Source organism: Neorhizobium petrolearium (genome assembly GCF_017873175.1).
Lineage (GTDB): Bacteria > Pseudomonadota > Alphaproteobacteria > Rhizobiales > Rhizobiaceae > Neorhizobium > Neorhizobium petrolearium.
In genome coordinates, this window is record NZ_JAGGJW010000007.1 from 283,643 (window position 1) to 339,932 (window position 56,290).

The 56,290-nt window shown below is 61.0% G+C and carries 52 protein-coding genes and 1 other RNA gene (1 of these 53 only partly in view); 37 read left to right on the forward strand and 16 right to left on the reverse strand.

The window, feature by feature from the left end:
- Both J2046_RS15745 and metF read left to right on the forward strand, forming a co-directional pair.
- On the forward strand, positions 1 to 412 hold the final stretch of the coding sequence (locus J2046_RS15745) for an ArsR/SmtB family transcription factor (RefSeq protein ID WP_210053297.1). The gene continues 584 nt to the left of window position 1, outside the view; only the last 412 of its 996 coding nucleotides appear in the window; its start codon lies off the left edge, out of view; its stop codon occupies positions 410 to 412.
- A 13-nt stretch (positions 413 to 425) separates the two neighbouring features.
- Complete coding sequence (metF, locus tag J2046_RS15750) at positions 426 to 1,313, forward strand: methylenetetrahydrofolate reductase [NAD(P)H] (protein WP_210053299.1); 888 nt, start codon at positions 426 to 428, stop codon at positions 1,311 to 1,313.
- A 413-nt stretch (positions 1,314 to 1,726) separates the two neighbouring features.
- On the opposite strand, the gene J2046_RS15755 is transcribed toward metF, so the two are convergent.
- From J2046_RS15755 to J2046_RS15775, 5 genes are all read right to left on the reverse strand, one after another.
- Positions 1,727 to 2,656: a DMT family transporter gene (locus J2046_RS15755; RefSeq protein WP_210053301.1), complete on the reverse strand. Its 930-nt coding sequence runs from the start codon at positions 2,654 to 2,656 to the stop codon at positions 1,727 to 1,729.
- Between the two features lie 85 nt (positions 2,657 to 2,741).
- Positions 2,742 to 3,944, reverse strand: coding sequence for a lytic murein transglycosylase (locus J2046_RS15760; RefSeq protein ID WP_210053303.1), 1,203 nt, complete (start codon positions 3,942 to 3,944; stop codon positions 2,742 to 2,744).
- A gap of 116 nt (positions 3,945 to 4,060) precedes the next feature.
- Positions 4,061 to 4,870 carry a glycoside hydrolase family 25 protein gene (locus J2046_RS15765; protein ID WP_210053305.1) on the reverse strand — a complete coding sequence of 270 codons (810 nt, stop codon included), beginning with the start codon at positions 4,868 to 4,870 and terminating at the stop codon, positions 4,061 to 4,063.
- A gap of 143 nt (positions 4,871 to 5,013) precedes the next feature.
- A complete protein-coding gene (locus tag J2046_RS15770) occupies positions 5,014 to 5,682 on the reverse strand; it encodes a class I SAM-dependent methyltransferase (protein WP_210053307.1) in 669 nt (222 codons plus the stop codon).
- Positions 5,682 to 6,929 (reverse strand): BtaA family protein, encoded by a 1,248-nt coding sequence (locus J2046_RS15775; protein WP_210053309.1) that lies wholly within the window; start codon positions 6,927 to 6,929, stop codon positions 5,682 to 5,684. Before J2046_RS15775 ends, J2046_RS15770 begins: the two co-directional genes overlap by 1 nt.
- 162 nt (positions 6,930 to 7,091) lie before the next feature.
- Between J2046_RS15775 and J2046_RS15780 the strand changes: the two genes are divergently transcribed.
- Positions 7,092 to 8,444: a serine hydrolase domain-containing protein gene (locus tag J2046_RS15780; protein ID WP_210053311.1), complete on the forward strand. Its 1,353-nt coding sequence runs from the start codon at positions 7,092 to 7,094 to the stop codon at positions 8,442 to 8,444.
- A gap of 21 nt (positions 8,445 to 8,465) precedes the next feature.
- Here the strand turns inward: J2046_RS15780 and J2046_RS15785 are convergent, their stop codons facing one another.
- The 3 genes from J2046_RS15785 to J2046_RS15795 all read right to left on the reverse strand — a co-directional run bounded on the left by J2046_RS15785 (position 8,466) and on the right by J2046_RS15795 (position 11,587).
- Complete coding sequence (locus tag J2046_RS15785; protein ID WP_233469787.1) at positions 8,466 to 9,587, reverse strand: lytic transglycosylase domain-containing protein; 1,122 nt, start codon at positions 9,585 to 9,587, stop codon at positions 8,466 to 8,468.
- Between the two features lie 113 nt (positions 9,588 to 9,700).
- A complete protein-coding gene (locus tag J2046_RS15790) occupies positions 9,701 to 10,336 on the reverse strand; it encodes a LysE family translocator (protein ID WP_210053313.1) in 636 nt (211 codons plus the stop codon).
- Positions 10,337 to 10,375: 39 nt separating this feature from the next.
- On the reverse strand, positions 10,376 to 11,587 hold the full coding sequence (locus tag J2046_RS15795; RefSeq protein ID WP_210053316.1) for a pyrophosphate--fructose-6-phosphate 1-phosphotransferase: 1,212 nt from the start codon (positions 11,585 to 11,587) through the stop codon (positions 10,376 to 10,378).
- Positions 11,588 to 11,910: 323 nt separating this feature from the next.
- Between J2046_RS15795 and J2046_RS15800 the strand changes: the two genes are divergently transcribed.
- The 28 genes from J2046_RS15800 (at position 11,911) to ligA (ending at position 44,653) form a co-directional block, all read left to right on the forward strand.
- The gene (locus tag J2046_RS15800) at positions 11,911 to 12,654 is read left to right on the forward strand and encodes a J domain-containing protein (RefSeq protein ID WP_037147541.1); all 744 of its coding nucleotides are present in this window, start codon (positions 11,911 to 11,913) and stop codon (positions 12,652 to 12,654) included.
- Positions 12,651 to 13,418: an N-acetylmuramoyl-L-alanine amidase gene (locus J2046_RS15805; RefSeq protein ID WP_210053318.1), complete on the forward strand. Its 768-nt coding sequence runs from the start codon at positions 12,651 to 12,653 to the stop codon at positions 13,416 to 13,418. The genes J2046_RS15800 and J2046_RS15805 overlap by 4 nt, the downstream gene beginning before the upstream one ends.
- A 233-nt stretch (positions 13,419 to 13,651) precedes the next feature.
- On the forward strand, positions 13,652 to 14,242 hold the full coding sequence (locus J2046_RS15810) for a lytic transglycosylase domain-containing protein (RefSeq protein WP_210053320.1): 591 nt from the start codon (positions 13,652 to 13,654) through the stop codon (positions 14,240 to 14,242).
- 69 nt (positions 14,243 to 14,311) lie between these two features.
- A complete protein-coding gene (locus J2046_RS15815; RefSeq protein WP_210053322.1) occupies positions 14,312 to 15,502 on the forward strand; it encodes an NAD(P)/FAD-dependent oxidoreductase in 1,191 nt (396 codons plus the stop codon).
- Positions 15,503 to 15,542: 40 nt separating this feature from the next.
- An RNA gene (gene rnpB / locus J2046_RS15820) (RNase P RNA component class A) lies at positions 15,543 to 15,979 on the forward strand.
- A 156-nt stretch (positions 15,980 to 16,135) separates the two neighbouring features.
- The gene (locus J2046_RS15825; RefSeq protein WP_210053324.1) at positions 16,136 to 17,230 is read left to right on the forward strand and encodes an acyltransferase family protein; all 1,095 of its coding nucleotides are present in this window, start codon (positions 16,136 to 16,138) and stop codon (positions 17,228 to 17,230) included.
- A 473-nt stretch (positions 17,231 to 17,703) separates the two neighbouring features.
- Positions 17,704 to 18,138, forward strand: coding sequence for a division/cell wall cluster transcriptional repressor MraZ (mraZ, locus tag J2046_RS15830; protein ID WP_037148531.1), 435 nt, complete (start codon positions 17,704 to 17,706; stop codon positions 18,136 to 18,138).
- Between the two features lie 14 nt (positions 18,139 to 18,152).
- Complete coding sequence (gene rsmH, locus J2046_RS15835) at positions 18,153 to 19,178, forward strand: 16S rRNA (cytosine(1402)-N(4))-methyltransferase RsmH (RefSeq protein WP_210053327.1); 1,026 nt, start codon at positions 18,153 to 18,155, stop codon at positions 19,176 to 19,178.
- 5 nt (positions 19,179 to 19,183) lie between these two features.
- A complete protein-coding gene (gene ftsL, locus J2046_RS15840; RefSeq protein WP_210053329.1) occupies positions 19,184 to 19,645 on the forward strand; it encodes a cell division protein FtsL in 462 nt (153 codons plus the stop codon).
- On the forward strand, positions 19,645 to 21,390 hold the full coding sequence (locus J2046_RS15845) for a peptidoglycan D,D-transpeptidase FtsI family protein (RefSeq protein ID WP_210053331.1): 1,746 nt from the start codon (positions 19,645 to 19,647) through the stop codon (positions 21,388 to 21,390). The genes ftsL and J2046_RS15845 overlap by 1 nt, the downstream gene beginning before the upstream one ends.
- A 58-nt stretch (positions 21,391 to 21,448) precedes the next feature.
- Positions 21,449 to 22,909 carry a UDP-N-acetylmuramoyl-L-alanyl-D-glutamate--2,6-diaminopimelate ligase gene (locus J2046_RS15850; protein ID WP_210053435.1) on the forward strand — a complete coding sequence of 487 codons (1,461 nt, stop codon included), beginning with the start codon at positions 21,449 to 21,451 and terminating at the stop codon, positions 22,907 to 22,909.
- Positions 22,906 to 24,339: a UDP-N-acetylmuramoylalanyl-D-glutamyl-2,6-diaminopimelate--D-alanyl-D-alanine ligase gene (locus tag J2046_RS15855; RefSeq protein ID WP_210053333.1), complete on the forward strand. Its 1,434-nt coding sequence runs from the start codon at positions 22,906 to 22,908 to the stop codon at positions 24,337 to 24,339. The genes J2046_RS15850 and J2046_RS15855 overlap by 4 nt, the downstream gene beginning before the upstream one ends.
- Before the next feature lie 28 nt (positions 24,340 to 24,367).
- Positions 24,368 to 25,471 carry a phospho-N-acetylmuramoyl-pentapeptide-transferase gene (mraY, locus tag J2046_RS15860; protein ID WP_210053335.1) on the forward strand — a complete coding sequence of 368 codons (1,104 nt, stop codon included), beginning with the start codon at positions 24,368 to 24,370 and terminating at the stop codon, positions 25,469 to 25,471.
- Positions 25,472 to 25,478: 7 nt separating this feature from the next.
- The gene (gene murD, locus J2046_RS15865; RefSeq protein WP_210053338.1) at positions 25,479 to 26,885 is read left to right on the forward strand and encodes a UDP-N-acetylmuramoyl-L-alanine--D-glutamate ligase; all 1,407 of its coding nucleotides are present in this window, start codon (positions 25,479 to 25,481) and stop codon (positions 26,883 to 26,885) included.
- Positions 26,886 to 26,888: 3 nt separating this feature from the next.
- Positions 26,889 to 28,043 carry a putative lipid II flippase FtsW gene (ftsW, locus tag J2046_RS15870; protein ID WP_210053339.1) on the forward strand — a complete coding sequence of 385 codons (1,155 nt, stop codon included), beginning with the start codon at positions 26,889 to 26,891 and terminating at the stop codon, positions 28,041 to 28,043.
- A 6-nt stretch (positions 28,044 to 28,049) separates the two neighbouring features.
- The gene (murG, locus tag J2046_RS15875; protein ID WP_210053341.1) at positions 28,050 to 29,207 is read left to right on the forward strand and encodes an undecaprenyldiphospho-muramoylpentapeptide beta-N-acetylglucosaminyltransferase; all 1,158 of its coding nucleotides are present in this window, start codon (positions 28,050 to 28,052) and stop codon (positions 29,205 to 29,207) included.
- Positions 29,204 to 30,619 (forward strand): UDP-N-acetylmuramate--L-alanine ligase, encoded by a 1,416-nt coding sequence (gene murC, locus J2046_RS15880; protein ID WP_210053342.1) that lies wholly within the window; start codon positions 29,204 to 29,206, stop codon positions 30,617 to 30,619. The genes murG and murC overlap by 4 nt, the downstream gene beginning before the upstream one ends.
- Entirely contained in the window at positions 30,616 to 31,590 is a 975-nt protein-coding gene (gene murB, locus J2046_RS15885) for a UDP-N-acetylmuramate dehydrogenase (RefSeq protein WP_210053344.1), read from the forward strand. The genes murC and murB overlap by 4 nt, the downstream gene beginning before the upstream one ends.
- Positions 31,591 to 31,830: 240 nt before the next feature.
- Positions 31,831 to 32,517, forward strand: a complete 687-nt coding sequence (aqpZ, locus tag J2046_RS15890) for an aquaporin Z (protein ID WP_210053346.1) — start codon at positions 31,831 to 31,833, stop codon at positions 32,515 to 32,517.
- A gap of 373 nt (positions 32,518 to 32,890) precedes the next feature.
- Positions 32,891 to 33,817 carry a D-alanine--D-alanine ligase gene (locus J2046_RS15895; RefSeq protein ID WP_210053348.1) on the forward strand — a complete coding sequence of 309 codons (927 nt, stop codon included), beginning with the start codon at positions 32,891 to 32,893 and terminating at the stop codon, positions 33,815 to 33,817.
- Positions 33,805 to 34,737: a cell division protein FtsQ/DivIB gene (locus J2046_RS15900; RefSeq protein ID WP_411828507.1), complete on the forward strand. Its 933-nt coding sequence runs from the start codon at positions 33,805 to 33,807 to the stop codon at positions 34,735 to 34,737. The genes J2046_RS15895 and J2046_RS15900 overlap by 13 nt, the downstream gene beginning before the upstream one ends.
- Positions 34,734 to 36,065 carry a cell division protein FtsA gene (gene ftsA, locus J2046_RS15905; protein WP_210053350.1) on the forward strand — a complete coding sequence of 444 codons (1,332 nt, stop codon included), beginning with the start codon at positions 34,734 to 34,736 and terminating at the stop codon, positions 36,063 to 36,065. Before J2046_RS15900 ends, ftsA begins: the two co-directional genes overlap by 4 nt.
- An 87-nt stretch (positions 36,066 to 36,152) precedes the next feature.
- Positions 36,153 to 37,916 carry a cell division protein FtsZ gene (gene ftsZ, locus J2046_RS15910; protein WP_210053352.1) on the forward strand — a complete coding sequence of 588 codons (1,764 nt, stop codon included), beginning with the start codon at positions 36,153 to 36,155 and terminating at the stop codon, positions 37,914 to 37,916.
- Between the two features lie 256 nt (positions 37,917 to 38,172).
- On the forward strand, positions 38,173 to 39,129 hold the full coding sequence (gene lpxC / locus J2046_RS15915) for a UDP-3-O-acyl-N-acetylglucosamine deacetylase (protein WP_210053353.1): 957 nt from the start codon (positions 38,173 to 38,175) through the stop codon (positions 39,127 to 39,129).
- A 183-nt stretch (positions 39,130 to 39,312) separates the two neighbouring features.
- Complete coding sequence (locus tag J2046_RS15920) at positions 39,313 to 40,179, forward strand: outer membrane protein assembly factor BamD (protein WP_210053355.1); 867 nt, start codon at positions 39,313 to 39,315, stop codon at positions 40,177 to 40,179.
- 24 nt (positions 40,180 to 40,203) lie between these two features.
- The gene (recN, locus tag J2046_RS15925; RefSeq protein ID WP_210053358.1) at positions 40,204 to 41,877 is read left to right on the forward strand and encodes a DNA repair protein RecN; all 1,674 of its coding nucleotides are present in this window, start codon (positions 40,204 to 40,206) and stop codon (positions 41,875 to 41,877) included.
- A 6-nt stretch (positions 41,878 to 41,883) separates the two neighbouring features.
- On the forward strand, positions 41,884 to 42,411 hold the full coding sequence (locus J2046_RS15930; RefSeq protein WP_210053360.1) for a DUF6886 family protein: 528 nt from the start codon (positions 41,884 to 41,886) through the stop codon (positions 42,409 to 42,411).
- A gap of 82 nt (positions 42,412 to 42,493) precedes the next feature.
- Positions 42,494 to 44,653: an NAD-dependent DNA ligase LigA gene (gene ligA / locus J2046_RS15935; RefSeq protein ID WP_210053362.1), complete on the forward strand. Its 2,160-nt coding sequence runs from the start codon at positions 42,494 to 42,496 to the stop codon at positions 44,651 to 44,653.
- 3 nt (positions 44,654 to 44,656) lie between these two features.
- Here ligA and J2046_RS15940 read toward each other — a convergent pair whose 3' ends face one another.
- A complete protein-coding gene (locus J2046_RS15940) occupies positions 44,657 to 45,199 on the reverse strand; it encodes a GNAT family N-acetyltransferase (protein ID WP_210053364.1) in 543 nt (180 codons plus the stop codon).
- A 272-nt stretch (positions 45,200 to 45,471) separates the two neighbouring features.
- Here J2046_RS15940 and J2046_RS15945 point away from each other — a divergent pair, with 272 nt between their 5' ends.
- Complete coding sequence (locus J2046_RS15945; RefSeq protein WP_210053366.1) at positions 45,472 to 46,062, forward strand: 3'-5' exonuclease; 591 nt, start codon at positions 45,472 to 45,474, stop codon at positions 46,060 to 46,062.
- Positions 46,063 to 46,141: 79 nt separating this feature from the next.
- Positions 46,142 to 46,639 carry a CreA family protein gene (locus tag J2046_RS15950; RefSeq protein ID WP_210053368.1) on the forward strand — a complete coding sequence of 166 codons (498 nt, stop codon included), beginning with the start codon at positions 46,142 to 46,144 and terminating at the stop codon, positions 46,637 to 46,639.
- Positions 46,640 to 46,696: 57 nt separating this feature from the next.
- Here J2046_RS15950 and J2046_RS15955 read toward each other — a convergent pair whose 3' ends face one another.
- From J2046_RS15955 to J2046_RS15965, 3 genes are all read right to left on the reverse strand, one after another.
- Positions 46,697 to 47,026, reverse strand: a complete 330-nt coding sequence (locus J2046_RS15955; protein ID WP_210053370.1) for a hypothetical protein — start codon at positions 47,024 to 47,026, stop codon at positions 46,697 to 46,699.
- A 209-nt stretch (positions 47,027 to 47,235) separates the two neighbouring features.
- Complete coding sequence (locus J2046_RS15960) at positions 47,236 to 47,703, reverse strand: chemotaxis protein CheW (protein WP_037147467.1); 468 nt, start codon at positions 47,701 to 47,703, stop codon at positions 47,236 to 47,238.
- Position 47,704: 1 nt separating this feature from the next.
- The gene (locus J2046_RS15965) at positions 47,705 to 49,666 is read right to left on the reverse strand and encodes a methyl-accepting chemotaxis protein (RefSeq protein WP_210053439.1); all 1,962 of its coding nucleotides are present in this window, start codon (positions 49,664 to 49,666) and stop codon (positions 47,705 to 47,707) included.
- 288 nt (positions 49,667 to 49,954) lie between these two features.
- Between J2046_RS15965 and J2046_RS15970 the strand changes: the two genes are divergently transcribed.
- The 3 genes from J2046_RS15970 to J2046_RS15980 all read left to right on the forward strand — a co-directional run bounded on the left by J2046_RS15970 (position 49,955) and on the right by J2046_RS15980 (position 51,806).
- A complete protein-coding gene (locus tag J2046_RS15970; protein WP_210053372.1) occupies positions 49,955 to 50,116 on the forward strand; it encodes a hypothetical protein in 162 nt (53 codons plus the stop codon).
- A 136-nt stretch (positions 50,117 to 50,252) separates the two neighbouring features.
- Complete coding sequence (locus J2046_RS15975) at positions 50,253 to 50,852, forward strand: SCO family protein (RefSeq protein WP_210053374.1); 600 nt, start codon at positions 50,253 to 50,255, stop codon at positions 50,850 to 50,852.
- 75 nt (positions 50,853 to 50,927) lie between these two features.
- The gene (locus J2046_RS15980) at positions 50,928 to 51,806 is read left to right on the forward strand and encodes a 50S ribosomal protein L11 methyltransferase (RefSeq protein WP_210053375.1); all 879 of its coding nucleotides are present in this window, start codon (positions 50,928 to 50,930) and stop codon (positions 51,804 to 51,806) included.
- 202 nt (positions 51,807 to 52,008) lie between these two features.
- On the opposite strand, the gene J2046_RS15985 is transcribed toward J2046_RS15980, so the two are convergent.
- A complete protein-coding gene (locus J2046_RS15985; RefSeq protein ID WP_037147458.1) occupies positions 52,009 to 52,182 on the reverse strand; it encodes a hypothetical protein in 174 nt (57 codons plus the stop codon).
- Positions 52,183 to 52,440: 258 nt separating this feature from the next.
- Here J2046_RS15985 and J2046_RS15990 point away from each other — a divergent pair, with 258 nt between their 5' ends.
- The gene (locus J2046_RS15990; protein ID WP_210053377.1) at positions 52,441 to 54,273 is read left to right on the forward strand and encodes an aminopeptidase P family protein; all 1,833 of its coding nucleotides are present in this window, start codon (positions 52,441 to 52,443) and stop codon (positions 54,271 to 54,273) included.
- 3 nt (positions 54,274 to 54,276) lie between these two features.
- On the opposite strand, the gene J2046_RS15995 is transcribed toward J2046_RS15990, so the two are convergent.
- The 3 genes from J2046_RS15995 to pncA form a co-directional block, all read right to left on the reverse strand.
- Positions 54,277 to 54,591: an AzlD family protein gene (locus J2046_RS15995; protein ID WP_210053379.1), complete on the reverse strand. Its 315-nt coding sequence runs from the start codon at positions 54,589 to 54,591 to the stop codon at positions 54,277 to 54,279.
- A gap of 1 nt (position 54,592) precedes the next feature.
- Entirely contained in the window at positions 54,593 to 55,312 is a 720-nt protein-coding gene (locus tag J2046_RS16000; protein WP_210053382.1) for an AzlC family ABC transporter permease, read from the reverse strand.
- A 316-nt stretch (positions 55,313 to 55,628) separates the two neighbouring features.
- Entirely contained in the window at positions 55,629 to 56,255 is a 627-nt protein-coding gene (pncA, locus tag J2046_RS16005) for a bifunctional nicotinamidase/pyrazinamidase (RefSeq protein ID WP_210053384.1), read from the reverse strand.
- Positions 56,256 to 56,290 lie beyond the last annotated feature (35 nt).

Sequence of the window (56,290 nt, forward strand, 5' to 3'; positions counted from 1 at the left end):
TAAGGCCGGCATCGTCAAGGCCTCGGTCCGACACGGCGACATCCTCAACCTGCCGCTCGAAGGGCAGGATTTCGACCTCATCACCATTCATCAGGTGCTGCACTTCCTTGATCAGCCGGAACTGGCGATCGCGGAAGCCGCCCGCGTGCTGCGGCCGGGCGGGCGGCTGCTGATCGTCGATCTTGCGCCGCATACGCTCGAATATCTGCGCAATGACCACGCCCATGTTCGTCTCGGCTTTTCCCATCAGGTAATGGCGGAATGGCTTGAGAAGGTCGGCCTCGAAGTCGAAGAGGCGATCGATCTTGGTTCCGGCAAGGAAGGCGCGCTGACTGCCACCGTCTGGCTCGCTCGCGACCGCAGGCTGCTCATTGCATCGCATGCACCCGCTGAAACCCAAACCGCGCTTTAAGGGAGCTGAAACCATGACCGCACACCGCGAATCTTTCAGCGTCTCCTTCGAATTCTTTCCGCCGAAGTCGGATGAGATGGAGATCCAGCTCTGGGAAACAGTCGAACAGCTCTCCGGCTGGGACCCGGATTTCGTCTCCGTGACCTATGGCGCGGGCGGTTCCACCAAGGAACCGACGCTTGCAGCGGTGACGCGGATGATCGGCGAGGAAAAGCTTCCGACGGCGGCGCACCTGACCTGTGTAGATGCTTCGCGTGAGGAAATCCGCTCCGTCATCGAAGATTACCGCGCCGCCGGAGTTCGACGCATCGTGGCGCTGCGCGGTGATCCGACCAGCGGGATCGGCACGGCCTATGTTCCTCATCCCGAAGGCTTTGCCGAGACGGCCGATCTGGTGCGCGCCCTGGTGGAATATGGGGATTTCGATGTGTCGGTATCCGCCTATCCCGAAAAGCACCCGGAAAGTGCCGACCTCGCGGCAGATATCGATACCCTGAAGCGCAAGGCGGATGCGGGTGCTGCGCGGGCGCTCAGCCAGTTCTTTTTCGACAACGATATCTTTGAGCGCTACCTTGAAAAGGTTCGCGCCGCCGGAATCGGCATTCCCGTCGTCCCGGGTATCATGCCGATCCAGAACCTGACGCAGCTCAAGCGCTTCGCCAGGCGCTGCGGCTCCTCCGTGCCGGCTTTTCTCGACGCCCGATTCGAGGGATTGGACGAGAAGCCCGAGGAACGGGAAAAGGTTGCCGCCGATATCGCCGCCGAACAGATGGAGGATCTGGGCCGTCGCGGTATCCGCGATTTCCACATCTATACGATGAACCGGGCGCCGCTTGTCTCCGCCGTGTTGCAACGCCTCGGGCGTCGGCAGATTAGCAGCCCTCGTATTGCCGCTGCCTGAAAATGAAAAACGCATGCTCCTTTGCGGGGAGCATGCGTTTCATTGGAAGTGCTGATATCAAACGGTCACGGATGCGAGATATATGACCCGTTAGTGGGAACCTCGTGGCGGCTCAGATGAAGAGCATGGATACCACGAACACGAACGCTGCACCGACTATCAGGACATTCAGAGAGTATGTACGTCCCATGTCTGCCTCCTTGCGTTGACCGTTAAATTTTATGTCGTTTTCGTGGCGCTTGGAAAGCAGATTCTATGCTGCGCTGCAGTCGGGAACGGAACAAGTTTCATTGCTTCTTTCTATATATAGCTGATTATATTACCTAAATGTCCCGCGAAGATTCGTGCGTCAAAAGTTAAAAACCGGTGCACGACTGTTAATATCCGTCATATTTCGTGAGGGTTTCGTCCTCTTACGAGACTTTCTCCGGCTGATTGCTGCGATCGCGAAGAAGCCTCCCGTCGAGCAGAACAAGGCCGAGGCCGATCAGCAGCATGCCGATCAGATCAGTCATCCCCAACCGTTCGCCGAGGAAAAACGCTCCCAGCAGGATGGCGCTCGGAGGAACGACGAGCGTCACGAGGGAAGCATTGGTGGCACCCGCCATGCTTAGAATCCGGAAGAAGAGCAAATAGGCGAAGGCGGTGGAAAGAAGCGCCAAAGCCAGGATCGCCAGCACTGCATGGGCGGATGGTACGGGCAACATCCATGGCCTGTCGGCGATGAGCGAGACGGGCAGCATGATCAGTGTCGAGGCAGTCAGTTGTCCCGTTGCGGATACCGGTGCCGGCAGGCTGCGGAAGCGCTTGCCGTAGGTGCTGGCGACGCCATAGGAGACTGCAGCAAGCACCGGCAGCACCAGCGCCCAGAGCGGAGCAGAGGCGGCATCCGTCACGCTCGGACCGATCAACACCGCCGTGCCGGCCAGGCCGGTCAGACAGCCTGCCAGTTTTGCCGTCGTCAATTTTTCATCCGTCGTCCAGCGATTGGCGATCAGCACCGTCCAGATCGGTGTGGTGGCATTGAGGATCGAGGCAAGGCCTGCGCCGATCTCGGTCTGGCCGAAGAAGATCAGCGTGTGGGGCAGGGCATTGTTGACGAAGCCCATGACGAGGAACGCGCGCCAATGGGTTGCAAGCGTCTCATACAGGCCGAAACGGCCATGGAGATAGATATGCAGGGCGAGCGCCGCGAGGAAGAGGCGCAGGAATACCAGCGTGAAGGGCGGTACTTCCAGGACTGCGACGCGTGCAAAGAAGAATGAGCCGCCCCAGATCAGTCCGAGCAACAGGATAAGCGCCCAGGCGGTGGCACTGGGCTTCGGATTGGTTGCGCTCGTCATGCGGTTCTCCCTCTCATTGAAGCGAGGAATAGCCGTCAAATCATGGAGTCGCCACCCGAATCTTGAATGGTAGGATATCGCTTGCTCACAGGGCCGACAGAAGCGCCTGGGTCGGCCAACCGTCCGCAGGCATGCCAAGCCGTGCCTGTTCCTTCTGGACCGCGGTGCGCGTGCCCGAGCCCAGGATGCCGTCCACCTTGCCGACGTCGTGCCCGAGCGCTTCGAGCCTGGCCTGCAGCGCCTTCATGCCGGTGTCGTCCAGGCCGAGGTCGGGTGTGCCTTTCAGATAGGGCGGAGCGCCGGAAAGCCGGGTCGCAAAATAGGCGGCGGAAGTTGTATAGATGAAGGATTGGTTCCACTCGAGGTAGATGCCGAAATTCGGGTATGTGAGGAAGGCGGGTCCCTTGCGGCCCTGGGGCAAGATAAGCGCCGCCGGCAGGTCACCGAAACTCGTGTCATTGTCGCGCGGGGTCACGCCCAGCTTGAACCATTCGCTTGCCGGAATCTCGTTGCCAAGCCCGGACTTTTCCCATGGGAGGCTTTCCGGAAGTGTTACCTCCTGGATCCAGGGCTGACCGGCCCTGAAGCCGAGACTCTGGATGAATTTTGCTGCCGTCAGGATGGCATCCGGCGCGCTGCCCTTGACGTTGACATGACCGTCGCCATCACCGTCCACGCCATAGGCGATAATGTCCTCAGGCAGCATCTGGACCTGTCCGATCTCGCCCGCCCAGGCGCCGGTATTGGTGGCTGGGTTCAGATCGCCATGCTGCACCATTTCGATCAGGGCGATGAGTTGCGGGCGAAAGAGTTCGGGTCTGCGGCAGTCATGCGACAGTGTCACCAGTGCATTGCGCGTATTGAAATCACCTTGGACCGCCCCAAAATCGGTTTCCATGGCCCAGAAGGCGGTGATGACGCCGGGGGCTACGCCGAATTCGCGTTCCGCACGGGCAAACACATCGGCATATTGCTTCAGTTTCTGACGGCCGATGTCGAGGCGGGCCTGGCTGACGGTGCGCTGCGAGAATTCGAGAAAGGTCTGGCGGAAAACGCCCTGGGCGCGATCGCGGGAGAGCACCTTCTGGTCGATCTGCGCGCCGGCAAGCGCCTCATCGGTAGCGCTCGCCGGGATGCCCTTGGCAACGGCTTCCGCCTTTACACCTTCCAGGAAGGCTCCGAGATCGCCGCCGCAGCCTGGCGCGGGCGTCTGAGCGAACGCGTTTGAAGCGAGAAAGCCGGTGATGACGGAGGCGAAGGCAAGGCGGCGGACAAATACGGAGGACATTCGGGGTTCCCAGAGTGAATGAGCACCGCCCGTTTCCGAAAGATTTGTGACCGAAACGTGGGCATTGGTGCGGCAGCCGCAGTTATTACCGCAACGCATCGTACAGCGCCAGATGGCTATTCCGCAGAGGCGACAGTCTTGTTATCGCTGACGGTCGCAACCCAGCTGTTCCAGTTCTTGGTCGTGCCTGCAAAAACGTTGATATCCGTCTCGCCCTTGATGCCCGGCACAACGCCGGTCGAGGTATATTGCCAGAAGGCCCACCGGCGGCCGGCATAGATTTCGCCCGGATGGGCGGCAACTGACCGCAACCAGAATTGATAGTCGTTGAAGCTGCCGACCAGATTGTCCCGGTGGAAATCGACCGATGTATAGATGATCGGACGCTTCCCGTAATGGGCTTCGAGACGGTCCATGAAACGCTGCAAGACGGCGCGCACGGTCGCGGAATCGGGCCGGAGCTTGCAGGTCGGGGAGGCGTGATTCCATTCGGCGTCAAGCACCGGCGGCAGGGTGACGGCTCCCCTCGGCACATTGGCGATGAACCAGTCGGCCTGTTCGTCGGGTGTCGAGCAGAAATAATAGAAATGATAGGGCGCGTGCGGGATTCCGGCAGCTGCGGCACCGCGCCAGTTCTTTTCGAACGTCGGATCGATGCGATCCTTGCCCTCGGTCGCCTTGATGAAGACGAAGGCGATACCGGATTTCTTCACGGTCGACCAATCGATGTCGTCGCCGTTCCATTTGGACAGATCGATTCCGTGGACTTCGTGCCGGCCGGGATGATTCTTGCCGAAATCCTGCGGATCGCTGTCCTTGAACCGCAATTTCTTGACCGATGCAGTTTCGACGAAATCATAGTCGGTGGACGTGCAGCCCGTTCCGAGGATCGCGGTCGCAATAAGGGCGAGAAGGAGCCGAGGCATGGATGTCCCGTGTTGATGCTATGCAGGAAGCCGCTTGCCCGCGAAGCAACACAAGGGAAGCGTAAGCTCATATTCGCCATAACGTCGTAAAAAGTCGGTTGGGGCAAGAGGGATTCGTGCCGGCAGCACGATGACGAGCCGGTTCAGCCGCGCCGGCGGATGACCGCATGCCAGGCATAACCCCAGCCGATCTCCTCGAAGATCATATCGGCGTCTGCCGCGGACAGCCTGCTTTCGAGCACCGCGTGCAGGTTGGCGCGAGGTGTCACGTGGAAGCGTGTGAGCCAGGCTTTGAGCAGCCGCCCGAACCAGCCGGGCAGCTGTTCCTGCTGGCCGAAATCGACGATATGCAGCGAGCCTCTCGGCGCCAGCGCAGCAAGGGCGGCATCGATTGCCTTTTCCCAGTCGGGAATCATCGACAGCGCATAGGAGATCAGAATGCGGTCGAACCCTGAAACGCCGAAATCCCCAGCCTTGAAACTGGTGGCGTCGGCGACGCGGAATTCCGGCACGACCGGCTTCCCGCGGAAATTGGCTTGGGCACTCTCAAGCATTTCGGCGGAGATATCGAGACCGTAGAGCTTGGCGGTCGGATAGTGCCGGTGAGCGAGCAGGAGGTTGCGGCCCGTGCCGCAGCCGACTTCGAGCAGTGTCGCGCCGGACGGAACATGCAGCCCGCTGATCGCCCGATCCCGCCCGAAGAGATAATACTTGCGGGTAAGATCGTAGATATGGCGCTGATACCGGTACATCCGGTCCATGCGTTCGGCATGATCGTGGGACAAGGAAGCGCTCGCCATATCCGCTGCCATCAGGCTCTCTTCACATAGATGTGGAAGCCGCCGTAGATTGCCGAGCGATCCTGAAGGTTGAGCTCGTGGGAACGCTCCTCCAGATACAGCCACTGATCGAGCAAGGCCGGAGAAAGGCGACCATCGAGCACGCTCTTTTCCGCGGCCGTGCGGAAGATCACCCGAGCGCCCGGAGCGGCCGTTCGGGTGATTTCCGACCAGAGGTCGTTCAGTTGCTGATCGTTCATCCAGTCCTGCGCGTCGAGCAGCACGTAGCGATCGACGGTTGCTGCCGCCTTCTGCGCCAGAAGCTCCGTGAAGCTGGCGTGATGGACGGTGACACGCTCCGCGTTGCCGCGGATGGCGCGATAATTCTCGGCCTTGAGATAGGTCGGCAGCGTGCCTTCCTCCGGCTTCGGATAGCGGCGGACGAAGGCCTGCCAGGCGAAATAGTTGTCACGGAGCGGGAAATGGCAGGCGAGCTTTTCGAGGCGCTGGCGAAGGACCGGCGCGATCGAGCCATCCGATGCCAGGCTCGCCAGCTCGTCATATTGCTGCGGCGGAATGCCGAGGCCGAACAGCGAACTCTTGCGGCTCGTGACCCAGCGGATCAGTGGCTTGTCGAAGAGGGGGGCTACGCGGTCGTCGAAGAACTGGCGTTGTTCGCGCAGCGAGCGCGCGTTCGCCATCTCCTTGAGATCGGTGCCGTGCAGGCGGGCGATGACGTGGCCGGCGCCGATGAAACGGCCGAGCAGGCCCGTCTTGTAGATATTGCGGTCGAAGACTTCGATGCGGCGGCGGCCCGAGAGTGACCGCTTGTCCCAATAGGCGCGGGTGGCACTATCAAGGTTGGGAGCGATGAAGGCATCGTAGCTCTTGCTGTTGGAGCGCACGCCGTCCATGCCGAAATGGCGCACGACATCGCCATGTCCTGGCAGATGGCGGAAGGCGGCGAGCTTCAGCCGGTTCAGCGCCACGTGATGCGGGTTGAGGTCGACCACGTCGATCTTCTTCGGCGAGCGGGAGAGATAGGCGAGCATGTTGCAGCCGCCAGAACCGATGGTGACGATCGTGTGTCCCTCGCCAAGCTCCATCGCCGTCATATCGACATCCGGGTCTTCCCAGATCTGCGGATAGACGAGGCCGGAGAAAAGCAGACCGAAAAGCCTCTCCGAAAAACCCTGCCGCGAAAGAGCCTTATGCTGCAGAAGCGCATCCTTCAGCTTCTGGTTTTTCCGAAAACCGGCTTCCTGTGCAATATCCGCCATGATCGAATCCCGCCTGTTCAAGGTTTCAGCGCGTGTAAACCCGTCGTGCAACAGATTGATGACGCAGCCTGTGGCCGGCTGGCTGCGGATGTCCGAAAGGCTCTCTTCCGCAGTACAGAGAATCCTGATTGCATACGGAGGCGTGCGAAACGGGAGACGGACATGCGGTTGTTGTTGATCCGGATTGTGAAGATCGTTTTTGGGGTTGTCGCCGTCGGTCTCGTCGGCCTCGGAATCTGGCTTTACACGATGCCGCCGGAATTGTTCCGCGTTGGCAGCGGCTACGCGGCGAAGATCGTGTGCTCCAATGTCTTCCTTGCCGGACGTGATAGTGATGAGGTCCTGGCCGTCGATGTCCAGGCGCCGGGGCATCCGCTTCTCAAGCTTATGCGGGTTTCCGTCGACCAGGCGGACAGGCGCGTGCGCGCTGCCCTTCTTGGCTTCATCGCCGGCAATGATGCGGTCTACAGGGAAGGCCTGGGCTGTGCCGTCACACCGGACGGCGATCCGCCTGCTGCATCGAGACTGAGTCATGCCGCGCCGCGAGCGGCTGATGAAAATGGTCTCTGGCCGGAAGGCGGGAAAATTGAATCCGACCAGAAGGTTGCGGAACTTCTTTCAGATGCCGATCTCGTTGGGCCGAATATGCGGGCGGTGGTGGTCGTAAAGAACGGGCGGATTGTCGGCGAGGCTTACGGGACCGGTTTTTCGAAGGATACACCACTGCTCGGCTGGTCGATGACCAAGACGGTCACCGCCACGATCATCGGCACGCTGATCCGCGACGGCAGGCTTTCGCTGGAGGACAAGAGCCTTTTCCCGCAATGGCAGGATGATAAGCGTGCCGATATCCGGCTCGCCGATCTGCTGGCGATGGAAAGCGGTCTTGCCTTCAACGAAAATTACGGCACAGTCGCGGATGTCACACGCATGCTCTACCTTGAGCCGGATATGGCGGATTTCGCTCTCGTTAAGCACTTGGAAGCCGATCCAGGCTCTCGCTTCAACTATTCCTCCGGCGTGGGCGTGATATTGTCGAGGGTCTGGATGGACAGGCTCGGTGACAAGGCTGCTGCGCTCGCCTATCCGGGCAAGGCATTGTTCGATCCGCTCGGCATGACAAGTGCGGTGATGGAAACGGATGAGGCCGGCACGTTTGTCGGCAGTTCCTATATGTACGCCACGGCGCGTGACTGGGCGCGGCTGGGATTGCTCCTTGCGAATGATGGCATGTGGAACGGCAATCGTATCCTGCCGGAAGGTTTCGTCGGTGAGATGCATGAGCCGAACCGGACTTCGAGCGGCCGCTATTCGAAGATGCAGACCTGGCTGCCTGCTCGCAGCAGCGGACTCCCTGCCGACGCATTTTTCCTCGATGGGCACGATGGACAGAATGTGGTGGTCATTCCGTCGCTTGATCTTGTCGTCGTGCGGCTCGGACTGACACCGGACTGGGAACCCTACAGTCCTTTGCCGCTTGTCGCGGAAATCACCAGAACATTGACGGCGCCCTGAGGCGCCGTTGTCCACGTATCCTTATTTTTGAAGGACGTGCAGCATGTCCTTGCGCTTGGCGTCGTAATAGTAGCCTCGCGCATAGAGCCTGATGGCATTGTCGTTCTTATTGTCGGCGACGAGCCAAGCGCCGCGCAGATATTTGATGGCGTATTTGAGATTGGTCTCGGCGTCGAGCAGGCCTTCCGGCGGACCTTCATAGCCCATCGATTTTGCGGTCGAATACTTGATCTGCATGAGGCCCCAATAGCCGTTCTTGTGATAAGCCTTGGGGTCGTAGCGGCTCTCACGATGCACGACGCGATGAACCAGCGATTCCGGCACGCCATATATGCCGGCATAACGCTTGATGAGCATGTTCAGTTGTGGCGGCGCGTCGGCGGCGGTTGCCGGCAGCGGATCGCCGGGAGCGGGCGGGAATTCCATGGCAGAGAGCGCAGCAACAGCTTTCGGCTGGGCGGCGTAGGCGAGCGTCGTGGTGTCCGGCCGCTGCGGGCGTGGCGTGGGGACGACCGACTGCAGCGCCACCATATCCGGCGTGAGTTCCGGCTCGTCGAGCGCGATCGCCTGAGCGGCGGCCGGTTGGATCCTGCCTTCCGCAACGGCGGGTGCGACCATAGGGGAGGTGATACGGCCACTTTTGGAAGCGGCAAGAATGGTGGAGGTCGCGGGAACAGGTGCGGGGGCAGCCGCAACAGATGCTACGGCGGTGGATGTCGCCGGCGTCGCCGGCTGTACCGGAAGCGATGCGGGCGCGAAGGCGACGAGCGGAGCCATGGTCGGAGACGCCATCGCAGCGGTCTGAACCGATGCCGCTTCGACCGCAGAGGGGACGGGAACAGCAAGCCTGCCTGACTTGGCAAGTGCGATTGTCGGCTGGGTGCCGGCGAGTTGTGTTGTGGCGGGTAGCTGAGCGCCCGTCTGGAGCTGTTGGCCAACCGGAAGGTCGGACCTGTATTGGATGACCGATCCCCCGTCGGCGGATGCCGTTTGCACCGATCCGGCTGGCTGGCCGTTCGCCGGGGTTGTCGTCTGAGTCGCCGCCAGCCGGGGCTCTCGTTCGACGCTGGAACATCCGGCAAGAGCTGAAGATATGGCGCATGCCACCGCCGTCCCGCGGCCGAGGAATCGGATTATCGCCATTGGGTCGCTTTCATGAAAAAATGGTTACCCCAGTCCGCCCAAACGCCACCGAATGAGAATTTCCATTAACCTATTGGGCGGCGTCCGACAAGACGGTGCACATGAGGCGAAGGTCAGGCGGCAATCCGGCGATAGCCGGCCGTAACCGCGCGTCGCGAGATAAAGCGCATCTGCGGCTTGCGCGAGGCTGAATTGAGGGCAGGGATACGGCGCTTGCGGCCGATCACGCGGCGCGGGAAAAGCACGTGGATTCCGGCTCCGAACACCGCACAGACGAGGAATGTCGCCTGCATTTCGAGGAATTGCGGCAGGAGCGGGCGACCGGCGTCGATGAACTGCGCCAGGGCGGCGGCAAGGACAATGGCGTAACGCGGACCGAAGGCGGATTTGCCGAACAGGCAACCGAAAATCCGGGCGGCCCGGTATTCGGGGAGGTTGTCGTTATCGGCGACGAGGCCTGATATCCGCGGATCCTGGTAGGACCAGAGCACGTAAAGCATCAGATAGCCGAGACCTGCCCAAGAAAGCGTCTCCAACAGACGAGGCAGATAGAGGGCGATGACTGCGAGCGGAATGACGGCCATGATCAGGGCGGCCGACAACCCGACGGCAAAGCCCGGGATCGTGGCGACCGCCGTACGGCGGCCGCGCTGAAGCGAGAAGCTGGCGGCAAGGCAGGCAAGGGGGCTCGGAAGAAGGACGAGAAAGATCGCGGTCGCGGCAAAAGCGAGCCAGGTATCAGCCGTCATTCCATTCCCTCCAGAACACCCGTCGGCGTCCTTTACATATCAAGCCTCGGCGAAAGGCTGGCCGATATAGTCCATCACTTCGCCGAACCATTTTGCCGTCAGATCGAAATGTTTTCCACCCTTGATTCTCGGGAATTCGATCGTTCGCAATTTTCCGTTCTGGTCTTCGTCATGGCCGGTCACGCCTGAAACCCTGTTGAGCGCACTTTCCACCGCAAGGTCGACCATGCCTTTGATCAGCATCAAATCGCTGGCATTCGCCGGGGCCGAGCGTGCGAAATAGCCGGATTTTTGCACCATGGAGCGTTCGGCGCCGAGAAGCGCGGCGAACTGCTTCTGGAACCAGTTCCCGACATTGATGGTGTCGATCTTAACGTGGCCAAAGGCATCGCGTTTGACGGCCTCGCCGGCAGCTTCCCGCTCGGCGACGATTGCGTCAAGGCAGGCGCCTTCCGACACGAAGAGCGTCACAAAACCGCGCTTATCCATGATATCCTTGAGGCGCGCGGCCTCCTTGTCGAGGTCGAAGGCCATCTCGGGCAGGTAGAGCCCATCGATGTTCTTCATCTGGGTGTTCATCATCAGGCCCTCGACATATTCATTGTTCCTGGTCTTCTGAATATAGGCGCGGGCTGTCGCGGCGGTAAGCCAGCCGCAGTGACGTCCCATCACTTCGTGAATCACAAGTGTGCGAGGGGCGGCACTTTGCTCATTGGAAACGTGGTCGAAGAAATATGCGCCGACTTCCGCCGCGGTCCAGGCGCCGAGCGACTGCCGGATCGGCACCACGTCGTTGTCGACAGTCTTCGGCAGGCCGACGACGGTCAGGTCGTAGCCGTTGGCGCCGAGATAGGCGGCAAGGTCGGCTGCGGTCGTGTTGGTATCATCGCCGCCGATCGTGTGGAGGATGGTGACGCCGTCCTGCGCGAGGCGGTCGGCGGCGATGCGCAACGGGTTTTCGCCTTCTTTGACGAGGCCGCGCTTGACGCAGTCGGCGGCATTGGTGAGCTTCACGCGGCTGTTGCCGATCGGCGATCCGCCGTAGCGATGCAGGAGATAGGCCTTTTCGCGCATGTCCTGCGTGATTTCGATGTGGTCGCCCAAAAGCACGCCCTGATATCCGGAGCGGTAGGCGACCATCTCGATCTCGGGCGCGATGTCGTTATAGCGTTCGATCAGCCCGCCGACGGCGGAAGACAGGCAGGGCGCAAGGCCTCCGGCGGTCAACATTGCTACTTTCTGTTTGGCCATCGTTCCTCCTTGACGCTTTCGCGTACAGCTCAAAAAACGAAGGAATGGATGCGCCAGAGATGGCCCCCCTGTAAAGTGAATTTCTCAAGAAAAACCGAAGCTTCCGCTGAGCGCCCCGGGGAGCAGGGAATATAATCGATTCAACCACGCTGCGCGCCGGTCGCCCTGTGGAAAACGGCTGCCCGGCGATCGCCCGCAGCGTGGGATGCACGGTAACCGATCGGTGATCGGTGGTGATTGTTCGGAAAACATGAACATAGTTTAATCCGAGACGGACCACCCACCTTCTTGCAATTGCAGGGATAATCTGGTCCATTGCAGTAATGATTTTCGATTTTTCCTGTCTGCAGATCTCCTCCCTTTGGGAACGGCTCCTTGGCGCGATCGGCGATGCGGCAGGCAGCGTGCTCGGCCGCGTGGTCGAGGCGATCCGCACGGTGTTCGAAGGCGATCCCGAAACGCGCCGCAAGGTATCCTTTTCAGTGGCGATCATAGCGCTGTCTGCGAAGATGGCGAAGGCCGACGGAATCGTGACCGAGGCGGAGGTGAAGGCCTTCCAGCAGATTTTCGACTTCCCGGACGAGGAGGCGCGCAACGTGGCGCGGCTCTACAATCTCGCGCGTCAGGACGTGGCCGGCTACGAGGCTTATGCGACGAAGCTTGCAGGTCTGTGCAGCTCGGGTGCCTCGGAAAACTGCCCGATGCTGGAGAATGTCATCGACGGCCTGTTCCACATCGCCAAAGCAGATGGCCTGGTGCATGAGAAGGAACTCGCTTTCGTGGCCCGGATCGCCGAGATCTTCCGCATCGACGAAGTTCATTTCCGCCGCATCATGGCACGCCATGTCCACCTCGACGGCGCCGATCCCTATCTGGTGCTCGGTGTTTCGCCGGAAGACGATTTCGCAGATATCCGCAAGCAATACCGATTGCTGGTGTCCGAGCATCATCCGGACCGGCTGATTGCTCGCGGTGTACCGGTTGCACTGCATGCGGCCGCCAACGAGCGGATGGCCGCTCTCAATGCGGCTTATGCGGCGATTGCGAAAGAGCGCCGCGCTGCATGACGTTGTTCACCGCCGATTATGCCGGCGCTTCGGTCATGCCTTCTCCCAATCACGGCGAACGTGCGAACGGGCGCAAGCCCGACATGATCCTTCTGCACTATACCGGCATGGGCAGTGCCGATGGCGCGCTCGACTGGCTCTGCCGCGAGGAAAGTCAGGTTTCCAGCCATTATTTTGTCCATGAGGACGGGCGTGTCGTGCAACTCGTGCCCGAGGTGCGCCGGGCCTGGCACGCGGGCAAAAGCTGCTGGGCGGGCGAAACGGACATCAATTCCTGTTCCATCGGGATCGAGATTGCCAATCCTGGACATCCCGGTGGCCTACCCGGCTTTCCCGATCCGCAAATCAGTGCCGTTGTCGAATTGTGTCGGGACTGCGGCTCAAGATGGGGAATTCCGCCCGAAAGAGTGCTCGGACACTCGGATGTTGCACCGATCCGCAAGGTCGATCCGGGTGAAAATTTCCCCTGGCGGGAATTGCACTTTGCCGGCGTTGGTCACTGGATCGATCCAACGCAAATCAATGGCGGGCGCTTCTTCCAGTACGGCGAGAGTGGCCAACCCATCGAAGCGTTGCAGTCCATGCTGTCGCTCTATGGGTACGACATTGAAATTACAGGGAACTTCTGTGAGCGGACGAAAGGTGTCGTTGAAGCTTTCCAGCGACATTTCCGGCCCTCGCTCGTGGACGGTATCGCTGATTTCTCCACGATCGATACACTGCATCGCTTGCTGAAGGCTCTGCCGAAATACAGTCATGTCTGATTGCAGGGACGAGGCTTCAAATCCCGCGTTTCCAGCAAAAATTTTGCGCTGCCACATCATTTCCTTATTAAGACTTTCTAAAGAACCCGTTAGCGCAGCCGCCAGGTAGGACGGGGTTGCAGAGATAAACGATCAGGTTTCGTAGAACGCTGCGCCGTCTGTCCGGCGACGCGGCGAAGGATATCTGCGTCATGATATCCGCGGGCCTGTTGGTTCGGAGACATTCTTATTCGATGAAAAAACTGATCATTGCTGCCGCGGCGGGCCTTGCTATGCTTGCCGTGGAAACCGAATTCGTGCGCGCTCAGGATGGCAGCGAAGTCAAAACCTCCTCCACCAGCACTTCCAAAGTTCCTTGGGAAACGCGCGAAACGGGTTTGGCTGCGCCGACGGATACGGACAAACGCCTCGTCCGGCAGACGCATTATACAAAGCTGATCGAGAAATATGCGGATGAATATGACGTCCCCGTCGAGCTCGCCAATGCAGTGATTCAGGTCGAGAGCAATTACCGCCCCACGGTCAAGGGAAAGGCCGGCGAGATCGGTCTTATGCAGATCAAGCCTGCGACGGCGCGGTTGATGGGATATGAAGGGCCGGACTACGGCCTCTACGACCCGGAAACCAATATCCGCTTCGGCATGAAATATCTCGCGGGCGCTCACGAGCTCGGCGATGGGAAAACCTGCGGCACCATTCTCAGATACAATGCCGGCCACGGAGCCAAGCGCATGAATCCCGTCTCGAAGCGTTATTGCAGCCGGGTGGAGGCTATCCTGGAAACGAAGCAACAGACTGCGTCGCTTTCGCCTGTGGCATTTTGATTCCGAAAACGGCTAGAAGTGCTTCGATAGAGAGCACTTCGGCCGGTGGAATCAAAAAAGGGGCAGGGCATGACGGCGCGGTTCAAATACATCGTCATCGGAAGAGGCATGATGGGGGCTGCTGCGGCCCGTTACCTCTCGAAATGGACCAACGGCGTCGCGCTGATCGGTCCGGACGAACCTGCCGACCATCAGCGCCATGAAGGCGTGTTTGCCAGCCATTACGACGAGGCGCGCATTACCCGGACGATCGATCCCGACCCTGTCTGGGCGCGCCTCGCCAATCGTTCCATCGCCCGTTATGGCGAGATCGCCGCCGAGAGCGGCATCGATTTCTACTCCGAATCCGGTTGCCTGATCGTGGGGCCGAAGCGGGCAGGCGGGCCGTCCTATGTCGGCAATGTCCTTGCTGCGGCTGACAGGCTGGAAGTCGCGACCGAGACCCTGACCGACGCCGATCTCGCAAACCGGTTTCCGTTCTTCTGCTTCCCGGGCGAGAGCGAGGGCGTCTGGGAGCCGAGGAATGCCGGTCATATCAATCCGCGCCGGCTGGTGAAGGCCCAGGCGCTGCTCGCCGAAAGGCAGGGCACCGCAATCATCGCGGAGACTGTCTTCTCTGTGCGACAGGAGGGCGATGCGGTTGCCGTCACCACCGTTGAGGGCAACAGCTATTCAGCGGAAAAGGTACTCGTCGCCGCTGGCGGATTTTCCATCAATGAGAATCTGTTGCCGCGGCGTCTTGATCTGAAGGTTTATGCCCGCACCGTCGCCTTCTTCGAAGTGGACGAGGCGGCGATGGACATTTTCGGCAAGGTGCCGTCACTGATCTGGAAATGGAACCAGGCGGAGGACGGCATCTATCTCCTGCCGCCGGTGCGTTATCCGGACGGCAGGATCTATCTCAAGATCGGCGGCGATCCGGACGATCTGCTGCTGCCGTCTGAGCCGGATATCCGCGCCTGGTTTCGTTCCGGCGGTCGCGAAAGCACCCAGGCCCATCTGACCGAGGTCATGGCACGCCTGATGCCCTCGCTCGACCTTTCTCGCGATTCGATGGCGGCCTGCGTCACCTCCTTCACGCCGACGGATTATCCGGCCATCGCCATGACGGAGGCAAGCAGTATCGGAATCCTGAGCGGCGGCTGCGGCGCGGCGGCCAAGAGTTCGGACGAGATCGGCCGGCTTGGAGCTGAGTTGATCTTCCACGGGCGGATCGTGGATGACGCCTATTCGACGGATTTTTCAGCGGATTATCTGTAAACTCTGGTGTTCCATTCCTATCTCGTCTATGGACCGCATGCCAGTTGGCCGGGCAGCCGCGCTTTACCAATGCCGAAAGGCGGTGAGGTGAGGAAAGTCCGGGCTCCACGGAAACACGGTGCCGGATAACATCCGGCGGGGGCGACCCCAGGGAAAGTGCCACAGAAAGGAAACCGCCCCGCCTTTTCAACCGCTTGGGATGCAAGCGGCTGAGACGGCGGGGTAAGGGTGAAAGGGTGGGGTAAGAGCCCACCGCGCCTCTGGTAACAGGGGCGGCACGGTAAACCCCACCGGGAGCAAGACCGAATAGGGATGACGCGGGCCTACGCGAAAGCGTGGCCACAGCCGGTTTCCGGGCCAGTCATCCGGGTGGGTTGCGCGAGGCGATGTGCAAGCATCGTCCCAGATGAATGGCTGCCACGTTCCGGTGCTCGCATCGGGGCCATACAGAACCCGGCTTACAGGCCAACTGGCATCGTCTCCCTTTGGTGCGGATTTTAATCCAATTTTATCCTTAACAATGATTTAAAAGATAAGGGCTGCGGGGCCTTCCGCAATATTCCCGCCATCAGGCCCTGATGTTAGAAATCGGCGCAATTTCCATGCCCCCGCGTTCTCCGGAGCAGCAAGCCGATGTCTGCAGCAAGATTGTCCAATATCGACGGCCTGCGCGCCGTCGCCGCTCTTTCGGTCTTCGTCCAGCATTTCATCGGCGACGCTTCCCGCGCGGAAGGCGCGTCTGCCGGCGCCCTCTATCCCTGGTTCAGCTTTTCGGAACATTCGCTCGATCTCGGGCGGTTCGGTGTTGTGCTGTTCTTCCTGATCAGCGGTTTCGTCGTCCCGTTCAGCATCCGCGGGGAGGCGCCGCTGAAGCGCTTTGCGATCTCGCGCTTCTTCAGGCTTTATCCGGCCTTCTGGGTCGCACTCGCCTGCCTCGCCATCATCTACTGGACCGCCGGTACGCCGGTCTCGATGATGACGGTGCTTGCCAATATCACCATGGCTCCGCAATTTTTGGGGCAGGGCTGGATGTCCGGCATATACTGGACATTGTTCATCGAACTGGTCTTTTATTTCCTGGCGGCCGGGCTTTTCGCGACGCGGCTTCTCGGCAATCCGCTCGCCGTCGTCATTCTGGCGGTGGCGCTGGTCTCTTCGACTGCGGGACCGGTTCTCGTTCGCCTTTATCTCGGGATCGGACTTCCGGTGTCCTATATCGGCCTGCATCTTTCCTTTCTGTTTTCCGGCCTGCTGCTGCGTCTTGCAATCGTCGAGCGCAAGAAGGGCGCGGCAAGCTGCGCCGCCTATCTTATCGCGTACCAGCTGCTCGCCGTTCTCGCCGTCTCGGAATTCTCGCTGATGCGCAATGACGGCTTCATCCTGATCGCCACGCTGCCGATCATGACAGGGTATCTGCTTGCAGTCGCCGTATTCATCGGTGCGGTCCGGCTCAACGCGCCGCAATCGCGGGTTCTCGCCTGGATCGGCCGGATCAGCTATTCGATCTATCTTTTCCACTGGATCGTCAATGTCACTATCTACCGCTTCCTGCCACTGACGGGAGGGTGGCGTGATCTCGCGACCATGCTCGTCTGCCTGATGGCAACCATCGGCGTCTCATATCTGGTCTTCCGTTTTGTCGAAAAACCGTCGATTGTGCTCGGTCGCCGTGTTGTCTCGAAATTGTTGGAGGCCGATACCAGACCGATTGTTCCCGAAGCGGCCTGACAGCTCCATTATTTCCGTCCGAGGCTCGCCGGCCCGTGCAGGCCCGGCGGACAGGTTGGGCGCCAACGCTCACCTCCTGCCGAAGGCTGTTTGCCGATGGCCGATTTCTTCCATTAGAGATTTAAAAAAATCTTTTGATTGCGGTCCTTTAACCATTGTGCCAGATCGACTTGCAGCGCCGGCTCAAGGCGGCTTCTCCATCCGCCTTAATAACCCTTTGTTAAACTTAACGGGTTATAAATAAATCCGGTTTGGGGGCAGCTAGCGGGGCTTCTCCCATTGACGCCCATATGGTCCCATGGTATCCCAAAGCTGCATTGTGCAAGGGCGGATGATCGCCCGTAAATCCCAGAATTTCGGTCTTCAGGCCGGATGGCTTGTTGTCCATTCGGGTGGCGAAGCTGTGTCTGGTGTGATGCGTACGGGCGGGCGGTTTTTCGCCCTGGATTTGAATGGGGCGGATGTTCGGTGTGATGAGCCGCTTCCTGTCGAATGCGACGAACAGGATCGATGCGAAGGGGCGGGTCTCCGTTCCGGCGAGTTTCCGCTCGGTTCTTTCGGAGCGCGGAATTCAGGAGCTTTATTGTCTCCAGGATTTCGTCTATCCGGCGATCAGCGTCGGAGGGCCGGACCTGCTCGATCGTTACGAACGGCAGATCGCTTCCGCGGATCCGTTTTCGCCGGAGGCGAACCGGATGTCGCTGCTTGTTCATGGTGGCGGCGTCTTCATGAGGCTCGATGCGGAGGGCCGGCTGATGGTTACGGATTTCATCCGCGACTTCACGGGAATCAGTTCGGAAGTGACCTTCGTCGGGCGCTCGGATCATTTTCAGCTTTGGCAGCCGCAGGCGTTCCATGCGGCGCAGGCGGCGGCAAGAGAGGGGCGTCTGAGTTCGCGTCCCGTCTAGGACAGGGGTGCGGAATGGCGGCGAATCCAGGCAAGGGAACAACCGAGCCCGACGGCGGACCGGTTCGCCACATTCCGGTTCTTCTGAAGCAAGTCCTCGATGCTCTCGATCCCCGGTCGGGCAAGCTTATTCTGGACGGCACATTCGGGGCGGGCGGGTATACGTCCGCCCTCCTTGCCGCTGGTGCCGACGTGATTGCCCTTGATCGGGATCCGACGGCGATTGCCGCGGGTCAGGCTCTTGTCGATGCCAATCAAGATCACCTCACGCTCATTCATTCTCAGTTTTCCCGGCTTGCAGACCATGCGCCGCAGGGCGGACTTGACGGCGTCGTTCTCGATATCGGCGTTTCCTCGATGCAGATCGATGAAGCCGAGCGCGGCTTCTCCTTCCAGAGAAATGGCCCGCTCGATATGCGCATGTCGGCTGAAGGCGTCTCGGCCGCCGATGTCGTCAATCGCGCCAAGGTTAGCGATCTCACCCGCATCTTTGGTTTCCTGGGCGAGGAGAGGCAGGCGGGCCGCATTGCCCGGGCTATCGAAAAGCGCCGCGCATCCCAGCCTTTCACCACGACGCGTGATCTTGCGAACCTGATCGAAAGCGTCAATCCGCGCAAGTCCAAGGACAAGATCCATCCGGCGACGCGTGTCTTTCAGGCGCTGCGCGTCTTCGTCAATGATGAACTCGGTGAACTCGCCCAGGCTCTTTTTGCTGCGGAGCGTGCCTTGAAGCCTGGTGGCCGGCTCGTGGTCGTCACGTTTCATTCCCTCGAAGACCGGATCGTCAAGCAGTTCTTCGCCGATCGCTCCGGCAAGGTTTCCGGCTCACGGCATCTGCCGATGGTCGAGGCGAAGCCTCCCGTTTTTGAGACGCTTGGCAGATCGGTGATCGCCGCCAGCGATGAGGAGGCGGAAGCCAATCCGCGGGCCCGTTCTGCCAAATTGCGCGCCGGTATCCGGACCGATGCGGTGGCGCGCCCAGCCGACATGTCGATTTTCGATCTGCCCGATCTCGCCAGCATTGCAAAGATGGGAGCCTAACGGAAATGCTCAGAAGCTTCGATCTCGTTCTGATCGGCATCATGACGGCGACTGCGGTCGTCACCTACACGATTAAACATCGCGCCGACGAGAAGCTTGCCGAGGTCCGCCGGCTGGAGACGGAAATCAAGCTGGAGAAGGACACGATCGATCTCCTGAAGGCGGATTGGGCGCTGCTCACCCAGCCGAACCGTCTCCACAGGCTGATCAAGGTCTATAATTCGGAACTCGGCCTGGCTCCGACCGAACCGACCCAGCTTGCCATGCCAAAAGAACTGCCGATGCCCAGATCGGCGCTGCCGCAGCCGGAAACGACGATCGAGGATATCATCGCCGGCAAGAACAGCGAGGTTGCCGCCGCACTCAAGGGTGTTGCCGCCGCCAAGGCAAAGCCCGCCCAGAAAATCCCCGTGCCGCTGCCGCGCGGCTCCGTCGAAATCATCTCTACTGGATCGGTGAACCGCTGATGTCTTTCCTGTCTCGCATCATGGTCTTGAAGAGCCGGGCGCATTTTTCCGCCGGCAGTCGCGGTTGCTCTTTTTCGGGTGGCGCCTCCTTCGAGGGCACCCGCAAGCGGAAGTCCAATCAGGCGAAGAATCGCGTCGGCCTGCTGATCGCCGGCTTCACCGTTTTCTACTGCGTCATCGGCGGGCGTCTCGTGCAATATGGCGTGGCGCAACCGCTTACGACGTCCAGTATCCTGCCGGCCGATCGGCTTATGGCCTCCCGCCCCGATCTCGTCGACCGAAATGGCGAGGTACTGGCGACCGATATCCGGACGGTTTCGCTGTTTGCCGAGCCGCACAAGATCGTCGACGCGGACGAGGTGATCGAGAAGCTCTCGACCGTGCTGCACGATCTCGACGTCAAGTCGACCTATTCGAAGCTCAAATCCAGTTCGCGGTTCCAGTGGCTCCGCCGCCAGCTTACGCCGAAACAGCAGAGCCAGATCCTGGCGCTCGGCATTCCGGGGATCGGCTTCCGGCCGGAGAAGCGCCGCTTTTATCCCGGTGGAGCGACGGCTGCGCATGTCGTCGGCTACGTCAATATCGACAACCGCGGCGTCGCCGGCATGGAACGTTATGTGGACAGCCAGGGGCTTGCGGACCTTACAGCCGTCGGAATGACGTCAAACCAGCCTCTCGAACCGGTGAAGCTCTCGATCGATCTTCGCGTGCAAGCCATCGTGCGCGAAGTGGTTGTTGAAGCGATCGCCAAATATCGCGCGATCGGAGCCGGAGCTGTCGTCATCGACGTCCATACCGGCGAAATCCTTGGCATGGCTTCCGCGCCGGATTTCGATCCCAACAATCCCGCCGTGGGTGGCGAGGAAGGATGGTTCAACCGGATGTCGAACGGTACGTTCGAGATGGGTTCGACCTTCAAGTCCTTCACGATCGCTATGGGCCTCGATTCCGGCAAGGTGAACCTGCAGAGCACGTTTGATGCACGCTTCCCGATTCGGATCGGCGGTTTCACTATCAAGGATTTCCATGGCAAAGGACGAGTGCTCAGTGTTCCCGAAATCTTCCAGTATTCTTCCAATATCGGCACAGCGAAGATCGCTGATACCGTCGGCATCGACGGGCACAAGGAATTCCTGACCCGGCTTGGTTTGCTCAGCAAGATGAAGACGGAACTCCCGGAGGTCGCCCAGCCCAGCCAGCCGCGCACGTGGAAGAAGATCAACTCCATCACGATCTCGTTCGGCCACGGCGTCTCGACGACGCCCCTGCAAACGGCCGTCGCAGGGGCGGCGCTCGTCAACGGCGGCAAGCTGATCGAGCCGACCTTCCTGCCGCGCACGCGCGAGGAGGCTGACAAGGTTGCAACCCAGGTGCTCAAGCCGTCGACCAGCAAGGACATGCGTTTCCTTTTCGAGTGGAACGGTGCCAACGGGTCCGGCAGGAACGCCCGCGTCACGGGCTTCAACGTCGGCGGAAAAACGGGTACCGCCGACAAGGTCGTCAACGGACGCTACGCGCACGACAAGAACTTCAACGCCTTCCTGGCGGCCTTTCCGATGGATAATCCGCAATATGTGGTCTTGAGCTTTGCCGACGAGCCGAAGACAGACAAGGGCAATGGTGCGGCGCTGTCGGCGACGTCGGCCGCGCCCATGGTCAAGGAGATCATCAGCCGGGCTGCGCCCATTCTCGGGGTAAAGCCGAAATTCGGCAATGACGGTTCTGCCCTGCTCGTGTCTTATTGAGCGATAACAAATCGGCTTACGATTCGTGGGGACGATACTCAGAATGAAGATTCAGCCGATGAAATTGCGGGACCTTGCCGGACGGGATTTTCCGGAAATAGCGGAGCTCATGGCCGGACCGGCGGGTGAGCTCGATGTGAAGGGCATTTCCTCCGACAGCCGCAAGGTGGTTCCCGGTATGCTATTTGCCGCGCTTGCTGGCTCAAAGGCCGACGGTTCGGCCTATATCGGCGATGCCGCAGCCCGTGGTGCCGTTGCGGCCATCGCTGGCCATCCGGCGGATGCGGGAATTCCGGTCCTGGCGGTTTCCAGTCCGCGCCGGCTGCTGGCGCTTGCCGCGGCTCGATTCTACGGTGCGCAGCCGGAAACCATGGTTGCTGTAACGGGGACGGCCGGCAAAACCTCGGTTGCCTCCTTCACCCGTCAGATATGGGCGTATGCCGGTTTTGCCGCAGCTCAGATCGGTACCACCGGTGTGGTTTCTCCAACCCGCAACGACTACGGTTCGCTGACGACGCCCGATCCGGTCGAGCTCCAGAAGCTGCTTGCCGAACTTGCCGCCGAAGGCGTCACCCATGCCGCCATGGAGGCGTCCAGCCACGGCCTCGACCAGAGCCGCCTCGACGGTGTGCGCCTCTCGGCTGCCGCGTTCACCAATCTCGGCCGCGACCACATGGATTACCATCCGACGGTGGAAAGCTATATGGCCGCCAAGATGCGGCTTTTCGATACGCTGATGCCGAAAGGTTCGCTGGCGGTGATCTTTGCCGACGACCCGTGGTCTGAGGAGGCGATCCGCGTCGCCACCGCCTCCGGCCTCGATGTCCGCACCGTCGGCCGCAAGGGCAATTATTTGTGCCTCAAGCGGGTTGAGCACTTCCGCCACAAGCAGACCGCCGAAGTCCATTTCGGCGATGAAATCTTCGAAGTGGATATTCCGCTCGCCGGTGATTTCCAGGTTGCGAATGCATTGGTCTCGGCGGGGCTCGCCATGTCGACCGGCGTGGCTGCTCCCGTTGCCATAACTGCACTTGAAAAACTGGTTGGCGCTTCCGGCCGCCTCGAACTGGTCGGTCATACACGGGATGGCGCGCTCGCCTATGTCGATTATGCCCACAAGCCGGATGCATTGGAAAATGTGCTGACATCCGTGCGCCCCTTCACGACAGGCCGGGTCATCGTGGTCTTCGGCTGCGGCGGTGATCGCGACAAGGGCAAACGGCCGATCATGGGGGAGGTGGCGACAAGGCTTGCCGACGTCGTCATCGTCACCGACGACAATCCTCGGTCCGAGGTTCCCGAAGTGATTCGATCCGAGATCATGGCCGCGGCGCCCGGCGCGATCGAGATCGGCGACCGGTCGCAAGCAATCCGAGAGGCCGTGCGCATGCTCAATTCCGGCGACACTCTGATCGTTGCCGGCAAAGGCCATGAGGAGGGCCAGACGATCGGCGCGACGATCCTGCCGTTTTCCGATCATGTGGAGGTACGCAAGGCGCTGGAGGAGCTGAAGTCATGAGCTTTCTGTGGACGTCGGAGGAGATGATGGCCGCCATGGGCGGCCGGCCGATCGGCACCCTGCCCGAGGGCATCACGGGCATTTCGATCGATAGCCGCACCATCGGCGATGGCGAGGCTTTTTTCGCCATCAAGGGCGATCGCGTGGACGGTCACGATTTCGCCAGCATGGCTGTCGCGAACGGCGCGCCGCTGATCGTGGTCAGCGAGGCGAAGCTTCCCGCATTGGGCAAGCTCATCGTGCCGATGATCATCGTCGACGACGTGCTCGCAGCGATGGGCCGGCTTGCCCTAGCATCGCGTGACCGCAGCCGGGCGCGTATCGTCGCTGTCACCGGTTCGGTCGGCAAGACGACGACGAAGGAGATGCTGCGTCAGGTACTGGCGCCCTCCGGCAAGGTGCATGCCGCCGTCGCTTCCTTCAACAATCACTGGGGCGTGCCGCTGACGCTCGCCCGCATGCCGGCGGATGCGGATTTCGGCGTCTTCGAAATCGGCATGAACCATCCGGGCGAGATTCGGCCGCTAGTGAAAATGGTGCGTCCGCATGTGGCGATCATCACCACGATCGCCGCCGCCCATCTCGGCCATTTCACGAGCCTTGAAGAGATCGCCGCCGCCAAGGCGGAGATTTTCGAGGGGCTCGAACCCGGCGGCTCGGCGATCCTCAATCGGGACAACAAGCAGTTCGACTTCCTGGAAAAGCAGGCGCAGGAGGCGGGGGTATCCCACGTCTATACCTTCGGCCAGCATGCGAAGGCGGATTTCCGGCTGGCGGATTTCGAAGGCAATGCGGAAGGTTCGACCGTCTGGGCCGTGCTGAACGGGGAAACTTCGGAAATCCATATCGGTGCAGCAGGCCGCCATATCGCCGAAAACGCCATGGCGGCGCTCGGCGCCTGTTTCCTCATGGGAGCGGACATGCCGAAGGCCATGGAGGCGCTTGCCGCCTTGAGGGCCGTCAAGGGCAGGGGCGAACGCCATCTCCTCGGCATCGGCGAGGGACATCTGACGCTGATCGACGAAAGCTACAACGCCAATCCGGCTTCCATGCGGGCGGCGATCGCGCTCCTGGCATCCGCGACACCGGAACTTGCCGGCCGGCGAATCGCCGTGCTCGGCGACATGCTCGAGATGGGCGAATTCTCGGCAAAGGTGCACGAGGATCTGGCAGGTCCGCTGCTTGCCGCCGTCGTCGAGCATGTCTGGCTCGCCGGTCCGGAGATGGCGGCACTGCGCGACGCGCTTCCCGAAAGCGTCCATGTCGAATACCGCGAGAAAACCGCGGATCTGGCCGATTTCGTGGTGCGCTCGGTGAGGCCTGGCGACGTCGTCATGGTGAAGTCGTCGCTTGGACTTGGCTTCGGCAGGATCGTCGCAGCCCTGCTTGACAACTACCCGGCATTCCCGGACACGGAGCGCCACTCTTAATTAGACGCGGCTTGAGAAAGGGCCTTGAATGCTGATCTGGCTTGTGGAACTGGCGGATAGAATTCAATTCTTCAACCTGTTCCGATACATCACCTTCCGGACGGGTGCGGCCCTCTTCACCTCTGCCTTTATCGTCTTCCTGTTTGGCCCGCGGATCATTGCTTCGCTACGCGTCCGGCAGGGCAAGGGCCAGCCGATCCGTGCCGACGGACCGCAGACGCATTTCAAGAAAGCCGGTACGCCGACCATGGGCGGACTGATGATTCTCGCGGGCATCCTCGGTGGTTCGCTGCTCTGGGCCGATCTTTCCAACATCTATGTGGTGGCCACGCTTCTCGTTACGCTCGGTTTCGGCGCGATCGGCTTCTATGACGACTACCTGAAGGTGACGAAGCAGACGGACAAGGGCTTTTCCGGCAAGGCGCGGCTTGGCATCGAATTCGTCATCGCCGGCATCGCCGTCTTCTTCATGATGCGCGTGGCGCTGGCGACGGGTTCTGCGACCAGTCCGGCTCTCGGCACGTCGATCGCCTTTCCTTTCCTCAAGGATTTCCTCCTCAATCTCGGGTTTTTCTTCATCCTGTTCGGCGGCTTCGTGATTGTCGCTGCGGGCAATGCGGTTAACCTGACGGACGGCCTCGATGGGCTCGCGATCGTGCCCGTCATGATCGCTGCGGCTTCCTTCGGCGTGATCGCCTATCTCGCCGGCAACGCGGTCTTTGCGAACTACCTGCAGATCAATTTCGTGCCCGGCACGGGTGAACTTGCCGTCATCCTCGGCGCGGTGATCGGTGCCGGCCTCGGCTTCCTCTGGTTCAACGCGCCGCCGGCTGCGATCTTCATGGGCGACACCGGTTCGCTGGCGCTGGGCGGCCTGATCGGTTCGGTGGCCGTCGCCACCAAGCACGAGATCGTCATGGCGATCATCGGGGGCCTCTTCGTCATGGAGACGCTGTCGGTGATCATCCAGGTCGGATTCTTCAAGATGACCGGCCGGCGCGTCTTCCTGATGGCGCCGATCCATCACCATTTCGAAAAGCTTGGCTGGACGGAAAGCCAGGTGGTGATCCGCTTCTGGATCATCGCCGTCGGGCTTGCGCTCCTCGGGCTTTCGACGCTCAAGCTCAGGTGACGCCAAGATGATCCCGGTCACCACATTCAGGGATAAGCGGGTTGCGCTTTTCGGGCTCGGCGGATCCGGGCTTGCGACCGCCAGGGCGCTTGTCGCCGGCGGGGCGAAAGTGGTCGCCTGGGACGACAATCCGGATAGTGTCGGGAAGGCTGCGGGCGAGGGGATCACGACTGCTGATCTGCGCACCATCGATTGGCCGGCCCAGGCCGCCTTCGTCCTGTCGCCAGGTGTGCCGCTCACCCACCCGAAGCCGCACTGGAGCGTCGATCTTGCCCGTGCGGCAGGCGTCGAGATCATCGGCGATGTCGAACTTTTCGTCCGCGAGCGCCGGGCACATGCGCCGGATTGCCCCTTCATTGCCATCACCGGCACCAACGGCAAGTCGACCACGACGGCGCTGATCGCCCATATCCTGAAATCGAGCGGCCGCGACACCCAACTCGGCGGCAATATCGGCACGGCCATCCTGACGCTCGATCCGCCGAAGGCCGAGCGCTACTTTGTCGTCGAGTGCTCCTCCTACCAGATCGACCTTGCGCCGACACTTGATCCGACCGCCGGGATTCTGCTCAACCTGACGCCGGACCACCTCGATCGGCACGGCACGATGCAGCATTATGCCGATATCAAGGAACGGCTGGTTGCCGGCAGCGAGACTGCGGTCATCGGTATCGATGATTCCCATTGCGCCCTGATCGCCGACCGCGTCGAGCGGGCTGGAGTGTCGGTGAGACGCATATCCAAGCGCAACGTCGTGGCCGATGGGCTTTATGCCGAAGGCACACGGATCATCGAGGCGCAGGGCGGCACCTCCGCGGTGCTTGTCGATCTCGACAGCGTCCAGACGCTTAAAGGCAGCCACAACGCCCAGAACGCCGCCGCGGCAATCGCTGCCTGCCTGGCGGTCGGCGTTTCCAGGGACGACATCCGTGCGGGGCTGAAATCCTTTCCGGGCCTCAAGCACCGCATGCAGCCGGTCGGGCGGCGTGGGCAGGCGGTGTTCGTTAACGATTCGAAGGCAACGAACGCGGAGGCCGCAGCGCCGGCGCTTTCCAGCTACGACCGTATCTACTGGATTGCCGGCGGTCTGCCGAAGGAAGGCGGGATCGCAAGCCTCGCTCCACTCTTTCCGCGTATCGTCAAGGCCTATCTGATCGGAGAGGCGGCGCCGGCGTTTGCAGCGACCCTCGGCGAGGCGGTGCCCTATGAGATTTCCGGCACGCTCGAAAGGGCCGTGGCGCATGCCGCAGCGGATGCGGGGGCTGACGCGATGCCGTCCGCGGTGATGCTGTCGCCTGCTTGCGCCAGCTTCGATCAGTTCAAGAATTTCGAGGTTCGCGGCGATGCCTTTGTCGGCTACGTCGCGGCCCTCGAGGGAGTCACGATGTTGATCGAGACCGGAAAGGGACGCTGACAGATGGTAAGCCGCGCAGACCGAGGGCCGCTCGCAGACTGGTTCTGGACGATCGACCGTTTCTTCCTCGTCGCCTTCGTGCTTTTGATGGGCATCGGCTTCATGCTCTCCTTTGCGGCCTCACCGGCGGTTGCCGAGCGAATCGGCCTGCCAAGCTTCCATTTCGTCGAGCGGCATGCGCTCTTCATCCTGCCGTCATTGGCGGTGATGATCGGTCTTTCCTTCCTGACGCCGAGGCAGGTGCGCCGCACCGCGATCATCCTCCTCGTCATTTCGCTGGCGCTGATGGTGCTGGCGCTATTCTTCGGCGTTGAGGTCAAGGGTTCCCGGCGCTGGATCGGTGTCGGCACGTTCTCAATCCAACCTTCCGAATTCATGAAGCCCGCCTTCGTTGTGGTCTGCGCCTGGCTCTTTGCCGAGCATGCGCGTCAGCCGGAAATTCCGGGCAATCTCTTCGCCATCATCCTGTTCGGCATCGTCGCGGCGTTGCTCGTCGCCCAGCCCGACCTCGGCCAGACCATCCTCACCAGCGTCGTCTGGGGCGGCATGTTCTTCATGGCCGGCATGCCGTGGCTCTGGATCGTCCTGCTCGGCGGTGTCGGGACAGGCGGCATTCTTGCGGCCTATTACATGCTGCCCCACGTGACCGCGCGTTTCGACAAGTTCCTGACGGGCGAAGGCGACCGGTTTCAGATCGAGACGGCGCATGAAGCGATCCTGCAGGGCGGCTGGTTCGGCCAGGGACCGGGCGAGGGGATTGTCAAGCGCATCCTGCCGGACAGCCATACGGACTTCATCTTCTCCGTTGCAGCGGAAGAATTCGGCATTATCTTCTGTATGGCGCTGGTGGCGGTCTTCGCCTTCGTCGTGTTGCGGGGCCTCAATCATGCCTTCAAGGAAGGCAATGACTTCAACCGCTTTGCGGTGGCGGGGCTCGTGCTGCAGATTGGCATGCAGTCGCTGATCAATATCGGCGTCAATCTGGAACTTATGCCGGCCAAAGGCATGACGCTGCCTTTGATTTCCTATGGCGGCTCGTCGATGATCGCTATCTGCATCACGGCGGGGTTCATTCTGGCGCTCACGCGTCACCGCCCGGAAAAGCGGGCCAAGGAGAAGAGTCTGTTCCGTGTCGCTCAAGGCGTACCGGCGGAGTAAATATAGATGACCAAGGGCATCATCCTTCTTGCCGCCGGGGGAACCGGCGGTCACGTATTCCCGGCGGAGGCGCTCGCGTATGAGCTGAAGGCGAGGGGCTATTCCGTCCATCTCGTCACCGACAGCCGAGCGGAGCGTTTCGCGGGTACATTTCCAGCGGACGAGATTCATGTGGTTCCTTCAGCCACGCTGGGCTCGAAAAATCCGATTGCGGTCGCCCGTACCGGCTGGAGGCTCTGGACTGGGCTTCGCGCCGCCCGACGCTTGGTCGGCAAATTGAAGCCGCTCGCGGTCGTCGGCTTTGGCGGCTACCCCACCGTGCCGCCGTTGATGGCGGCGACCTCCATGGGCGTGCCGTCGATGATCCACGAACAGAACGCCGTGATGGGCCGCGCCAACAAGGCGTTGGCGGGCAAGGTGCAGGCAATCGCCGGTGGCTTCCTGCCGGAGAACAATGGTCCATATGCGGATAAGACCGTCACGACCGGCAATCCGGTGCGACCGGCGGTGTTGGCTGCCTCCAGTGTTCCCTACATTGCATCCCGCGGCAGCGATCCATTCCGGCTGGTCGTTTTCGGCGGCAGTCAGGGTGCGCAGTATTTTTCCTCGGTCGTGCCGACGGCGCTCAGCCTGCTCGACAAGGCCGAGCGCGACCGGCTTGTCGTCACCCAGCAGGCACGGCCGGAAGACAAGGACCGCGTGATCTCCTGCTTTGCCAAACTGAACGCACCGGCCGATATCTCGTCGTTCTTCTCGGACATGGCCGAGCGTCTGGCGACGGCACATCTCGTCATCTGCCGTTCGGGTGCTTCCACGGTTTCCGAGATCGCAGTGATCGGACGGCCCGCCATCCTGGTGCCTTACCCGCATGCTCTGGATCATGACCAGGCTGCCAATGCAGCGGCACTCGTGGCGACCGGAGGAGCGCAAGTCGTGTCGCAATCGGAGCTTTCGCCGGAAAAGCTGGCATCGCTCATTTCGGCCGCGATGAAGGAACCGGATCGCCTGGAAAAGATGGCGGCCGCCGCCAGGACAGCAGGGCACCCGAACGCGGCGAGCTTGCTCGCGGACATGGTCGTGGCTATAGCCGAACGCAAGTCGATCGCGGAATTCAGGACGTCGAAGGACTTCGGTAAATCAGAAGATTGGGGAGTGCAGGCATGAAGATGCCGAAGGCCATAGGGCTTGTTCATTTCATCGGCATCGGCGGGATCGGCATGAGCGGCATTGCCGAGGTTCTGCACAATCTCGGCCACAAGGTGCAAGGTTCGGATCAGGCCGACGGTGCCAATGTCCAACGGCTGCGCGACAAGGGCATTCCGGTGTTTGTCGGCCACGGGGAAGAAAACCTGGGCGATGCGGAAGTTGTCGTCGTGTCGACCGCGATCAAGAAGAACAATCCCGAGTTGATCGCTGCGCGTGAAAAATCATTGCCGATCGTGCGCCGTGCCGAAATGCTCGCCGAACTGATGCGCTTCCGCAATGCGATCGCGATCGGCGGCACGCATGGCAAGACCACCACAACCTCGATGGTTGCGGCACTCCTGGAGGCTGGCGGGCTCGATCCGACGGTCATCAATGGCGGCATCATCAATGCTTATGGCACCAATGCTCGGATGGGTGAGGGCGAGTGGATGGTCGTTGAGGCCGACGAATCGGACGGCACCTTCCTGAAACTTCCTGCTGATGTTGCGGTCGTCACCAATATCGACCCGGAACACCTCGACCACTACGGCAATTTCGACGCGGTGCGCGCCGCTTTCCGGCAGTTCGTCGAGAATGTGCCGTTCTACGGCTTTGGCGTGCTCTGCCTCGACCATCCGGAAGTGCAGGCGCTCGTCGGGCGCATCGAGGATCGCAAGATCATCACCTACGGCGAGAACCCTCAGGCTGACGCACGTTTCTCCAACGTTCGCACGGAAGGCACGCGCGCGATCTTCGATGTGGAAATCCGCCGCCGCCGCACCGGTCGCGTTTTCAATTTCAAGAATCTGGCACTGCCGATGCCCGGCCGGCACAACATTTCGAACGCAACTGCGGCGATTGCAGTCGCCAATCGGCTCGGCATTTCGGAAGAGAATATCCGCAAGGGGCTTGCGAATTTCGGGGGTGTGAAACGCCGCTTCACGCTCACCGGCACCTGGAATGGTGTGCAGATCTTCGACGACTACGGTCATCATCCGGTTGAGATCAAGGCGGTGCTGAGGGCGGCGCGCGAGGCCTGCCAGGGCCGTATCATTGCCGTTCACCAGCCGCACCGCTACACGCGGCTGTCGAGCCTCTTTGAGGATTTCGCCACCTGCTTCAACGATGCCGACAGCATTATCCTGGCGCCAGTCTATGCCGCGGGCGAGGAGCCGATCGAAGGTGCCAGTTCCGAAGCGCTGGTTGCCCGCATCCGCTCGGGCGGCCATCGCGATGCGCGCTATATGGCATCGCCGGATGAACTTGCTTCGATTGTATCGGGCATTGCGAAACCAGGTGATTTCGTGGTTCTTCTGGGGGCTGGTAATATCACGCAATGGGCGGCGGCCTTGCCGAAGGAACTGGAAAATATTTCGGGACAAAAGGAATGAAACAGGTGAATGGGGAAAAGCTGCTGGCGTCGCTGGGGGAAGACGTCAACAAACTGCGTGGGCGCCTGACGCCGGATGCGCCGATGGATCGCGTTACGTGGTTCCAGGCCGGCGGTCTCGCCGAACTCATGTTCCAGCCTCATGACGTCGATGACCTTGTCACCTTCCTGAAGATCCTGCCAGAGGACGTGCCGCTGACGGTGGTCGGCGTCGGCTCCAACCTGCTGGTCCGTGACGGCGGCATTCCGGGCGTCGTCCTGCGCCTTTCCGCCAAGGGATTCGGCGGGCTCGATCTCATCGGCGAGAATCGCATCCAGGCCGGTGCTATTTGCCCGGATAAGTATATCGCTGCCATGGCGATGGATAATGGGATCGGTGGTTTCGCCTTCTATTACGGCATTCCGGGTTCGATCGGCGGCGCGCTGCGCATGAATGCCGGTGCCAACGGTACGGAGACGGCGGACCGGGTGGTCGAAGTCCATGCGGTCGACCGCAAGGGCAACAAGCATGTGTTCTCGAAGGACGAGATGGGCTACAGCTACCGCCATTCAGCGGTGCCGGCAGACCTGATCTTCACCCACGCTGTCTTCGAAGGTTACCCGGAGGACAGGGCGAAGATTCGCGCCGAGATGGATGCAGTACGCCAGCATCGCGAGACGGTGCAGCCGATCAAGGAAAAGACCGGCGGTTCGACCTTCAAGAATCCGGAAGGCCATTCGGCCTGGAAACTGATCGACGAAGCGGGCGGTCGTGGCCTGATGAGCGGCGGGGCACAGATGTCCTCGCTCCATTGCAATTTCATGATCAATATCGGTCATGCGACCGGTTACGACCTGGAATATCTTGGCGAGACCATCCGTCAGCGCGTCTTTGAACATTCCGGCATCAAGCTCGAATGGGAAATCAAGCGGCTCGGCATCTTCATGCCCGGTCGCGAGGTCAGACCGTTCCAGGGCGTCACGACCGAGTGACCATACCTCAAACTATTTGCACTGTATGCTTGTAAGATGTCGTAAAATCAACATTTTGCGGCATCTTTCTTATATTCTAGTTTCAGTTGCCGGTTTGGTCGTGTGACCGGCCGACATATTTCAGCCATTTCTTGTTCATTGGGCGTTCACCAACGGCCGTCGCATAATCACTGTGCATCAAGTGAGTCGTGCCTGATGCCGGCGCGGGCCGGAGGCGCGCGATTAGGGGGATGTAACAACATGTTCAAGAAATTTGCAGCCGAGTTCCTCGGCACTTTCTGGCTTGTCTTCGGTGGATGCGGCAGCGCGGTTGTGGCTGCCGCATTTCCTGATCTTGGAATCGGCTTCGTAGGCGTCGCGCTGGCATTTGGTTTGACGGTCCTTACCATGGCCTTTGCCGTCGGGGGCATTTCCGGCGGACATTTCAATCCGGCGGTATCGGTCGGGTTGACGGTGGCGGGCAGATTGCCGGCTTCCAATCTCCTTCAGTATGTCGTTGCCCAGGTGCTCGGAGGTATTGTTGCGGGGTTCGTGCTTTATCTCATCGCTTCCGGCAAGGCCGATTTCCAGCTCGGCGGTTTTGCGTCTAACGGCTATGGCGAGCACTCGCCCGGCGGTTATTCACTGACCTCCGCGTTGTTTGCGGAAATCGTTCTTACCGGCTTCTTCATCTTCATCATCCTGGGAGCGACCGGGCCAAAGGCACCGGCCGGCTTTGCTCCGATCGCGATTGGTCTCGCGTTGACGCTCATCCATCTGATCTCGATCCCGATCACCAATACGTCCGTCAATCCGGCCCGTTCCACCGGCGTGGCGGTGATTGCCGGGGGCTGGGCGCTCGGGCAGCTTTGGCTCTTCTGGGTGGCTCCGATCATTGGCGCGGTCCTCGGCGCTCTGGCCTGGAAGGTTGTGGACGATTCGGAATGATCGACAACGATCCAGGCCGAAGATAGGGGGCATTCTGCCTTAAAAGAAAGCCCGCGAGATTGTTGGTCTCGCGGGCTTTTTCTCGTTCCGACGTCATTCAGGTCGGATTTACTCATCAAGAAATAACAGGTTCGAAGTCCGTATCGGGGCAGGCGCTCATTCGCGTCATGACGGAATGCGTTAATAACCGCTCACTCGATTTTTCCTTTATTTTCATGCCTTTGCCTGGTGGCATTAATCAAAGTAAACGATTTGTTAACCATATTGAGGCACTAATGCAGTCAAACCTTATATCCGGTGGGAATCGCCTCCGGAGCGAGTTTGGCGCAAGCGCCGTGGCATAGAGTGAAGTCCTTTTTTTCGGGAGTGAACGATGAGTGGCAAGCATGTCGCTGTTCTGATGGGAGGGCTTTCCTCCGAGCGGCCTGTAAGCCTGTCTTCGGGCAGTGCCTGTGCCGATGCTCTTGAGGGTGAGGGCTATCGCGTCACTCGCGTCGATGTCGGGCGGGATATTGCGACGGTGCTCACCGATCTCAGGCCGGAGGTTGCCTTCAATGCATTGCATGGGCCTTTGGGCGAGGACGGAACGATCCAGGGGATTCTCGAATATCTGCAGATACCCTACACCCATTCCGGCGTTCTGGCGTCCGCGCTCGCCATGGACAAGCATCAGGCCAAGCGGGTCGCTCAGTCGGTCGGCATTCCCGTCGCGGAAGCCAAGGCAATGAGCCGCTTCGATATTTCCAGCACGCATCCGATGGCTCCGCCTTATGTGGTGAAGCCGGTGCGCGAGGGGTCATCCTTTGGCGTCGTCATTGTTCAGGAGAATCAGCCGCATCCGCCGCAGGTCATCGGCTCCTCCGAATGGCGTTACGGCGATCACGTGCTCGTCGAGCGCTACGTTTATGGCCGCGAGCTGACCTGTGGGGTCATGGGCGACGTGGCGCTTGGCGTAACGGAAATCCTGCCGGTCAGTCATGCTTTTTATGACTACGATGCAAAATATGCCGAAGGTGGCTCGAAACACGTCATTCCTGCACAAATTTCACCGAATGTTTACCAAAAGATTCAAACATTAGCGCTCAAGGCGCATCAGGCGATGGGCTGCCGGGGCGTTAGTCGCTCAGACTTCCGCTACGACGACCGTTTCTCCGAGGATGGTGAGGTTATCTGGCTCGAAATCAATACGCAGCCCGGTATGACCCCTACATCGCTGGTGCCCGAAATGGCCGCGCATGCCGGCCACTCTTTTGGTGAACTGGTCCGTTGGATGGTGGAGGATGCTACGTGTTTGCGTTGATCGGCAATAGAGCGGGTGGACCGCGCGGCCGTTCTCAGGCTCTCTATCTTGGCGTCGAAGAGCGGCGCGTGCTTCCGCGGCCGCTTCGCCGGATGGTGCGTTTTTGCGTCAGCCTTGCAACGGGACGAATTCATATTCCTTCCCACACGGGCACCGTGTCGGCATTCGGTTTCTTTGCTGCCGTCGGTCTTTACGGGATGTCGCTCGGCGGGCACGGTCACGAGGTCGCGCAGGCGACGACGGCGGCTGTAGGTTTCGCCATCGAAGACGTGCGCGTCTCGGGCAATGAGCAAACCTCCGAGATCGATATTCTCCAGCTTCTCGGTCTCGATGGTACGACATCGCTCGTGGCGCTCGATATCGATGCGGCTCGCCGCAAGCTTTCGGAATTGCCCTGGGTCGAATATGCGGAGGTCCGCAAGGTTTACCCGAGAACGATCGATGTCATGCTCAAGGAGCGTCAGGCATTCGGCATCTGGCAGCACGGTACCGAGCTTTCGCTGATCGAGAGGAACGGCAGCGTGATCGCGCCGCTGCGCGACAACAAGTTCACCTCGCTTCCGCTCTTCGTCGGTCGCGATGCCGAGACGGCTGCCTCTTCCTTCGAAGAGGAGATGTCGGGCTGGCCCGAGCTGAAAAGCCGCGTGAAAGCCTATGTCCGCGTCGCGGGCCGGCGTTGGGACCTGCACCTCGACAACGGTGTCGTACTCAAGTTGCCGGAAAGCAACGTCGCCAAGGCTCTTGCCGTGCTTGCCCGCCTTGAAAAGGAACAGGGCGTGCTGGAGCGCGACATTGCTGCCGTCGATCTTCGTCTCGAAGACCGGACCACCATTCAGCTTACCGCCGGCGCTGTCGAGCGTCGCGGGCAGGCGCTGGAAGCGCGGGCCAAGGCTCTTAAGAAAGCGGGAGAGCAAATTTGAGCGTCTTCGGTTCTTCCCATTTCGGTCTGCCGCGCATGAGGCCGCTTTCCTCCAAGCGCAGCCATGTCGTTTCCGTTCTGGACATCGGCTCGACCAAGGTGGTCTGCATGATCGCCCGGCTGACGCCGCGCCAGGAAAGCCAGGTCCTGCCGGGACGCACCCATAATATCGAGATCATCGGCATCGGCCATCAGCGCTCGCGTGGCGTGAAGTCGGGCGTGATTGCCGATCTCGATGCTGCCGAAAGCGTGGTGCGGCTTGCGGTCGACGCGGCCGAGCGCATGGCGGGCCTTACCGTCGACAGCCTGATCGTCAACGTCTCCGCCGGCCGGCTGGCAAGCGACGTCTATACCGCAACGATCGATCTCGGTGGTCAGGAAGTCGAGGCGGCAGACCTCAAGAAGGTTCTGGTCGCGGCAAGCCAGCAGTCGCTGCGTCAGGACCGTGCAATCCTGCATTCGCTTCCGACCGGCTTTTCGCTGGATGGTGAGCGCGGGATCCGTGATCCGCTGGCGATGTTCGGCGATGAACTGGGCGTCGACATGCATGTGGTCACCGCCGAACGCGCTACGCTCAAGAACCTCGAGCTCAGCGTCAATCGGGCTCATCTTTCGGTCGAAGGCATGGTTGCCACACCCTATGCCAGCGGCCTCGCGGCCCTTGTCGACGACGAGGTCGAGCTTGGCTGCGCTGCAATCGACATGGGTGGCGGCACAACGACGATCTCGGTCTTTGCCGAAGGCAAGCTCGTCCATACGGATGCGATCAGCCTCGGAGGCCATCACGTCACGACCGATCTGGCGCGCGGTCTTTCGACCCGCATCGAGGATGCTGAGCGCATGAAGGTCGTGCATGGTTCGGCCCTGATGAACAGCGGTGACGAGCGCGACGTGATCTCGGTGCCGCCGATCGGCGAGGACGATCGCGACCAGCCGACCCAGGTGCCGCGTTCGCTGGTCACCCGCATCGTCCGGGCTCGTATCGAGGAAACCCTGGAACTGATCCGCGACCGTATCCAGAAGTCGGGCTTCAGCCCGATCGTCGGCAAGCGTGTCGTGCTGACGGGCGGCGCAAGCCAGCTCACCGGCCTTTCGGAGACCGCCCGCCGCATCTTGGCTCGCAACGTCCGCATCGGCCGTCCGATGGGCGTCTCCGGTTTGCCGGCGGCAGCCAAAGGTCCGGCCTTTTCGACGGCCGTCGGGCTGATGATCTATCCGCAGGTTGCGGACATGGAAACACATGCCTCTCAGAGCGGGCTTATGGCTTCGCTTGGCAGTGGCAACGGCCGGCTGGCGCGCGTGGGCCAGTGGCTGAAGGAGAGTTTTTGATGCGGCGGCTTCTGCCTGCTGCCTCAGAGAAGAGTTGGAATGAATTGGCCGGCGGCGATGCGGCCTGAAGAAGAAGGAACTGCTGCAATGACCATCAAGCTGCAAAAGCCGGAAATTAACGAGCTGAAGCCGCGCATCACCGTGTTTGGCGTCGGTGGCGGCGGCGGCAATGCTGTCAACAACATGATCACGGCCGGGCTGGAGGGCGTCGATTTCGTTGTCGCCAATACCGATGCCCAGGCGCTGACCATGACCAAGGCCGAGCGGATCATCCAGATGGGTGTCCGGGTCACCGAAGGCCTCGGCGCCGGCTCGCAGCCGGAAGTCGGCCGCGCCGCCGCTGAAGAGTGCCTCGACGAGATCGTCGACCATCTGACTGGCACACATATGTGCTTCGTCACCGCCGGCATGGGCGGCGGCACGGGCACGGGCGCCGCTCCGGTTGTGGCACAGGCCGCCCGTTCGAAGGGCATCCTGACCGTTGGTGTCGTCACCAAGCCGTTCCACTTCGAAGGCCAGCGCCGCATGCGGCTCGCCGAATCTGGAATTCAGGAACTGCAGAAGTCGGTCGATACCCTGATCGTCATTCCGAACCAGAACCTCTTCCGCATCGCCAACGACAAGACGACCTTTGCAGACGCTTTTGCGATGGCCGACCAGGTGCTTTATTCCGGTGTCGCCTGCATTACCGACCTCATGGTCAAGGAAGGCCTGATCAACCTTGACTTTGCCGACGTCCGATCGGTGATGCGCGAGATGGGCCGCGCGATGATGGGCACGGGCGAAGCGTCCGGCCCGGGCCGCGCGATGCAGGCGGCGGAAGCGGCGATTGCCAACCCGCTCCTCGATGAAACCTCGATGAAGGGCGCTCAGGGGCTGCTGATCTCGATCACTGGCGGCCGCGACTTGACCCTCTTCGAAGTCGATGAGGCCGCGACCCGTATCCGCGAGGAAGTCGATCCGGATGCCAACATCATCCTTGGTGCGACCTTCGACGAAGCGCTTGAAGGCCTGATCCGCGTGTCGGTCGTCGCTACCGGCATCGATCGTGGCGCTGCCTCGGTCGATATCCGGGCCGCTGAGATGCGCGCTGCTCAGAGGCCGGTGATTCGTCCGTCTGCCGCCGTGTCGTCGGCTCCGTCCGTTGCGGCTCAACCGGCTCCGGTTGCCCAAGCCGCTCCGGCTCCGAAGCCGGCTGTCGACCCGATCGCCGAGACGATCCGCATGGCAGAGGCCGAGATGGAGCGCGAGCTTACCATCCCCGAGCCGCAGCAGGCTGCCCCGGCGCCCCAGCCGGCCGCGTCCCAAACGGCTATGCAGCAGCAGCATCATGAGGAATTCCGGCCGCAGAGCCGTATCTTCGGTGCTGCCCCGGTTGACGCTCCTGCCCCAATCGCGAGCCGTCCGGCTCCGGCCCCGCAGCCTGCTCCGGCAATGACGCAGCCGGCGCCCCGCATGGCGCAGCCGGTCCACCATGAACCGGTCGCTCCTTCCGTATCGACGGTTGTTGAACCGGTGCGCATGCCGAAGGTCGAGGACTTTCCGCCGGTCGTGAAGGCCGAGATGGATCGTCGCGCTCAACCCGTACAGCATGTGCAGGAAGAGCGTGGTCCGATGGGGCTCCTGAAGCGAATCACCAATTCGCTCGGTCGGCGCGATGAGGAAGAGCCGGTCAGCGACATGACGGCTCCTGCTCCTGCTCCCCAGCAGCGTCGTCCGCTGTCGCCGGAAGCCAGCCTTTATGCGCCACGTCGCGGCAACCTGGACGACCACGGTCGCGCCGTTCCGCAGGCTCATCACGAGGATGATCAGCTCGAAATTCCGGCCTTCCTGCGCCGCCAGTCGAACTGAATTAACGACGGTCACGAAATGTGAAAGAGGCCCGGATCACGAATCCGGGCCTCTGCTCGTTTTCTTAATCCGTACGCGGAGTTAACAACGTAACAATCCGAAACGAACAGTGATTTGGAATGCGCCAGACGGCTGCGTATGTAGTGCAGTGAAAGACGCGGCAAGAGGCCTCCCGATTCAGGTGATTGGTTCTCTGGGCGCTATGAATTTCGGATCACTTTGCCTTAGGGATCCGACGATAAAGAAGGCAGTAGGAATGACCATCGGATTGCTCGGTTTCCAGACCACCATCGCCGCCCCGGTAACGTTGACGGGGATAGGCGTTCATTCCGGAGCGCCTGTCGATATTACCTTCCAGCCTGCCGAAGCCGGTACCGGCATCGTGTTCACGCGCGTCTTCGAAGACGACAGTTCGGTCGAATATCGCGCCGTCTCTTCTCAGGTCGGTCCGACGGATCTGTGCACCGTTCTCGGCAGTGCGCCCGCAAGGTGGATTGCCACGATCGAGCATGTCATGGCGGCTCTTTATGCTCTCGGTATCGACAATGTCGTGATCGATGTCGACGGCAGCGAAATGCCGATCATGGATGGCAGCTCCCATCCCTTCATCGAGGCGATCGAGCAGGTCGGCATCGTCAATCTCGGCATCAAGCGCCGTTATATTCGCGTCGTGAAACCGGTGCGTATCGATTCTGGTTCATCCTGGGCCGAGTTCCGTCCGCATGACGGCACCCGGTTCGAAGTCGAGATCGACTTTTCCTCGCCGCTCATCGGCCGGCAGAAGTGGGAAGGCAATCTGACGCCGGAGACTTTCAAGCAGGAGCTTTCCCGCGCCCGCACGTTCGGCTTCATGCGTGACGTGGAACGCCTTTGGGCCGCCGGTTATGCGCTCGGCTCCTCGCTCGAGAATTCGGTCGTCATTTCCGACGATGATACGGTCGTGAATGTCGAGGGTCTGCGCTACGAGGATGAGTTCGTTCGCCATAAGGCGCTGGACGCCGTCGGCGATCTGGCGCTGGCCGGCGCACAGTTCATCGGCTGTTACCGGTCCTATCGCGGCGGTCACAAGATGAATGCGAATGCGCTGAAGGCGCTGATGAGCGATCCGACTGCCTACGAAGTCGTCGAGGCTCCGTCGTCGCGTGCGGCTCGCGTGCGGGCAGGGGAGTTCGTGCCGGTCAGCATGCCGGAACTGACGCCCTGGTTCGCCTGAAAAAATAAGATCCAGTCCACCTGGCCGCTTCCTCGGAGGCGGCCTTTTCTTTTGGACGACGACCTGCAATGCCACAAAAATGCATTAATGCGCCATCATTGCGTTGCTCTCCCTTTGCTTTTATGGGTAGAACCGCCTGCTCGGGGCAGGGCTTCAATGCGCGGGACGATCGGGAACTGTCGAATGAACCATGTAAGGTCTGTTGGAATGCGTAGGACGGCAAGAATGGCGCTTGTCTCGCTGATGCTGGCTGGCGCCGGTTTGGGCATGACGGCTTGCCAATCGGATCGGGATATCGACATCACAAAGCTCGGCATGGAGACCGATCCGCCGGAAACGCTCTACAACCAGGGCCTCGCCAACATGAAGGCCGGCAACCTCGCCGAGGCAGGCCGCAAGTTCGATGCGATCGACAAGCAGAACCCGTTCACCGAATGGGGCCGCAAGGCGCTCGTCATGAGCACCTTCACCAAATACCGGCTGGGCCGCAACGACGAGGCGATCACTACCGGTAACCGCTATATGAGCCAGTATCCCCAATCGCAAGATTCGGCCTATGTGCAGTATCTGGTCGGTCTTGCCTATTCGAAGCAGATCGCCGACGTGACGCAGGACCAGAAGGCTGCGATGCGCACCATCGAAGCGATGAACAAGGTCATCAAGGACTATCCCGATTCCGAATATGTCGAGGACGCGCAGGCCAAGATCCGCTTCGCGCGAGACCAGCTCGCCGGCAAGGAGATGCAGGTCGGCCGCTATTACCTGGAGCGCAAGGAATACCTCGCGGCGATCCAGCGCTTCCGTGTCGTGGTCGAACAATATTCCAACACCAACCAGGTGGAAGAGGCACTGGCGCGCCTGACGGAAGCCTATTATGCGATGGGTATCGCCGAGGAGGCGCAGACTGCCGCGGCCGTTCTCGGACGCAACTATCCGGACAGCCAGTGGTATGCCGATTCCTACAAGCTGTTGCAGAGCGGCGGCGTCGAGCCTCGCGAGAATCGCGGTTCGTGGATTTCTCGCGCCGGAGCGAAGCTCATCGGCGCGTAAGGTACAGCGCAAGATCGGGGAAACATGCTGATCCAGTTGTCGATCCGCGATATCGTTCTGATCGAGCGGCTGGATCTTGCCTTCGAGACCGGCCTGTCGGTGCTGACCGGCGAAACGGGCGCGGGCAAATCGATCCTTCTCGACAGTCTGTCGCTGGCGCTCGGTGGCCGCGGTGACGGTGGCCTTGTGCGGCACGGGGAAGAGAAAGGGCAGGTGACTGCCGTCTTCGACGTGTCCGGCACTCACGCCGCCCGTCAGCTTCTGCGGGAGAACGGGATCGATGACGACGGCGACCTGATCTTCCGCCGCATCCAGTCCGCCGATGGCCGCACACGTGCCTCCATCAACGATCAGCCGGTGAGCGTTCAGCTCATGCGGCAGGCGGGGCAGCTTCTCGTCGAAATCCACGGACAGCACGACGACCGGGCATTGATCGATACGGATGCGCATCGCACGCTTCTCGATGCCTTTGCCGCTTTGAGCGATGAGGTCCGGCAGCTTTCCGGCCTCTACAAGACCTGGAAGGATGCCGAGCGCGCCTTCAGGACGCATCGCGCCAGGGTGGAGGCTGCCGCCCGCGAGGCTGATTACATCCGCGCCTCGGTCGAGGAACTCGAAGCACTGGCACCTCAGGACGGCGAGGAGGACGAGCTTGCCGAGCAGCGGTCCCGCATGCAGAAGGCCGAACGGATCGCCGGCGACATTTCCGAAGCCTCCGAATTCCTCAACGGCAATGCATCTCCGGTGCCGCTGATTGGTTCGCTGGTGCGGCGTCTTGAGCGCAAAAGCCATGAGGCGCCGGGCTTGCTGGAGGAAACGGTAGAACTGCTCGACACGGCGCTCAACCATCTCTCCAACGCGCAGATGGGGATCGAGGCGGCGCTCCGGAAGACCGAGTTCGATCCGCGCGAACTGGAGCGGGTCGAGGAGCGGCTGTTCGCATTGCGCGCCGCCGGCCGCAAATATTCCGTTGCCGTCGCCGACCTGCCGGCGCTTACCGAAAAGATGATCGCCGATCTAGCCGACCTCGATGCCGGCGAGGAGAAGCTTGCCGAGCTCGAAAAGCTGACGAGCGCCGCTAAGGCGGAATACGATCGGGCGGCCGTCGTCCTGTCGGGGAAGCGCCGGCATGGCGCCGAGGCGTTGGCGGAGGCCGTGATGGCCGAGTTGCCCGCGCTGAAACTGGAACGCGCCCGCTTCATGGTGGAAGTGGCAAGCGATCCCGAGGCTGCGACCGCGGAAGGCATAGACACGGTCGAGTTCCATGTGCAGACCAACCCCGGCACGCGTCCCGGCCCGATCATGAAGGTTGCATCCGGCGGCGAGTTGTCGCGATTCCTGCTGGCGCTCAAGGTGGCGCTTGCGGATCGCGGCTCGGCGCCGACGCTGGTCTTCGACGAAATCGACACCGGCGTCGGCGGTGCGGTGGCCGACGCGATCGGCCAGCGGCTGAAGCGGCTTTCCGAGAAGGTGCAGGTGCTTTCCGTGACGCACGCGCCGCAGGTCGCGGCCCGAGCCGCCACGCATCTCCTGATCTCCAAGGGACCGGCAGGGCAAGGCTCGGACAAGATCGCCACTCAGGTCGCCACGATGGAACCGGAACACCGCACGGAGGAGATCGCCCGCATGCTGGCGGGGGCTTCCGTGACGGACGAGGCGCGGGCGGCGGCAAAGCGGCTGCTTGCCGGCGGCGGCTGATCGCAGATGCGGCTTTTCCATTTCAGCGACGATCCGGGGATCGAACGCTTCGAGCCGCGGCCGGTCCGGGTTGCGTCGCTGCGGCAACCCGGCAAGGAATGGCTGAACGGTCCGCTCGTCTGGGCAATCGATGAAGTACACGAGTTCATGTATCTCTTTCCGCGCGATTGCCCCCGGATTCTGATCTGGGCGAAGCCGGACACGCTTGCGGACGACCGCCGATCCTGGCTCGGCGATTGGCGCGCCGTAGCCTATGTCGAACGCGTGTGGCTCGATCGTTTGAGCGGGGAAACGATCTGTCGTTACGAAATGCCGGTTGAAGGGTTCGAGGATCTCGATGACGCCGGCATGTGGGTCGCCCGCCGACCTATCGTGCCGATCGGTGTTGCCGCGCTGTCCGGGCTGGACCGTGAATTCGCGCCGCGGGGTGTCGAGCTTCGCGTCGTCGACAGCCTGAAGCCTCTCAAGCCTCTCTGGCAGAGCAGCCTGCATGTCAGTGGCATCAGGCTTCGCAATGCGCTGGATTGGGTCTAGGGCGACCTTCCCGCATCGCTCTCTTCCCATTGCGGAAATTTGCTCTAAAAAACGACTCCGCGATAGCGAGGAGTGCATCCACATGTCCGTCGAAAAAACGCCCGTCGAAGACTTGACCGAAGAACAGGCCGCAGCCGAGCTTGCTTATCTTGCGGCCGAGATCGCCCGTCATGACGAGCTCTATCACGGCCACGATGCGCCTGAGATTTCCGATGCCGATTATGACGCGCTGAAGCGGCGCAACGATGCGATCGAGAAGCGGTTTCCGAAGCTGATCCGGGCCGACAGCCCGTCGATCCGCGTCGGCGCCGCACCTCTGCCGACATTCGCGCCGATTACCCATGCGCGGCCGATGCTGTCGCTCGACAATACGTTTTCCGACGACGACGTGCGCGACTTCGTCAACTCCGTTTATCGTTTCCTCGGACAGCTTCCGGATGGTTCCATCGCGTTTACGGCGGAGCCCAAGATCGACGGGCTCTCCATGTCGATCCGTTACGAGCACGGGCAGCTCGTCAATGCGGCGACGCGCGGAGACGGCACGACCGGTGAAAACGTTACCGAGAACATCAAGACCATCAAGGAAATCCCCAACGGCCTGCCGGCCGGCGTGCCGGACGTCATCGAGGTGCGCGGTGAGGTTTATATGCGCAAGAGCGACTTTCTGGCGCTCAACGCGCAGATGGAAGCGGAAGGCAAGCAAACCTATGTCAACCCGCGCAACACCGCCGCCGGATCGCTTCGCCAGCTCGACGCCAGAGTGACGGCCAGCCGAAACCTGAAATTCTTCGCCTACGCCTGGGGCGAGATGTCGGAAATGCCGGCCGACACCCAGATGGGCATGGTGGAGAAATTCAAGGAATGGGGGTTTCCGGTCAACCCGCTGATGAAGCGGCTAAACTCGGTCGATGACATTATCGACCATTACAAGCAGATCGGGCTGAAGCGTCCGGACCTCGATTACGAGATCGATGGGGTGGTCTACAAGGTTGACCGGCTCGACCTGCAGGGAAGGCTCGGCTTCCGCTCGCGCTCGCCGCGCTGGGCGACGGCGCACAAGTTCCCGGCCGAACAGGCTTTCACCCATGTGGAGAGGATCGATATCCAGGTCGGGCGGACAGGCGCGCTGACACCCGTCGCGCGTCTCACGCCCGTGACCGTCGGCGGCGTGGTGGTCACCAACGCGACGCTGCACAACGAGGATTACATCAAGGGCATCGGCAATTCCGGTGAGCGCATCCGCGAGGAGGAGCACGATATCCGTATCGGAGACACGGTCATCGTGCAGCGGGCTGGCGACGTCATCCCGCAGGTGCTCGACGTCGTCATGGAAAAACGTCCTCCGGACGCCGTGCCTTACGAGTTTCCGAAGAAATGTCCGGTCTGCGGCAGCCATGCGGTGCGCGAGAAGAACGAGAAGACGGGCAAGCTTGATTCGGTGACACGCTGCACCGGCGGCTTTGTCTGCCGCGCCCAGGCCGTTGAGCATCTCAAGCATTTCGTGTCACGCAATGCCTTCGATATCGAGGGGCTTGGTTCCAAGCAGATCGATTTCTTCTTCGAAAGCGAGGATCCGGCACTGCAGGTCCGTACTGCGCCCGATATCTTCACGCTGAAGAAACGGCAGGAAGCTTCACCGCTTACGAAGCTCGAGAATATCGAGGGTTTCGGCAAGGTCAGCGTCAAGAAGCTCTTTGATGCGATCGACAGCCGACGCGAGATCGCGCTTCATCGTTTCATCTATGCTCTCGGCATCCGTCATATCGGCGAGACGAACGCCAAGCTGCTCGCCCGCGCCTACGGCACTTACGAAGCCTTTGAGAAGGCCATGAAGGAGGCCGCCGATCTTTCCGGTGACGCCTGGGACGACCTCAACAATATCGAGGGTATCGGCGAGGTCGTGGCGCGCGCCATCGTGGAATTCTTCAAGGAGCCGCGCAATGTCGAGGTCATCACGCGGCTTCTCGAAGAGGTGACGCCGCAGGAAGCCGAGCAGATTGCCGCAAGCGGCAGCCCGGTCGCCGGCAAGACGGTCGTCTTCACCGGTTCGCTCGAAAAATTCACTCGCGACGAGGCGAAGGCGAGGGCAGAAAGCCTCGGCGCCAAGGTGGCGGGCTCGGTCTCGAAGAAAACCGACTTCGTCGTGGCAGGCCCGGGCGCCGGCTCCAAGCTCGACAAGGCGAGAGAGTTCGGCGTCCAGGTGATGGACGAGGACGAATGGCTGGCCTTCATCGGCGGGTGACGCTCACGTCCGAATTCTGGCCATCGTATAGGCATCCACATATTCGCCATCGCGAAAACCGAAGCAGCGGAGGTGGCCTTCCTTGACGAAGCCGTTCCGTTCGTAGAGGCGGATGGCGCGGTCGTTGTCGGTATAGACGGTCAACTCGACCCGTTTCAGGTTCAGCCAGCGGTCAGCGATGGCGAGGATTTCGCCGAGCAGCGCCCTAGCGATGCCGCGGCCGTGATAGGCGTCGTGGACGCCCATGCCGATACTGCCGACATGCGTCCGGCGCGGGTTGGGAAAGCGGCTGAGCCCGCAAATGCCGACGATGCGACCTTCGAGCTCGGCGATGAGTTCAAAGGAATTGCTGGACTGATTCTCGATGTTCTTGCGAACCTCGTCTGGCGTGTGGTGGGGTATGCGCAACGTGCCGTAGCGGTAGCCGGGCAGGTTGATCAGGGTGGCGATCGCCGGAGCGTCGTCCGGCGTGCGTGCGCGGATCGACAGGCCTGTGGGCCATCGGGCATCCGGATCGAGCGGGGGCGGGGTATCGAATTCACTCATCATACTCTCCTTCGTTTCGCCGAAGCAGAGCGGGAGAACCGACCCTGCCTTGCTTTGGCAGGGTTGGTGGACGGATGACCGGCTAACGCGCCAAAACCGCCACGCACCCTGCGGGATGGATGGTCACGGTAAGATGCATATGGGCGGCGAACTTGGTCATGACCGGCATGAAGCCAGAGAGCGTGCGAAGCGTCAAGAGTTCATACCGCCCGTCTTTGCCGAATCGGGTCGCGGGCTGTAGAAGTCGGTCGACATCCATTCGGGACCAGCCTTTGAAGACCATAGCCATCGATTTCGAAACCGCCAATGAACAGCGCGGCAGCGCCTGTTCGGTAGGTTTGGCATGGATCGAGGACGGCGAGGTCGTGCGGGTGGAGGAACGGCTCATTCGTCCCAAGGATATGCGCTTCTCGTCCTTCAATATCGCCATTCACGGCATCCGGCCGGAACATGTCGAAGACGCGGGTGAGTTTCCCGAGGTCATGGACGAATTTGCCGACGATTTCCACGGGGCGACGATGATCGCCCACAACGCCGCCTTCGATTTCAGCGTCTGGCGGGCCTGCCTCGACGCCTACCGGCAAGCCTATCCCGACCTTTCCTATCTCTGCAGCGTCAAGATGGCCCAGAAGGTCTGGCCTCATCTCGGCTCCCACAAGCTGAATGTTCTCGCCGACCATCTTGGGCTACGGTTTACGCATCACAACGCGGCGGAGGATGCCGCGGTCTGTGCCGAAGCGACGATTGCCATTGCCGGCTCCCTGCAGGTTTCGCATGTCCGCGATATTCCCGCTGCGATCGGCATGAAGGTCGGTCGGCTCTTCTCCGGTGGCTATGATCCCTGTACCTGTCGTCTGAAGTGAGACATTCGGACGTGCCTGCTTGTAACCGCGCTGGCACGTCTTATCTCAGATCACGGATTGTTTACCGGAGTTCCTATCCATGAAACGCCTAAACCGCCTCGCATCCGCCGCCGCCCTGTCGCTCGGCCTCCTCTCTATTCCAGCTTCCGCCGAAGTGGTCGGCAAGGTCGGGGTTGACTGGATCGGCAACGATATCGTCGTGGAGGCGATTGCGGATCCGGAAATCAAGGGGGTGACCTGCCATGTCACCTATTTCGACCGCTCGATCATCGACCGCCTGAAGCAGGGAAACTGGTTCGAGGACCCATCGAACAGCTCGATCGCCTGCCGGCAGACCGGACCGATCGAGATCGGCGATATCGACCTGTCGCGAGGCGGTGAGGAAGTCTTCCGCGAAGGCCGCTCGCTGATCTGGAAGGATCTTCTCGTCAAGCGCATCTACGACAAGGCGAACGACACCCTGATCTATCTCGCGCATTCGCGGCAGATCGTCGAGGGATCAGCGAAGATGGCGATTTCGACGGTTCCGCTCTACAACCAGAACGCCGTCTGGAAGAACGGCAAGCCGCAGCCCTGATCCGGCCTGCCGCATGCGGGAAACCGGGCGGTCGCGCCCGGTTCCCGGGATCATGGATCAGCGGACGTAGACGATCCTGCTGCCATCCGCCGCCTTTTCGATGCCGACCACGTTGTTCAATTCGACATTCTGGCTGACGAGCGTTTGGCGGAGCCTGGAATCGGTTCTCACCTCGTTCTGGGCTGCCTTGACCGTCGACTGGTCGGGATGGGCAAAGGTATCGGGAATGCTGAGGAAGCGGGCGCTGTCGTCTGCGCCCGGATCGGTATAGATGATCTGGACATCATTGTTGCCGGCCGGGACTGCCATCGAACCCATCTCACGGGCATAGGCGCTTCCCATCGTGGCGACGGACATCAGGACTGCGAGTGCAAAAGCCTTGTTCATGGTCATTCTCCTGTCTTCGTAAACCAGCCGAAGAGTTTTGAAGCGGTTCGGTTGGGCGTTTTGCGACGGAAGAACTCGCAATGCACAAAAGCGGTTCCGGATATCATTCTTAAATTTGCGTAATGAATAAATTAATGATTACAATATGTTAATCTTCCGCCGCGGGTGCTTGCGGCGGAAGTCTCCAAGCCTCTGTTCGCACTGCAAAATCAGGCTGCTTCGCGTTCCAGTTCATCGGCGATGACGGTGTCGAGATTCAGGAAGCAGACCATGGTCTTCTCCAGCGCCACGATGCCGCGGCAGAAGGCGCGCTGGGCTTCCGGAATGATCTCCGGCGCCGGCTGCAGATCCTCGCCGCGGATGGTCATCATGTCGGAAACCTGTTCGACCAGCAGGCCGACCAGCTTGCCGCGGATGTCCGTCACGATGATCGCGGAGCGTTCGGAGGGTTCGGTCATCTTCATGCCGAGGCGGCAGGCCATGTCGATGACCGGAATCACCGCGCCGCGCAGGTTGATGAGGCCGAGAACGTAGGGTGGCGTGTGTGGCATCGGGGTCACCGGTGCCCAGCCGCGGATTTCGCGGATCGCCATGATGTCGATGCAGAATTCCTGGTCTCCGAGATGGAAGGAGACGATCTCGAGATACGCGCCGGACTGCTTGATGGCATTGGTCATGTCAGAACTCTTCCCATTTGTCTGAGGAGCCCGAAGCCTTCCTGGCGGAGGCCGGGCTATTGCTGAATGCTCCCGCGAGCTTGTTCATCAAGTTCAGTGCGGGGGAGGGTTTTGCTGGCGTGGAGGCGCTCGCGACATCGACGGCGTGCGGGCCATTGCCACCACGGATCTGGAACTGGCTGATCAGCCGGCTGAGGGTTTCCGCATCACTGGCCAAAGAATGGCTCGCGGCGGTGCTCTGCTCCACCATGGCGGCATTCTGCTGGGTTGCTTGGTCCATCTGGCCGATTGCGCTGTTGATCTCTGTCAGTCCGGTGGATTGTTCGCGCGCAGAAGTGAAGATCGCGTGAACGTGATCATTGATTTTCAGCACATCATCGCCAATGCGCGTCAGGGCTTCGCCTGTGGCCTTCACCAGATCCACGCCCGTCTTGACCTCCTGATTGGAGCGGGTCACCAGTGCTTTAATGTCCTTGGCAGCACCTGCCGCACGTCCGGCGAGTTCGCGTACCTCCTGGGCGACGACCGCAAAGCCCTTGCCGGCCTCGCCCGCGCGGGCGGCCTCGACGCCTGCATTCAGCGCCAGAAGGTTGGTCTGGAAGGCGATCTCATCGACGACGTTGATGATCTTGCCTATCTCGGCCGTCGCATCCTCTATCCGCTCCATGGCAGCCGTTGCATGCCGAACGACCGTGGTGGATTGTTCGGTATAATCCTTGGTGTGGCCCACCATCTCGCTTGCTTCCTCGGCGCGATGGGTGGTGCTGCGGACGGTCGCGGTGATCTGTTCAAGCGCCGATGACGTCTCTTCCAGAGACGCCGCCTGCTTTTCGGTGCGACGGGCAAGGTCGTCGGCGGCCGAGCGCATCTGGTTGGCATTCGCGCCGATGGAGCTCGCGCTGGTCGTGACTTCAGTCATGACGTGACGTAGCCGCTCGACGACCCGATTGAAATCCTGCCGGAGGCGTTCGAGGTCATCGCGGAACGGGCGGCTCAGCGTTGCGGAAAGATCGCCTTCGGAGAGACGGTTCAGTGCTTCGCCCAAGGAATCGACGGCGAAGTGAAGCGCCCGGGCGTCGGCTTTCTGTTCCTCGTCGCGGGATTGGCGGCGAAGCTCGTTCTGGTGCCGTTCGTCCTCGAGACTGGCCTCCAGCGTTTGGCGTTCGACGGCCGCCAGGCGGAAGATGTCCGTCGCGCGGGCCATTTCGCCGATTTCGTCGCCACGGTCGGTGCCGGGCACGGTCGTCGTATAGTCGCCGCCGATGATCCGCTGCATGCTGGCGCGAACGCCGTCGATGCCGCGCCGGATTGCGCCGCCATGGACGGTCTGGAGTATTGCCATCGTGAAGAGCGCAAGCAGCCCGCAGCCGATCTGCACGTAAAGCGAGGTTGCCGAGAGCGCATTTGCTTCCTGGACTCGCGCACTGACAAGTGCGTCGCCGCCATTGGCGAGCTCGGCCAGAATATTGGTGAGGCGTTCGCCGGCGCCGTCGATCGTATCATCGAGCCTGGCGTATTCCTCTTCGGGCGCACCACTTTCAACAAGGGTCTTGAGGTCGACCTGGATCGCCCTGGCGACCTCCTTCAGGTCGGCATCGTAGGTCGAAACCATTGCGGGATTGCCCACCGCGCCGGCGAGCGCCTTCAGGTCCGCTCCTCCTTCTGACAGTTGCTTGATCCCATCATTGATGGCCTGCAGCCGGTCGGGTTGAATCTGCCGTTCGTCCGCGTCGATGATCGTATCCATGGCGGCGAGGACAAGGCGCAGGTTGGCGATTCGCAGTTCGTTTGCGACGTCCACCAGGTGCCGGACCTCGGTTGACCGGGCAAGCGCCTGGTCGACCTGCCTGCCTTCATACCATCCGACAATCAGCATGGTGCCTATGCCGACAAAGGCTGCTCCAGCCAGCGTCCAGAGGCGCTGGTTCACCGAAAATGTCTTACGGGTCGCCGTTTCGGTCATGTAGATGGACGTCCTCCCAAAGCCGGATTGTCCGGCAGGCTTCGAAACGATGCGGAGCGAGAGATGCGCTGGTCTCGATGACGTCATGTCGGTGTGGTTCGGAACCTCGCTGTCGGGCGAATGCGATGAGCCGGTGCGTCCATGCAGCATCGGTACTCTCATTCGTCGCGTCGACTCGGGTGAACCACCTTCGCGCTCATAAAGTCTCAGAGAGACGTTAACGTTATGCTAACCCTATCCGGATCGGGCCGGGCTTCCGTTAACCGCGCGGGCGATGTACCATGAGACATGAACCGAGATGCCGTCACCAGCAGTCATCGTTTTCCGGCCGTCGCGGCAGCAGGCCTGCTGTTGCTCGGCATCGCCGCAGCGGCATTCTACGGCTGGCTTCAGTTCGGCTCTTCCATCATTCTCTCTCTCGGGGAGACCGGCCTTTCCTGGTGTTTCTGATGCCTTCCATGGCGTCTGGGACAAATCAGCGCGATTGTGTCCGAAAACATCTTCTTGAATTGCGCTCGGGCCGGCCCGGGGCTATCGATCCGGCAAACGAACGAACTCGGTTCGGACCTTTAAGAAGAGAGTGCCGATGAAGACATTTCGCACCGTCCTCTGGATTGCCGTCGTGGCGCTTGCGGGCATTCTGGCATGGCTCACTTTCGAGGTGACGCGTTCTAAGCAGGAACTGGCGGAAGGCCCGTTCGGCGTGCCCTTCCAGCTCGTCGCCCAGGACGGCCGGCCGATCACCGAAAAGGCCTTCCAGGACAAGCCGACCGCGCTCTTCTTCGGCTTCACCCATTGTCCCGAAGTCTGCCCGACGACGCTTTTCGAACTGAACGGCTGGCTGCATCAGGTCGATCCGGACGGCACCAGGCTCAACGGTTTCTTCGTCAGCGTCGATCCGGAACGCGATACGCCCGAACTGCTCGGCCAATACATTTCCAATGTCACCGACCGGGTGAAGGGCATCTCCGGCCCGCCGCAGCAGGTCAACGAGATGATCAAGGGCTTCAAGGTCTATGCCAAGAAAGTGCCGGTCGACGAGAAGGATCCGAACGGCGACTACACCATGGACCATACGGCCTCGGTCTTCCTGCTCGGCAATGGCGGGCGCTTCGCCGGCACGATCGCCTATGGGGAAAATCCGGACACGGCGATCAAGAAGCTCGAGAATCTGATCAAGGGCTGAAGCCTTGCAGTTGAACGGTCCCATGCTTCTGTGGCAATCCTCTCGGCTGTCATGAATAGCTGAGAGATAATTTCCTTGAGTGAAATCCGCCTTTACGTCACGTCCACCGAAAAGGGTGCCGCCGAGATCCTCGATCTTTTGTCGGAAGTCTTCGGCGAGGAGGATTTCGCCATCGCCACCACGGAAGTGGACGAGAGACGGGATATCTGGGAAGCCTCGGTCTATCTGATGAAGGATGAGGAAGAGGCGGTGCGTGAGCGCATTGCCGAAGGCATCCGCCATGCCTTCCCGAATGCGATGATCGAGAGGGAGGTGATCCCGGATGTCGACTGGATCGCCAAATCGCTCGAGGGTCTGAAGCCGGTGAGGGCAGGGCGTTTCCTCGTCCATGGATCGCACGATCGCGACAAGGTGAAGCTCAATGATATCGCGATCGAGATCGATGCCGGCCAGGCCTTCGGGACAGGCCATCACGGCACGACGGCCGGCTGCCTGGAAATGATCGAAAAGGTGATGCGAGCCCGAACCGTCCGCAATGCGCTCGATCTCGGGACGGGAAGCGGAGTGTTGGCAATTGCGGTGCGAAAGCTCCGCCACATCAAGGTGCTCGCCACTGACATCGATCCGGTCGCCGTGCGTGTCGCCAAGGAAAATGTCCGCCGCAACGGTATTGCCTCGGGTATCCGGCTTGAGACGGCGCCGGGGTTCCACTCACCGGCTTTCAGGAAAGAAGGGCCGTTTGATCTCATCATCGCCAATATTCTGGCGCGGCCGCTGATGAAGATGGCACCGCAGCTCGCCGCGCATCTGGCGCCTGGCGGCTCGGTTATCCTCTCGGGCATTCTGGCCGGGCAGCGCTGGAAGGTGCTGTCTGCCTATAACGGCGTGAAGCTTCGCCATGTGCACACGATCTGGCGCAACGGCTGGGTCACGATCCATCTGCGCCACGGTTGATGGATTTTTTGCAGTGCAGCAGTGAACTGGATGCAAGGCTCCGGATGCTGGGCAGCAAAAAGGCGGCACTTGGGGTGCCGCCTTGCGATCGGTCCGGAGACTGATCTTACCCGCGAGCCGGGAGGAGGAGATGCTCAAGCGGGTCTCGCATTCTGAAAGCCGGGGCGGGTGAGGGAGGAGAATCGCCGCCCTGGCTCCTTGCTCAGAATGCCGAGCCTATCGCGCCCTTGCGGCGCAGTTCCTGCCGGCTGGTGCCGAGGCCTTTCAACGTTTCGTCGTCGAGATTGAGCAGCGCGCCGTTGACATACCGGGCGGCCTGACGCTCACGTGCCTCAACGATGCGGTTGAAGGCATTGCGGAAGAAAGAGGTGGCCATGGAGGTGTCCCTTCGACTGACGGGCCTTGTTCGGCGCCCATCGATGGTTGCAATATAGGCCGTTCTCTCAGGTCGAGGGAGGGGACTTCCCTCAATGGTGTTATGCATTCATTGCATAGGATGCCCTGATCGAGGTCAATGCTTGTTAGCAAATGCACAATCACTGGTCATTGACGGCTTTGGCTGGCGTTCTCTCTCGAAGATCGGCTAACATCGTCGTCATCTCCAGCGGAATCAAACAGCCGGAACCCGATATCCATGTTTCAGTCTTTCGAAGTGAAGTCCGCCCCGCAGTTCGGCCGCGAACGCGTCAACGCGCTCAGGGCAAGATTTGCCGAGCTCGGGATCGATGGTTTCCTCGTTCCGCGCGTCGATGAATACCAGGGCGAATATGTGCCGGCATCGGCCGAACGGCTTGCCTGGCTGACCGGCTTTACCGGTTCGGCGGGGGTGGCGCTCATCACGCAGCGTGAGGCAGTCGTTTTTGTCGACGGACGTTACGTGACCCAGCTTACCGAGCAGGTGGACGGCACGGTGTTTACCAGCGGCGATCTCGTCAACGAACCACCGCACATCTGGTTGCCGCACCATGCGCCCAAAGGATTCCGCCTCGGCATTGATCCATGGCTGCATGCGGGTGCGGAGGTGCGCAGGCTCGAAAAGGCGCTTTCCGAGATCGGCGGTTCACTGGTGCTTCTCGATAAGAACCCGCTCGATGCGCTCTGGAGCGACCGGCCGGCCGAGCCGCTCGGCGCAGTCACCATCCAGAGACAGGAGCATGCCGGCAAGCTTGCCAGCGAGAAGATCGCGGAGATCGTGAGCCAGATAAGGGAGAAGGGCGCGGCCGCGCTCCTCGTCACCGATCCGTCCTCCGTCGCCTGGATCTTCAACATTCGTGGCGATGACGTGCCGCACACGCCGCATCCACTGAGCCGGGCAATCATTCCGGCGGAAGGTAAGGCTGAGATATTTCTCGACAAACGCAAGACGGGGATAGAGTCGGAAGCCTATCTGGCCCAGCTCGCCATACAGCGTCCGCCGTCGGAACTGCCGAACCGGCTCTCCGCCTTTGCCAAGGGCGACGGGAAAATCCTGATCGATCCGGAGCTGACGCCCCTCGCGCTTACCAAGGTGATTACCGCTTCGGGCGGAGATATCGTGGAAGCCGCCGACCCGGCGAAGCTGCCTCGCGCCTGCAAGAACGAGGCCGAGCTGGACGGTTCGGCGAAAGCGCATCTGCAGGACGGCGCTGCCATGGTGGAATTCCTCTGCTGGCTGGACGATCAGGCGGCGGGCACGATCACCGAAATCGATGCGGTCAAGGCATTGGAGGCGGCCCGCGCCCGTGTCGGCGAAAGCATGCAGAATCCGCTCAAGGATATCTCCTTCGACACGATCTCGGGGGCGGGGGAGCACGGTGCGGTCATTCATTACCGCGTGACGACGGAAACAGACCGCAAGCTGGAAGCCGGCGATCTCTTCCTGATCGATTCCGGCGCGCAATACATCAACGGCACGACCGATATCACCCGCACCGTCGCGGTCGGTGCCGTGCCCGAGGACCGCAAGCGCTTTTTCACCCTGGTGCTGAAGGGCATGATCGCCATCAGCACGGCGCGCTTCCCGAAGGGCACGCGCGGCTGCGACCTCGATCCGCTTGCCCGGATCGCGCTCTGGAAGGCCGGCGGCGATTATGCGCACGGCACGGGCCATGGCGTTGGCTCCTATCTGTCGGTGCACGAGGGGCCGCAACGCATTTCGCGGCTCGCGACGCAGGAGCTCTTGCCCGGCATGATCCTTTCCAACGAGCCCGGCTATTATCGGCCCGGCTCATTCGGCATCCGCATCGAGAACCTCATCTATGTGAAGGCCGCGGAGGAGATCGAAGGCGGCGACCAGCCGATGCTTTCCTTCGAGACGCTGACCTGGTGCCCGATCGACCGGCGGCTGGTGCTCCCGGCACTATTGACGGAGGAGGAGCTTACCTGGCTCAACAGCTATCACGCGCAAGTGCGCAAAAAGTTGACGCCGTTGATCAGCAGCGAGGCCGTCCGTGATTGGCTCGTGAAGGCAACCGAACCGGTTGCCTGACCCCTAGAACCCGAGAAGGTGGCGGCAGACCATCGCCGCCGCCCAGCCGGCGCCAAGCATCATTAGGCCCGGATATCTGATCCCTGCGGCAAGCGCGACGAGCATGGCGATCTTGAAGTCCCAGCCGCCATTGAAGAAAGCAGGCGCGACCAGTGTGGTCAGGACGGCCGCCGGCACGGCATTCAGAGCCTGCTCCATCCGCGGCGGGATGGTCTTCATCCGGGTGATCAGCACGTAACCGCCGATACGGGTGAGGAAGGTCGCGACCGCAGCGGCGAGAATCAGCAGAATCATGTCCATGGAAATCTGGTCGGCCATGTCAGGTCTCCGTCTCGCTGGCGGCGGTCATCGGCATGCGTTCCTTCGGCAGCGGCAGAAGTGCCGCCACGACAACGCCGACGGCGGCCCCGATGCTCACATGCCAGGGCGAGCCGACGAAATGGTATCCGAGCATGGAGCCGAGCGCGCTCGCTACCACAACCGGATAGAAACCCGGCCTGCGGCGGAAGCCGATCACGAGACCGAGGAAATAGATCGGCAGAAGGACGTCGATCGCGAGCGTCCTCGGATCGCCCATCATCCGGCCGAAGAATGCGCCGACCATGCTGAAGAGCAGCCAGGGGAAATAGATCGCGGCACCGAAGCCCAGATACCACGGGAAGCTGATGCCGATGCCGGACTCGCCGCGCCTTACGCTTTCGGCGAATTGCGGGTCGGTCAACAGAAAGAATGTGAAGAATTTCTGGATCGGGTTGAAATGGCCGACAAACCGCGCGAGCGCCGCGGAATAGAGGATATGCCGGAAATTGACGGCGAAGACGGAAAGCACCACCAGCCACGGCGCGACATGCTGGCCGAACAGTTCGATGCCGACGAGCTGGCTGGCGCCGGCATAGACGGTCGCGCTCATCAGCCCGGCTTCCATGACGGACAGGCCGTTATCGGCTGCGACAGCGCCGAACAGCACGGCAAAAGGGGCCGAGGAGATGGCGATGATGACGCCGCCCTTGAGGCCTTCGTAAAATTCGCTACGGTTCATCTGTCACCGGGCCTCGGGGTTGATAGGGAAGCCCTTGCGCATCCGGCACGGCAAGGCTTCCGAGGTTAGGTCGTCTTCCGACATGTCATCCTCCATCCCCTTCCTAAAGGCCTGCCGGCCCTCTGGCTTGAAGAAAAGTGCCCGGCATAGGCGCCTGATTCGGATCAGGACGACGGTGCGGGAGAACACTGGCCCAAGGAAGGTTAGGGGTGACCGCGCATGATCGCGTCGCGCCGGATGCTGCCTATAGGGCGAGAGCCTGGCGCGCAATTGAATTGCGCTGATGGAACGATCGATTCCGCTGAACTGTCGAGGTTCAATCGGCGAGCACATCCTTGCTGGAGATGATCCCGACGCCCTTGGCCTTCATCTCCGCAATCGCCGCCTTGACACCTTCCGGATCGATGCCGCGGCTGGCGTCCTCGATGAAGCAGACCTTCACGCCGGGAAGCATGTCCACGGCATCGAGAGCCGAATATTTGACGCAATAGTCGGTCGCAAGGCCGCAGATATCGAGTTCGGTCACCAGTTGCGCCTTGAGATAGCCGGCAAGCCCGGTCAATGCCGCCTGGTCATTGTCGCGGAAGGCGGAATAGCTGTCGACCGCCGGGTTCTCGCCCTTCTGCTGGATGTAGTCGACCACTTCGAGATTGAGATCCGGATGGAATTCGGCGTCCGGCGTTTCCTGCACGCAGTGATCCGGCCACATGACCTGCGGCTTTCCGGAGAGTTCGCCCATGTCGAACGGTTTTTTGCCGGGATGCTGCGAAGCAAAGCTGCCGTGGTTTTCCGGGTGCCAGTCCTGCGAGGCGACGATCACATTATAACCGCCGTCCTGGATCAGCCGATTCGCGACCGGCACCACCTCGTCACCATGCGGTACGGGCAGATGTCCGCCCGGGCAGAAGCCATTCTGGATGTCGATCAGCAACAGTGCCTTCATCGCCATCTCCTCCGAATTCCAACTGAGACAGAATG

What these genes read in the sequence shown, in the direction of transcription:
- metF (WP_210053299.1), top strand. Translation starts at nt 426, where the DNA reads ATGACCGCACACCGCGAATCTTTCAGCGTCTCCTTCGAATTCTTTCCG.
- J2046_RS15755 (WP_210053301.1), bottom strand. Translation starts at nt 2,656, where the DNA reads ATGACGAGCGCAACCAATCCGAAGCCCAGTGCCACCGCCTGGGCGCTT.
- J2046_RS15760 (WP_210053303.1), bottom strand. Translation starts at nt 3,944, where the DNA reads ATGTCCTCCGTATTTGTCCGCCGCCTTGCCTTCGCCTCCGTCATCACC.
- J2046_RS15765 (WP_210053305.1), bottom strand. Translation starts at nt 4,870, where the DNA reads ATGCCTCGGCTCCTTCTCGCCCTTATTGCGACCGCGATCCTCGGAACG.
- J2046_RS15770 (WP_210053307.1), bottom strand. Translation starts at nt 5,682, where the DNA reads ATGGCAGCGGATATGGCGAGCGCTTCCTTGTCCCACGATCATGCCGAA.
- J2046_RS15775 (WP_210053309.1), bottom strand. Translation starts at nt 6,929, where the DNA reads ATGGCGGATATTGCACAGGAAGCCGGTTTTCGGAAAAACCAGAAGCTG.
- J2046_RS15780 (WP_210053311.1), top strand. Translation starts at nt 7,092, where the DNA reads ATGCGGTTGTTGTTGATCCGGATTGTGAAGATCGTTTTTGGGGTTGTC.
- J2046_RS15785 (WP_233469787.1), bottom strand. Translation starts at nt 9,587, where the DNA reads ATGGCGATAATCCGATTCCTCGGCCGCGGGACGGCGGTGGCATGCGCC.
- J2046_RS15790 (WP_210053313.1), bottom strand. Translation starts at nt 10,336, where the DNA reads ATGACGGCTGATACCTGGCTCGCTTTTGCCGCGACCGCGATCTTTCTC.
- J2046_RS15795 (WP_210053316.1), bottom strand. Translation starts at nt 11,587, where the DNA reads ATGGCCAAACAGAAAGTAGCAATGTTGACCGCCGGAGGCCTTGCGCCC.
- J2046_RS15800 (WP_037147541.1), top strand. Translation starts at nt 11,911, where the DNA reads ATGATTTTCGATTTTTCCTGTCTGCAGATCTCCTCCCTTTGGGAACGG.
- J2046_RS15805 (WP_210053318.1), top strand. Translation starts at nt 12,651, where the DNA reads ATGACGTTGTTCACCGCCGATTATGCCGGCGCTTCGGTCATGCCTTCT.
- J2046_RS15810 (WP_210053320.1), top strand. Translation starts at nt 13,652, where the DNA reads ATGAAAAAACTGATCATTGCTGCCGCGGCGGGCCTTGCTATGCTTGCC.
- J2046_RS15815 (WP_210053322.1), top strand. Translation starts at nt 14,312, where the DNA reads ATGACGGCGCGGTTCAAATACATCGTCATCGGAAGAGGCATGATGGGG.
- J2046_RS15825 (WP_210053324.1), top strand. Translation starts at nt 16,136, where the DNA reads ATGTCTGCAGCAAGATTGTCCAATATCGACGGCCTGCGCGCCGTCGCC.
- mraZ (WP_037148531.1), top strand. Translation starts at nt 17,704, where the DNA reads ATGAGCCGCTTCCTGTCGAATGCGACGAACAGGATCGATGCGAAGGGG.
- rsmH (WP_210053327.1), top strand. Translation starts at nt 18,153, where the DNA reads ATGGCGGCGAATCCAGGCAAGGGAACAACCGAGCCCGACGGCGGACCG.
- ftsL (WP_210053329.1), top strand. Translation starts at nt 19,184, where the DNA reads ATGCTCAGAAGCTTCGATCTCGTTCTGATCGGCATCATGACGGCGACT.
- J2046_RS15845 (WP_210053331.1), top strand. Translation starts at nt 19,645, where the DNA reads ATGTCTTTCCTGTCTCGCATCATGGTCTTGAAGAGCCGGGCGCATTTT.
- J2046_RS15850 (WP_210053435.1), top strand. Translation starts at nt 21,449, where the DNA reads ATGAAATTGCGGGACCTTGCCGGACGGGATTTTCCGGAAATAGCGGAG.
- J2046_RS15855 (WP_210053333.1), top strand. Translation starts at nt 22,906, where the DNA reads ATGAGCTTTCTGTGGACGTCGGAGGAGATGATGGCCGCCATGGGCGGC.
- mraY (WP_210053335.1), top strand. Translation starts at nt 24,368, where the DNA reads ATGCTGATCTGGCTTGTGGAACTGGCGGATAGAATTCAATTCTTCAAC.
- murD (WP_210053338.1), top strand. Translation starts at nt 25,479, where the DNA reads ATGATCCCGGTCACCACATTCAGGGATAAGCGGGTTGCGCTTTTCGGG.
- ftsW (WP_210053339.1), top strand. Translation starts at nt 26,889, where the DNA reads ATGGTAAGCCGCGCAGACCGAGGGCCGCTCGCAGACTGGTTCTGGACG.
- murG (WP_210053341.1), top strand. Translation starts at nt 28,050, where the DNA reads ATGACCAAGGGCATCATCCTTCTTGCCGCCGGGGGAACCGGCGGTCAC.
- murC (WP_210053342.1), top strand. Translation starts at nt 29,204, where the DNA reads ATGAAGATGCCGAAGGCCATAGGGCTTGTTCATTTCATCGGCATCGGC.
- murB (WP_210053344.1), top strand. Translation starts at nt 30,616, where the DNA reads ATGAAACAGGTGAATGGGGAAAAGCTGCTGGCGTCGCTGGGGGAAGAC.
- aqpZ (WP_210053346.1), top strand. Translation starts at nt 31,831, where the DNA reads ATGTTCAAGAAATTTGCAGCCGAGTTCCTCGGCACTTTCTGGCTTGTC.
- J2046_RS15895 (WP_210053348.1), top strand. Translation starts at nt 32,891, where the DNA reads ATGAGTGGCAAGCATGTCGCTGTTCTGATGGGAGGGCTTTCCTCCGAG.
- ftsZ (WP_210053352.1), top strand. Translation starts at nt 36,153, where the DNA reads ATGACCATCAAGCTGCAAAAGCCGGAAATTAACGAGCTGAAGCCGCGC.
- lpxC (WP_210053353.1), top strand. Translation starts at nt 38,173, where the DNA reads ATGACCATCGGATTGCTCGGTTTCCAGACCACCATCGCCGCCCCGGTA.
- J2046_RS15920 (WP_210053355.1), top strand. Translation starts at nt 39,313, where the DNA reads ATGAACCATGTAAGGTCTGTTGGAATGCGTAGGACGGCAAGAATGGCG.
- recN (WP_210053358.1), top strand. Translation starts at nt 40,204, where the DNA reads ATGCTGATCCAGTTGTCGATCCGCGATATCGTTCTGATCGAGCGGCTG.
- J2046_RS15930 (WP_210053360.1), top strand. Translation starts at nt 41,884, where the DNA reads ATGCGGCTTTTCCATTTCAGCGACGATCCGGGGATCGAACGCTTCGAG.
- ligA (WP_210053362.1), top strand. Translation starts at nt 42,494, where the DNA reads ATGTCCGTCGAAAAAACGCCCGTCGAAGACTTGACCGAAGAACAGGCC.
- J2046_RS15940 (WP_210053364.1), bottom strand. Translation starts at nt 45,199, where the DNA reads ATGAGTGAATTCGATACCCCGCCCCCGCTCGATCCGGATGCCCGATGG.
- J2046_RS15950 (WP_210053368.1), top strand. Translation starts at nt 46,142, where the DNA reads ATGAAACGCCTAAACCGCCTCGCATCCGCCGCCGCCCTGTCGCTCGGC.
- J2046_RS15955 (WP_210053370.1), bottom strand. Translation starts at nt 47,026, where the DNA reads ATGAACAAGGCTTTTGCACTCGCAGTCCTGATGTCCGTCGCCACGATG.
- J2046_RS15960 (WP_037147467.1), bottom strand. Translation starts at nt 47,703, where the DNA reads ATGACCAATGCCATCAAGCAGTCCGGCGCGTATCTCGAGATCGTCTCC.
- J2046_RS15965 (WP_210053439.1), bottom strand. Translation starts at nt 49,666, where the DNA reads ATGACCGAAACGGCGACCCGTAAGACATTTTCGGTGAACCAGCGCCTC.
- J2046_RS15970 (WP_210053372.1), top strand. Translation starts at nt 49,955, where the DNA reads ATGAACCGAGATGCCGTCACCAGCAGTCATCGTTTTCCGGCCGTCGCG.
- J2046_RS15975 (WP_210053374.1), top strand. Translation starts at nt 50,253, where the DNA reads ATGAAGACATTTCGCACCGTCCTCTGGATTGCCGTCGTGGCGCTTGCG.
- J2046_RS15985 (WP_037147458.1), bottom strand. Translation starts at nt 52,182, where the DNA reads ATGGCCACCTCTTTCTTCCGCAATGCCTTCAACCGCATCGTTGAGGCA.
- J2046_RS15990 (WP_210053377.1), top strand. Translation starts at nt 52,441, where the DNA reads ATGTTTCAGTCTTTCGAAGTGAAGTCCGCCCCGCAGTTCGGCCGCGAA.
- J2046_RS15995 (WP_210053379.1), bottom strand. Translation starts at nt 54,591, where the DNA reads ATGGCCGACCAGATTTCCATGGACATGATTCTGCTGATTCTCGCCGCT.
- J2046_RS16000 (WP_210053382.1), bottom strand. Translation starts at nt 55,312, where the DNA reads ATGAACCGTAGCGAATTTTACGAAGGCCTCAAGGGCGGCGTCATCATC.
- pncA (WP_210053384.1), bottom strand. Translation starts at nt 56,255, where the DNA reads ATGAAGGCACTGTTGCTGATCGACATCCAGAATGGCTTCTGCCCGGGC.